The following is a 57671-nucleotide window of genomic DNA, read 5'->3' on the forward strand; positions in this document are numbered from 1 at the left end:
CTCGGGTTTAGGCTGGATTACGGTTAACGACCCGGGGATTAAAATTACGGCATTTGTTCCTAAAGGTGTTCATGTTTTAACTCGAAAGTCACTTATTTAATTTTTTTACAGAAGGGGAGTCAGATTCATGCAAAAGCTATATGCTGTATTAGGTGATCCGATCGCTCATTCCATGTCGCCTGTTATGCATAATGATCTTTTTGGAGCGTATGGGATTCATGCCCATTACCACCCTCTTCTCGTAAAAAAAGAAACACTGCAAGAGGCTGTAACAGGATTAAAGGCGATTGGAATTTCGGGCTTCAATGTAACAGTTCCGCATAAAGAAAGAATTATTCCTTTTCTTGATTATGTAGACCCGCTTGCAGCAGCTATTGGCGCTGTAAACACAGTCGTCAATATAGAAGGCAAACTGCAGGGCTATAATACGGACGGCACAGGTTACGTGGCAGGATTGCAGACGGTACTGTCGGATTTCAAGGACAGGCGGACATTGGTAATTGGAGCTGGAGGAGCAGCAAGAGGCATTTATTTTGCCCTAGCTGCTGCAGGCGTTCAGCAAATGGATCTGTGCAATCGGACCGCAGAGAAGGCCGAGCTGATTAAAAATGAGTGTCCATATGAAGTGGAAACAAATGTTTATTCAAAGGACATGGCGGAAAAAGTGCTGTCACAGTATGGTTTAATCATTCAAACGACGCCAATTGGGATGTCTTCCGCCGCCACAGACATGCCTCTGTCTTTACAGCATCTTGATTCTAAAACATTTGTCAGCGATATTATCTATAATCCGCTCTACTCTCCCTTTTTACTTGCAGCCAAAAATATGGGAGCAGAGGTTCAAAACGGACTGCCCATGTTTGTGTATCAGGGAGCATTAGCTTTCGAACTTTGGACAGGCATCAAACCCGATACAAATAGAATGAAAAAACTTGTATTATCACATCTAGGAGGTTAACAATGTTAACAGGTAAACAAAAAAGATTTTTAAGATCAAAGGCACATCATTTGAACCCGATTTTTCAGGTTGGAAAAGGCGGCGTCAATGAAAATATGATCGGGCAAATCCGTGAAGCGCTTGAAGCAAGAGAACTGATGAAAATCAGCGTGCTTCAAAACTGTGAAGAAGACCGCGATGATGTGGCATCAGCACTATCAAAAGGCGCACATGCAGAATTAGTGCAAGTGATCGGAAACACAATAGTACTGTATAAAGAATCAAGAGAGAATAAGCAAATTCAATTACCATAACAGGGAGTGAAGACTTCTGAAAAAGGTAGGAATTCTGGGCGGAACCTTTGACCCTCCGCATCTTGGCCATTTTATTATTGCGAATGAGGTAAAAGAGGAACTTGAGCTTGATGAAATCTGGTTTATGCCAAACCAGGAGCCTCCGCATAAAGTGCGGACTAACTCAGTGCCGGCATCAGATCGGGTCAGGATGCTAGAGCTTGGCATTACGGGGCGGCCTGGTTTTAAAGTAGAGACGATTGAACTGGACAGGCAAGGCCCTTCCTATACCTATGACACCATCAAGCAGCTGAATGAGTTATATAAACAATACAGCTTTTATTTTATCATCGGTGCGGACATGGTAGAATATTTGCCAAAATGGCATAACATCGATGAGCTGATTACGATGGTGCAATTCATTGGTGTCAATCGACCTGCATATGAGCTTGAAAGCGACTATCCTATTACATATGCCAATGTACCGGATGTGGCGATTTCATCCAGTATGATTCGGGATCGTCTTCAAAAAGGGAGATCCATTACGTATTTAGTTCCGAATGAAATACGTGATTATATAAAGGAGAAAAAGCTGTATGGACCGTGAAAAAGCATTGAGCATTGTAAAAGAGCAATTAACTGAGAAAAGGTATATTCATACCATTGGTGTGATGGAAACAGCGATTGAACTGGCAAAAAAGTATAAAGCTGATGAGAAAAAAGCGGAGATCGCAGCGATTTTCCATGATTATGCGAAGTTCAGACCGAAAGATGAAATGAAAAGCATCATCTTCGAACAGAATATGCCGGCAGACTTGCTTCTGCATCACTCAGAGCTATGGCATGCTCCTGTAGGGGCTTACCTTGTTAAAGAGGAAGCGGGCATTGCAGATGAAGAGATATTGGATGCAATCCGCTATCATACATCAGGGCGCGAGCATATGACGCTTTTGGACAAAATTATCTATGTCGCCGATTATATTGAGCCGGGCCGCAAATTCCCTGGTGTCGAGGAAGTCCGGCTGTCAGCACAAGAAAATTTAGATGCAGCACTTAAACAGGCGATGAGCAATACGATTATATTTTTAATAAAACAGGGACAGGCAGTATATCCGCAGACATTAGAGGCTTATAATGGATTATTGTTAAATAGAAAGGACAGATTAAATGACTGAAAAAACATTATTAAATACAGCTGTAAAAGCAGCAGACGATAAAAGAGCAGAGGATATTATCGCATTAAATATGAAGGGAATTTCCTTAATTGCCGATTATTTTGTGATTTGCCATGGTAACTCTGATAAGCAAGTACAGGCAATTGCCCGCGAAATCAAAGAAAAAGCAGAAGAGTTAGGACATACAGTTAAGCGTATGGAAGGCTTCGATGAGGCAAGATGGATCCTCGTTGATTTAGGAGATGTTGTGGCACATGTCTTCCATAAGGATGAAAGAAATTATTACAATCTAGAACGCCTTTGGGGAGACGCACCATCTGAAAATGTTCAAAGCGAGTTAAACTAATGAGCTATGAGCAGTTCGCTTATCTTTACGATGAGCTGATGAAAGATGTTCCCTATGATAAATGGGTTGAAATCATTGAGCAAAAGGCCGCTGAATACAATGTTACAGGGAAAAGATTGCTGGACCTTGCCTGCGGAACAGGTGAGCTTTCTGTCCGCCTTGCAGGCAGCGGATATGATGTAACAGGAGTAGATCTTTCAGAAGATATGCTTTCTGTTGCAAGGGGTAAGTCTGATGAACAAGGCATTCCTATCCAGTATTTTCAGCAAAACATGGCTGAGCTTGAAGGTCTTGGTTTCTTTGACATCATCGGCATTTTTTGCGATTCTCTGAACTATTTGCAAAATGAAGAAGACGTGAAGAGAACCTTTGAGGGTGTATTCACACACCTAAAAGATGATGGTCTGTTTATTATAGATGTCCATTCTGTTTATAAAATGACGGACATCTTTATGAACCAGACATTCGCTTTAAATGAAGAAGAAATCAGCTACATATGGGAAAGCTTTGAAGGCGAACATCCTCACAGTGTTGAGCATGAATTAACTTTTTTTGCTCTTGATGAAACAACAGGCAAATATGACCGCTATGATGAACTCCATTTTCAGCGCACCTATCCTGTTGAACAATACCAAGCATGGCTGAAGCAGGCTGGCTTTGAAGTGCTGGAAATTTTAGCAGACTTCTCTGATACCCCGCCGCAATCTGATTCTGAGCGGATCTTTTTTGTGTGTAGGAAGTTCTAAGAAATAACAAAAAAGCAAGATCATGAGAAAAATGATCTTGCTTTTAAATTTTTTAAAGGATTTTTTTCCATTATGCCGAATACTAGAATGTATACTGTTTTTTCATGAGGTCTAAATCATCAGCAAACTTCGCATGTGTGGCCTTGAATACCAGTTCAAACACATCTCCCAGCTCATTCTCCAGCACTTTAATGCCTTCTCCTGTAATGCCGCCTTTTACACACACCTTTTCCTGCAGTGTCGGCAGTGTATAATATCCTTTTCTCAAAAGCTCGCCCAATCCAATCAGCATTTCTCCAGCAAGCTTTGTTGCTGTCTCCTGATCGATCTCTGTCTCATTTACCGCAGCAGTGATGAACCGCTGTGTTAAATAACTATAAAAGGCAGGCCCGCAGCTGACAATATCAGAGGCTACGCGAGTAATATTCTCTTCAATTTCAACCGGTGTCGAGATCGAAGTAAAAAGAGTCTGTAAGCTGAGTCTCCACTTTTCCTCACAGCGCTCGCCGAAACTAAGCAGGGAAACTCCAGCTAAGGAACGGTTCGTAATGCTTGGAATGGCCCTTGCCGCAGAGCATGGAACAATCGATTCCAGCTGCTTTATACTTATTGGGCTTGTAATGGATACGACACATTTATCAGCACTCAGCTGCTCCTGTATACTGCTGACTACATGATATACATCGTGAGGCTTCACACAGATAAAAATTAAATCAGAGTGCTCTGCGACCGCTTTAGCATCAACCCCTACATTTAATCCCGCGTACACCTCCTGCAGCGATAGTGCTTTTGCAAGCGTACGGTTTGTCACCATTAAATCCTCCGGTAAAACAGTACCAGCTTCTATAAATGATTCAGTTAAAATTCTGCCCATATTTCCTGTGCCAATCACACCAATTTTCATGCTGCAACCCTCCTATGCATGCAAAACTTTCTCCTAAAAACATATGAAAAAAATAAACAAATATGCTAAAAGAAAGGGAGCTGAAAGCTGTGTTCAGTTTTATAAAGGAAAAAAAGCTATATATTATTTTGATTTCTTTGGGAGTCGCTGCGCTGTTTTGCCTTCTCTTTTTTTCTCATCAAGAGGATGATGATTTAAATGTAGTTAATGACCAAACGGCCTCACAGCAACCAATGACTCAGCAAGAATTAGTCGATGAACCTCCCCTTGAAGAAAAAAACATCTTAATAGATGTGAAGGGAGCTGTTGGAAATCCAGGAGTATATGAAGCGCAGGAAGGAGACAGGGTACTTGACCTGATTGATGCAGCTGGAGGCCTGGAAAACGATGCAGACGAAAAGATGGTTAATTTTGCGCAGCGTGTAACAGATGAGATGGTTTTGTATATTCCTAAAATAGGAGAAGAGTCCGTAAATTCCTCTTTTGCTGAGACTGATGAGGGAACGGTGAACATTAACAGTGCTGATTCTGCTGAGCTGCAGACATTGCCTGGAATTGGTCCCGCAAAGGCAGAGGCAATCATTGACTATCGTGAAAAAAATGGTCCATTCTCAGAGAAAGAGGGGCTGAAAGAAATTTCAGGAATTGGCGATAAAACGTATGAAAAACTAGCCGAACAGATTAAAGTAAATTGACCTGTCTCTTCAGCCGCTTTACACTAAAGAGAGAATAGGGGAGATAAAAGGAGAGTTAAAGATGAATAGAATTTCATGGGATCAGTATTTTATGGCTCAGAGTCAGTTGTTAGCATTACGGAGCACTTGTACCCGCTTAGCGGTAGGAGCGACAATTGTTCGGGACAAGCGCATCATTGCTGGTGGCTATAATGGCTCGATTGCTGGTGGAGAGCATTGTATTGACGAAGGCTGTTATGTAATCGATAATCACTGCGTCCGTACCATTCATGCAGAAATGAATGCCATCTTACAATGTGCGAAATTTGGAGTGCCAACAAGTGATGCGGAGATTTATGTAACGCATTTTCCTTGCTTGCAATGCTGTAAAGCAATTATCCAAGCGGGTATTAAAAAGGTTTATTATGCAGAGGATTATAAAAACCATCCTTATGGAATTGAGCTCTTTCTGAAAGCTGGAGTTGAATTTATGAAGGTGGATCGTGAAGAAATGACCTTAGATTTCAACCAAACTGAAAAGCGAGCTTTCATTGATGATATGCTGTCTTTATTAGAGAAGAAAGAAGATAAAAACGATGAGATTCAAAAGCTTCGGGAAGAGGCGGACAAACTCTTTTCTTAGGTGAAAATTGAGAGGTGAGAAATGAAAGGAAATGCGATTTATTTTGCTTTTGCTTCTTTACTCGCAATCACAGGTGCATTAGCTGATAAAACGGTTAGTTTTGTTGGCTTTTGCATATTGATTCTTTTTTTATGTTTTTACAAAAAGTGGAATCTTAAGTGGGTTGCTCTTCTGATTGCATCGAGTACAATTTTATTTTACAGAGGTGAATGGGCTGTCTCCATGCAAGTGACAAATCTGCTCCCTGAGCAGAAGGAATTCTCGATCACTTTCCTGGATTCTATTAAAGTGGATGGTGATCTCTTATCTGCACAGGTTGAAGATCAAAGTGGAGAAAAGCTGATGCTTCGGTATGAAATTTCCTCAGAACAAGAGAAATATAGCCTTTCTCAAACACTTCATCCTGGACTTGTATGTTCTATACAAGGTCAGCTCGAACAGCCTTCAAGAGCTGTGAACCCCAATGGCTTCGACTATCAATTGTATTTGCAGAGAAATAGTATCTATTGGATCTTAGAACCACAAAGGGTCTCTTTAACAGATTGCTCCTCCTCAAAGACCTCCTCTCCGGCCATCTTTTTTCAAAACCTTCGCTACAGTGGAATCACCTATATAAACACATATTTTCCTGAACAAACAGCTGGACTTGCGGCAGCTCTTATTTTTGGAGATCGAAAGGGTATTGATTTTGAAATCGTCACCGCTTATCAAAGATTAGGCATTGTTCATTTGCTCGCTATATCCGGATTGCATGTTGGATTGCTGGCTGGTCTTTTATTTTATATTGGCTTAAGAATGGGGTTTACGCGTGAAAGAATGATCACTGTTTTATTATTGATTTTGCCTTTTTACGCACTGCTGACAGGTGCTGCTCCTTCGGTCATAAGAGCCGTCTGCATGCTGATGGTGGCGCTAACTGCAAAGCGATTTGAATTTCAAATACCAACTAGCGATATTATTTCCTTTGTATTTAGCTTGTACTTGTTTATTAGTCCATACACTATTTTTCATATCGGGTTTCAGCTTTCTTTCCTTATTACATTTGCACTGTTATTGTCAGCACCAGTTCTTACAAAGAAAATATCCAATCCATTCTATCTCAGTCTGCAAACGTCCTTTGTCTGTCTCCTCGCATCCTTGCCTATTATGTTTTATTATTTTTACGAAGTATCCGTTTTGTCCCTGATTGCCAATATCATCTATATTCCGCTGTTCTCCTGGCTGCTGCTTCCCATTCTGTTTTTCTTGTTTTTTCTGCATTTGCTCATCGGGAATATGATTACTTTCTTATTAACGATGCTGGAAGTGCTGATAGTTTTTGTGAATAAGAGCAGTGAATGGGTGTCGGAATTTCCGTTTGCCGTTTTAAGATTAGGGATTCCTTCCTCAACCATTCTCCTTTTTTATGCAGCTGGTATCATTCTTTTCTTTGTATTATGGGAAAAGCGAACAGGATATAAAGCGTTTATGGGAAATTTGTTCATCCCAACTGCTGTTATATTGCTGCATTACGCAGTTAACACATTTTCACTCTATGGGGAAGTTACAATGCTGGATGTGGGTCAAGGAGACAGCATTTTTATTAAACTCCCTTTTGCTCAAGGGAATTACTTAATTGATACAGGTGGTATCCTCCAATTTGAAGAAGAACCGTGGCAAGTGCGTGAAAAACCATTCGAGGTTGGAAGAGATACCATTGTTCCTTTTTTAAAAAGCAAAGGAGTCCGAAAAATAGATAAGCTTATTATCACACACGGAGATGTAGACCATATTGGCGGAAGTGAAGCTGTATTAAACGCTATGAATGTGAAACAGCTGCTACTTGCAGCAGAAGATGAACCGTCTCAGGCGGAACAGGAACTAATCACCAAAGCGGAGAAAAAGGGTGTGAACATCCAAAAAGTTCACGAGGGAACGGGATGGAAAAGTGGAGAATCATCTTTTCGAATTCTTATGCCAACAGAAACGTCCTCTTCAGATAGTGAGAACGATGGATCTATTGTGATGTACGGGGAGATAGGAGGCTTAAGATGGCTGTTTACGGGTGATGTGGAAGAAAGTAGTGAAAAAAAGCTGATTGAGAGATATGGAAGTTTAAATGCAGATGTGCTGAAGGTTGGACATCATGGCAGCAAAACATCTACTTCAATAGAATTACTTCATACTGTTCAACCTCGATACGCATTAATTTCGGCAGGCAGAAATAACCTGTATGGCCATCCTCACATCGAAGTAATAGAAAAACTGAAAGAAGAAAAGATTGTGATCTTACGTACAGATTTACATGGGGGAATTACCTATAAATTTAAAGGAGGCCAAGGTACATTTTTTACAGTACTTCCATAGGATACATTATCAGAAATAAGAAATGAAAAAGAGACTGTATTGTGATCATACAGTCTCAAGGCTGTTGGCAGTATTGCCTTGTTCAGCTTTCTGGCCTCTTTTCTTCAATTTCCCTTCCATTCTGTTTTTAGAATGGAAAAGGCTATGAAGAGCATCTTAAGCATGAACCATTTACGAATCCGATTCCTAACCATGAAGGACGATTTGAAAGCGTTGGCATAAAAGGTCCTAATATGGGAGGTCCGCTATATGCAGCATTAAGATGCGATAAATTTAATGACTGTTGCAATGACAAACAACGTTGCAAAAAATCCGAATGATACGACGAAGCCAATACCAGAGTCAATTGCATCATTTCGTGTGCTTTGTACGTTTTTTTCAAATTCGTTCACAGTCTACCCCTCCTATTTCCTATCTAGTATAAGCGAAATACTCTAAAAAATCCATACTTCCTCACATGCTTTTCCTGTCTTTACAGCAGTTGTCACAAATAAGGTGCTGGGGTTAGGAGAAAATAGTATTACTTATGCACCGCTGACGGCGAAGATTCCTAGGCCTTCTCTGTCTGCGTTCTATATAGATTGGGAATTGGCTCTATTCTCTATAGAGCTGATTCCCTATTGCTACTTGTCAAAACATGATGGCTTCTTTAGGATAGAAGTAGTGAACATACCAGCAGCAAAACCTATTGAACGGAGCGAATATTTGTGTTTGATATATGGAAACAGATTAAGGGGCAGCGCTTTGCGCCAGTATATTTAATTTATGGAACAGAGCCTTACTTAATTAATGAAACGAAGCAGCTGCTCATTGAACATAGCCTAAATGAGGACGAGCTAGATTTTAATTTAGCCTCTTATGACTTGGAAGAGACACCGATTGAAACAGCTTTGGAAGATGCTGAAACACTCCCTTTTATGGGAGAACGGCGCTTAATTCTTCTGCAGAATCCTGTTTTTCTTACTTCTGAAAAATCCAAGTCCAAAGTGGAGCATAACGTGGCGAAGCTGGAGGCTTATTTAAAGGAACCTTCACCTTATTCCATAGTGGTATTTTCAGGAGCATACGAGAAGTTAGATGAGAGAAAAAAAATTACGAAGCAATTAAAGAAAACGGCATCATTAGTGGAGGCCAAAAAGCTTGGTGAAAATGAATTAAAAACATGGATTCGTGAGCGAGCGGCACTTAATGGTGTTCAGATTGATGAAGATGCGGTTGAATTAATGCTAGCACTTGCTGGAACCAATTTATTTATGCTTACAGGTGAAATCGATAAAATTTCTTTATATGCAGATGATGAGAAACGTATCGATCAGAAAATGGTTGAGAAGCTTGTTGCGCGATCATTGGAACAAAATATTTTTGCACTTGTAGATAAAATTGTACATAGAAAAATTGATGAGGCACTGCGGATCTTTTATGATCTGCTCAAACAAAATGAAGAGCCAATCAAAATTTTAGCAGTAATCACGGGGCAATTCAGACTCATTTACCAAGTGAAGGAATTAGCGAGGAAAGGGTACGGACAGAATCAAATGGCCGGCCAGTTAAAAATTCACCCTTTCCGGGTGAAGCTTGCAGCCGGACAAGCGCAGCTTTTTGATGATTATGAGCTGTCAGCAATTATGAGCCAGCTTGCAGATGCCGATTATCAAATGAAGACGGGTGGTATGAACAAAACCATGCTGATTGAAATGTTTTTATTTAAATTGGGTGCCGCGAAATAATTTTAACAAACTGTATTTTTTCTGCAGCAGGCAGAGGGAATACAGTTTTTTTTTTGCAAAAATAAAAAGGCTATCTTTAGCAGATAGCCATGATTCCATAAACTTAAGAGTTTACAGAGTTTAATTTCTTCATTAAACGAGATTGTTTACGGGCAGCAGCGTTTTTGTGGATAAGTCCTTTAGCAGCTGCTTTATTTAGCTTGCTTGCAGCAGCAGCAAAGCTTTCTTGTGCGTTAGCTTCGTTATTAACGATCGCAGCTTCAGCTTTTTTCACAGCAGTACGCATTGCAGATTTAGCAGTTGCGTTAGCAGCGTTGCGAGCTTCGCTTGTTTTTACACGCTTAATAGCAGATTTAATGTTTGGCATTCCATTCACCTCCTGAAAAAGCATCGAGATGATTGCAGGTTAACGGCATATATGCTCACCAAATGGAAGCCAATGCCGAAAAAGCCTTTACTCTAACTCGATAGTCACATTCATTCACAATTCATTAAGAACAAGTGCTATTCTACCAAACCCCCGAACATAATGCAATACTCTGCAACTAATTATCGTAAGTTGCAGGTTCTTATTTTGGCTCTTTCCTTTAGAAAGAGACGTAATTTCCTTTAATTGTGAATCTTTTCCTGCTGTTCAGGAAAGGATATTAGATATATGGAAATATGGATAACACCTATTAGAATGCGAGGGATCAGTATGAATGAGAAACCGGATTTGAGCAATTATTCAGTCAGAACAGATTTAGCTGTAGAGGCGAGGGAAATGGTGCTTGCAGAGCGGCAAAATGGAATTCATCAGGAAGAAAATCTCTCTCAAATCGAAGGCGTCATTATTAAAGAAAAAGAAGAAGACGATATCAAGGTTTCCTTTGTTGAGGTTACAAAAAAAGGAGCCGAGGCTTTAGGGAAAAAAGAAGGTCACTATTTAACAATTGAGGCATTAGGCATCCGTCAACAGGACACCCCTCTTCAGGAAAAGATAGTTGGGGTATTTGCAAAAGAATTTTCCCAATTTATAAAACAGCTGGGCATTAAAGAAAATGCATCTTGCTTGATTGTTGGATTAGGAAACTGGAATGTCACACCGGATGCACTCGGTCCCGAGGTTTGTGAGAATGTCTTAGTTACGCGTCATTTATACCAGCTTCAGCCTGAGAGCGTTGAAGAAGGATACCGCCCAGTCAGCGCAATTGCTCCTGGGGTTATGGGTTTAACTGGGATTGAAACAAGTGATATTATTTTTGGAATTGTAGAAAAGACGAAGCCGGATTTTGTGATTGCCATTGATGCACTCGCTGCACGATCAATTGAGCGGGTAAATGCGACCATTCAAATTTCGGATACAGGTATACATCCTGGTTCTGGGGTGGGAAATAAACGAAAAGAAATCAGTGCCGAAACACTGGGGATTCCCGTGGTCGCTATTGGTGTGCCTACCGTGGTTGACGCAGTTTCCATTACAAGTGACACCATTGATTTTATCTTAAAGCATTTCGGCAAGGAGCTGAGAGAAGGAGATCGCCCTTCAAGAGCATTAGCACCTGCGGGAATGAACTTTGGCGCCAGAAAAAAGCTGACAGAGGATGACCTGCCGGAAGAAGGCCAGCGTCAAACCTTTTTGGGCATCGTAGGAACATTAGAGGAAGAAGAAAAGAGAAAGCTGATATACGAGGTTCTTTCTCCAATCGGCCATAACTTAATGGTGACGCCAAAAGAAGTGGATGTTTTTATTGAAGACATGGCAAATGTCATTGCCAACGGACTCAATGCCGCTCTTCATCAGAATATTAATGATGATAACAGCGGAATGTATACGAGATAAGTGAGTTAAAGAGGATATGGGAAGTGAAAATCCTGTCCGCTAGCGTGGAGAACGGCTGCTGAGGGGGAGAAAGATCCGCTAATTCTTCCCCTCACCACACAAAAGTTGCTATTGAAGGTTGGGTAATGCTCCCCCCTTCCCTCAAGTCGTAAATTGGCCAGTTTATAAAAATAAAATATCTTCTAGTTCTATCTTTCCTATCAAAGTCATAAGATTTACTAGACTTGCAAGGAGAGGTGGAACAATGAAACCCCAAAAATCCAGCGGGATATTGATTACAATTCAAGGGTCAAATCTAGTAAAGTCAGCGGCAGCATTTCTATTATTTATATTTATGATTTTTTCGATAAGCGGTGCGATTACTTCCTTGAACCCAGAACTAAGGCCATCGTCAGAGTCGGTGAATAAAGCCGCATCCTTTTTCTCTGCTGATCTTCTGTACAAAATTATCGGTACGGAAAATCGAGCTTTCGCAGCTAATATGGATTTAGAGGAAGGGCCAAACCTGTCCAGTCTGCTCTTCCAGCTTTCCACAAATATTAACCTGGATGACCCGAGAAGTCTGTTAGGACGAGAGCTTCCCTCATTTACTATCTTTGATACAGAGATATTAGTGGCGGGGGAAGGGACCAATTATACAAATATGCCAATTGAATCAGCACCTCCGCAAGATGTTTTTGAAGGGAAAAATGAGGCACCCCTGCAAAATGTGGATGAGCTTGACAACGGGGAATCAGATGAAGATACAGCCCCTCCGCCACAATCTACGGATGGAAAAAAGGTTGTTTATGTGTATTTTACTCATAACACAGAATCGTTCCTCCCGTATTTAAAAGGTGTAACAGATCCTAATAAAGCTTTTCATTCACAGATCAATGTGACGCAAATTGGAGACAAGCTAAAAGAAGAGCTTGAAAGTAAAGGGATTGGCACGACGATTGATAAAACCGATGTTCAATCGAGATTGGTGAACAAAGGCTGGAGTTACGGCCAGTCCTATCAGGAATCACGGGAAGTTGTTGCTTCTGCCATTGGGGCAGATAAGGATTTGACCTACTTGATTGATATCCATAGAGATGCCAAACGCAAAGAAGATACAACAAAAGAAATTAATGGGGAAAGTTATGCCAAACTAGCTTTTGTAATAGGCGGTGAGCACGCCAACTATGAAAAAAATAAACAATTTGCTGAAGAACTGCATAAAGGACTTGAACAAAAATATCCTGGCTTAAGCCGAGGTATTCTCTTAAAACAAGGAGCAGGAACAAACGGTAAATTTAATCAGGATCTATCAGATAATGCGATACTAGTAGAATTCGGCGGCATAGACAATACTTTCGAAGAACTAAACCGTTCAGCTGCTGCACTTGCAGATGTATTCAGTGAATATTACTGGCAAGCAGAAGAAGTGGACGGATCAGCTCAAAATTAAACGATTGGTAAAAGGTGTGATAAGGATGAAGAGGTTTACATTAAAAGCTTTGTTTCTGGCAGCGCTCATGTTTGCGTCCGTTCTCTTTGGAATGCAGCAGGCGAATGATGGGATACAGCGAATGAGAGGATTTGATGATCCAAATTACGCGGAAGCCATCACCATTCAAGAAGCAGAAAGTGGAGAATTGCAGGCATCCATACTCGGAAATGAGGTTTCAAGCCATGATCTTCAGAAAAAAAGAGAGCAGCTTGAAGAGATGGAAGCTTATAATTTCTTTTCCTCACTGGGAAAGCAGTTCTCAGCGACCATACAAGCCTTAATGGAAGAAACCATTCAGCTTATTACATCTCTTATCAATGGTGAATAGCAGCTGCTTTTTAGCAGCTGCATTTTTTTTGCAATGTCATCCTTGCTGAATCCCTGCGCTTAACATTGAATGTTCACATTTGTACTGCTATAATCAAAAATAGTATGCCATTATAAATATCATTTTTCGAGCAAATCCTTTTTTAAGAGGTTTGCTCTATTAAAAGTACTAAGATGAACTTAGATCATGTTTAGCTCCGAGCGCTGCAAAATGGGCGATGAGCTTTTCTAATAGGAGTGTGTAGGATTTATATGAACAGAGAAGAAAGACTTGAGAGACAGTCGAGAATTCGTAATTTCTCGATTATTGCCCATATTGACCATGGGAAATCCACTTTAGCTGACCGTATTTTAGAAAAAACAAAAGCGTTAACAGCGAGAGAAATGAAGGATCAGCTCCTTGATTCAATGGATCTTGAAAGAGAACGCGGAATCACGATTAAATTGAATTCTGTTCAGCTGAAATATGCTGCAAAGGACGGAGAAACATATACCTTCCACTTAATCGATACGCCGGGACATGTGGATTTTACATATGAAGTTTCCCGAAGTCTTGCTGCCTGTGAAGGAGCAATTTTAGTCGTAGATGCTGCACAAGGCATTGAAGCGCAAACACTTGCGAACGTTTACTTAGCTCTTGATAATGACTTGGAAATCCTGCCGGTTATTAATAAAATTGATTTGCCAAGTGCCGATCCTGAGCGGGTTCGTAACGAAGTGGAAGAGGTCATTGGCCTTGATGCTTCTGAAGCTGTACTTGCATCTGCCAAAGCAGGTATTGGAATTGAAGAAATTTTAGAACAGATTGTAGAAAAGGTTCCTGCACCTACAGGTGACCCGGAAGCACCTTTAAAAGCACTTATTTTTGACTCCCTTTATGATGCATATCGTGGTGTTGTTGCTTATATTCGGGTTGTTGAAGGAACGGTCAAGGTCGGCGATAAAGTAAGGATGATGGCGACCGGCAAGGAATTTGAAGTAACAGAAGTTGGGGTATTTACGCCAAAATCAACACCACTGCAAGAGCTTTCTGTTGGAGATGTTGGTTTCTTAACAGCAGCGATTAAAAATGTTGGCGACACGCGTGTAGGGGATACAATCACAAGTGCAAAGAACGGCGCAACTGAGCCGCTTCCTGGCTACCGTAAATTGAACCCAATGGTGTATTGCGGATTATATCCAATTGACTCCGCGAAATTCAATGACCTGCGCGAAGCACTGGAAAAGCTTGAGCTGAATGACTCTGCTCTTCAATTTGAGCCGGAAACGTCCCAGGCATTAGGCTTCGGTTTCCGCTGCGGATTCCTTGGACTTCTTCATATGGAGATCATCCAGGAGCGTATTGAACGTGAATTTAAAATTGATTTGATTACAACGGCACCAAGTGTTATCTATGATGTCATTATGACAGATGGTGAACAGCTGAAAGTAGACAACCCATCTAATATGCCAGATCCGCAAAAAATTGATCGTGTCGAAGAGCCATATGTAAAGGCAACGATGATGGCACCGAACGACTATGTTGGGGCAATTATGGAGCTTTGCCAGGAAAAACGCGGTATTTTCTTAGATATGCAATACATGGATGAAACAAGGGTTAGCATTGTGTATGAAATTCCGTTATCTGAGATTGTTTATGATTTCTTTGATCAGCTGAAATCTAACACGAAGGGCTATGCTTCCTTTGATTATGAGCTTATTGGCTATAAGCCTTCAAAGCTTGTTAAAATGGATATTTTATTAAATACAGAAAAAGTTGATGCCTTGAGCTTTATCGTTCACCGTGACTTTGCGTATGAGCGCGGGAAAGTGATTGTTGAAAAGCTGAAGGAATTAATTCCAAGACAGCAATTTGAGGTGCCAATCCAAGCAGCGATCGGTCAAAAAATTGTGGCTCGTTCAACCATTAAAGCGATGAGAAAGAACGTACTTGCCAAATGTTATGGCGGAGATATTTCCCGTAAACGGAAGCTGTTAGAGAAGCAGAAGGAAGGGAAAAAGCGCATGAAGCAAGTCGGCTCTGTTGAAGTGCCGCAGGAAGCGTTCATGGCCGTGCTGAAAATGGATGACAGCACGCCGAAAAAGTAATTTATTGATAGAAGACATGCAAGTTAGGTATGCTTTGTAAAAAGCATACCTAACTTGTTTTTATCATACAGAAAACGTTCTCCAACACTATTAAGAAATAAAGGTTGTGTAAAAAATGATTGGAGCAGCATATATTCATATTCCTTTTTGCGAGCATATCTGCCATTATTGCGATTTTAATAAAGTGTTTTTAAAAGGTCAGCCAGTTGATGAGTATTTGCAGTCACTTGGCAAAGAGATGGCGATTGCTACTCAGGAATCACCGGCGAATAATTTAAACACCATATTTGTAGGCGGAGGAACACCAACTGCATTAAACGAAAAACAGCTGGAAGTACTCTGTGAGACCATCCACCGTTATCTTCCATTTGATCAGAATACCGAGTTTACTTTTGAAGCCAATCCCGGGGATTTATCAGAAGAAAAACTAAAGGTTCTTTATGATGCTGGTGTTAACAGACTCAGCTTTGGTGTACAGACCTTTAATGACGAATTACTGGAGCGAATTGGTCGGGTGCACAGGAAAAAGGATGTTTTCCAGTCGATTGCAAATGCCAAAAAAACGGGCTTCCAGAATATCAGCGTTGATTTAATATATAGCTTGCCTGGTCAGACTGTTGCGGATTTTAAAGAAACATTGGAAACGTCCTTTACACTGGACATTGAGCATTATTCAGGGTACTCCTTAATCATTGAGCCGAAAACGGTTTTCTATAACTTAATGAGAAAAGGCAAACTGCCCCTTCCTGGAGAGGATACTGAAGCGGAAATGTATGAAGTGCTGATGGAACAAATGAATAAGCATGGCTATGAGCAATATGAAATCAGCAACTTCGCGAAAAAAGGGTATGAAAGCAAGCATAATTTAACGTACTGGAATAATGACCACTATTATGGTTTTGGTGCTGGTTCACATGGTTATGTGGATGGGAAGAGACGGTCAAACTTCGGGCCGCTGAAAAAATATATGGAGCCTCTTGAAGATGGTAAACTTCCTATTATTGAAGAGCATGAGCTGTCAAAGGTGGAGAAAATGGAAGAAGAAATGTTCTTAGGTCTAAGAAAATCGAAGGGTGTCTCAATTCGTCGTTTTTCAGATAAATTTGCAGAGAATCCATTGAGCTATTTTCAAGATGAGATAAATGAACTCGTAAATAAAAATTTGCTTATGGTTGAAAATGATGACATTAAACTGACGCATCAAGGACGATTTTTAGGAAATGAAGTATTTCAGAACTTCTTGAAATAATCCCAATCCTCTGTATGCGAATTAGGCTTTTTTATTGACACTAATCGTTGGATTTGTTAATTTATTAGTAGAATTAGCACTCGGTGATTAAGAGTGCTAACAGAGGTGATAACTGTGTTAACAGATCGTCAATTGTTAATTTTTCAAGTGATTGTTGATGATTTTATTCAATCTGCACAGCCTGTCGGATCAAGAAGCTTGTCGAAAAAGGATGAGATTTCATTTAGCTCCGCAACAATCAGAAATGAAATGGCTGATTTGGAAGAGCTAGGTTTTATTGAAAAAACACACACCTCTTCGGGAAGAATTCCTTCCGAAAAAGGCTACAGATACTATGTGGATCATTTACTTTCACCACAGCGGCTAGGCAAGGATGATGTTTTTAGAGTGAAGTCTATATTTGCAGATCGTATCTATGAACTCGAAAAAATCGTACAAAAATCTGCGAAAATCCTGTCTGAGATGACAAACTATACATCCATTGTTTTAGGGCCGGATTTAGGTGAAAATAAACTGAAGAAGATCCAAATTGTCCCACTAAATGAACAGACAGCAATTGCGATAATTGTGACTGATACTGGGCATGTGGAAAACAGGATGTTTCAGCTTCCTGAAAACATTGATGCCGGTGAGCTTGAAAAGCTTGTCAACATCCTGAATGCACGCCTTTCCGGAGTGCCAATGGATCAGCTTCATAATAAAATTTATAAAGAGGTTGCGGTGCTGCTTCGCCAGCATATCAGTCACTATGATTATATGCTGCATTCCATCGCTGAAACCATTAAAGCGCCAGCAGGAGAAAAACTATTCTTCGGCGGAAAAATGAATATGCTCAGTCAGCCGGAATTTCACGATATTGATAAAGTACGCAATCTGATGAATATGATCGAACAGGAAAAAGGTTTCTATGATCTTATCCGTCATCATCATTCTGGGATTCAGGTGAAAATCGGCAGAGAAAATAATAATGAAGCGATTGACAATTGCAGTCTCATCACTGCCAGCTATTCTGTTGGAAAAGAAAGACTCGGCACAATCGCCATCCTAGGGCCTACCCGAATGGAATACTCCCGAGTCATCAGCCTGCTTCACTATTTCAGCAGAGACCTCTCCGCTGTTCTCACAAATTTGTATCAAAATGAAAACCGCGGGTAATATTGATAGAGGGACAATGCATTGAGCGCTCTTTCATAAGAAGTAAGCGAAGCGTGATTTGAACTTAGCTTTAAGATAATAATTGGCTTTAACAATACTTGTTGATTGAAACGGAAGAGTGCGAGACTCCTGCGGGACGAGTGGGGAGCTGAGACCCCACAGGAGCGAATGCGACGAGGAGGCTCAGCACCCGCCCCGCGGAAAGCGAGTACTCTGGAGTGGAAATCAGTTTATACTTGAGTTAAACGTAGCAGAAACCGCAAAACAGTCTTTTACTCAAAAGATATTTCCGTAAAAATCCATTTTAAGGAGGTGAAAAAGTTGGCAGAAGAGAAAGACACTTTACAAGAAGAGCAAAACAAGCAGCCATTTAATGGCGAAGAGCCGACTGAAGAAATTTTTGGTGAGGCAGAAGAAGCTGTTGAGGCATCAGAAACAAACGATGCCGATGCAAAAATTTCTGAGTTGGAACAAAAGCTTGAGGAAGCTGAAAATCGCTACTTGCGTCTGCAGGCTGATTTTGATAATTCCCGCCGCAGATCTAAATTGGATCGTGAGGCGGCTGATAAATATAGATCACAAAGCTTAATTACCGATCTGCTGCCTGCCATTGATAACTTCGAAAGAGCCTTACAAATGGAAGCTGATTCTGAACAGGCTAAATCAATACAGCAAGGGATGGAAATGGTTTACCGCAGCTTGATCGATGCGCTGAAAAAAGAAGGCGCTGAGCAAATTGAGTCTGTTGGTAAAGAATTTGATCCGCATATCCACCAAGCCGTTATGCAGGTGGAAGATGAAAATTTTGCTACCAATACGGTAGTTGAAGAATTCCAAAAAGGATATATGCTGAAAGATCGCGTAATCCGACCAGCAATGGTAAAAGTAAATCAGTAATACATAATTTAGGGAGGTAATTTAACATGAGCAAAATTATTGGGATTGACTTAGGTACTACAAACTCATGTGTGGCAGTATTAGAAGGCGGCGAAGCTAAAGTAATTCCGAATCCGGAAGGTAATCGCACAACTCCATCAGTTGTAGCTTTCAAAAACGGAGAGCGTCAAGTAGGGGAAGTTGCAAAACGCCAATCCATTACAAACCCTAACACAATTCTTTCTGTAAAACGTCATATGGGTACTGATTATAAAGTAGAAGCTGAAGGTAAGGACTACTCTCCGCAGGAAATTTCTGCTATTATTCTTCAATACTTAAAGTCATATGCAGAAGAATATCTTGGTGAAAAAGTAGAGAAAGCAGTTATTACTGTTCCTGCATACTTCAATGATGCAGAGCGTCAAGCAACAAAAGATGCTGGGAAAATTGCTGGCTTAGAAGTTGAGCGTATCATCAACGAGCCAACAGCTGCTGCTCTTGCTTACGGAATGGATAAAGTTGATGAAGATCAAACGATTCTTGTATACGACCTTGGCGGCGGTACATTCGACGTTTCTATCCTTGAACTTGGCGACGGTGTATTCGAAGTTAAATCAACTGCCGGCGACAACCGTCTTGGCGGAGATGACTTTGACCAAGTAATCATTGACTATTTGGTAGAGCAATTCAGAAAAGAAAACGGAATTGATCTATCTAAAGACAAAATGGCGCTTCAGCGTTTAAAAGATGCTGCTGAAAAGGCGAAAAAGGATCTTTCTGGTGTAACATCTACACAAATTTCCCTGCCGTTTATTACAGCTGGCGAAGCTGGTCCGCTTCACCTTGAAGTAACTTTATCACGAGCAAAGTTTGAAGAGCTTTCTTCTGACCTTGTTGAGCGTACAATGGCACCAACTCGCCAAGCATTAAGAGATGCTGGTCTATCTCCTTCTGAAATTGATAAAGTTATTCTTGTTGGTGGTTCTACTCGTATTCCTGCTGTACAAGATGCAATTAAAAAAGAAGTTGGCAAAGAGCCTCATAAAGGCGTAAACCCTGACGAAGTTGTTGCAATGGGTGCGGCAATTCAAGGCGGAGTGATCACTGGTGATGTGAAGGATGTAGTATTGCTTGACGTAACTCCATTATCACTTGGTATTGAAACAATGGGCGGTGTATTCACGAAACTAATCGATCGTAATACAACAATTCCAACGTCTAAATCACAAGTATTCTCTACTGCTGCTGATAATCAGTCAGCTGTTGATATTCACGTGCTTCAAGGTGAGCGTCAAATGGCGGCAGATAATAAGACACTAGGACGCTTCCAGTTAGGCGATATTCCTCCAGCACCACGCGGCGTACCGCAAATTGAAGTATCGTTTGATATTGATAAAAACGGAATCGTTAATGTTCGTGCGAAGGATCTTGGCACAAATAAAGAACAAGCAATCACAATCAAGTCTTCTACAGGACTTTCTGATGATGAGATCGATAGAATGGTCAAAGAAGCAGAAGAAAATGCTGAAGCAGACAAGAAGCGCAAAGAAGAAGTAGAGCTTCGCAATGAGGCAGATCAGCTTGTCTTTACAACTGAAAAAACGTTAAAAGATCTTGAAGGCAAAGTAGACGAAGCAGAAGCTGCAAAAGCAACTGAAGCGAAGGATGCTCTAAAAGAAGCGATCGAGAAAAATGATCTTGAAGAAATTCGTGCGAAGAAAGATGCGCTTCAAGAAATCGTTCAAGCTCTTACAATGAAGCTGTATGAGCAAGCACAACAGCAGGCTCAGGGCGCACAAGGTGCTGATGATTCAGCTGCTGGCGGCAAAGATGACGATGTTGTTGACGCTGAGTATGAAGAAGTTAAGGATGACAAGTAATCGTCTAAACGATTATGAAGTTGTTTGCTGATTCGTATAAAGAATAAAGTAGACGACTAAGACCATTCATTCTATTTCCCGGGTGCAGCTTAGCATATATATAAGCTGCATCTGGAATTACCATAGTCAAAGTCAGGTCTTTCTTGGCTTTGGCTTTTATTTTTGATACAATACAATTTATGTGAATAGAATCGGGGAGTGGTAATCATGAGTAAAAGGGATTACTATGAAGTCCTTGGCGTCAGCAAGAGTGCGTCCAAGGATGAATTAAAAAAAGCTTATCGCAAGCTGTCCAAGCAATATCATCCAGATATCAATAAAGAACCTGGTGCAGATGAAAAGTTTAAAGAAGTAAAAGAAGCCTATGAAGTATTAAGTGATGACCAGAAAAAAGCGCATTATGATCAATTCGGCCATACAGATCCAAATCAAGGCTTTGGCGGAGGCGGCGGTTTTGAGGGCTTTGGCGGCTTTGAAGATATTTTCAGCACCTTTTTTGGCGGCGGCGGAGCCCGCAGAAGAGATCCGAATGCACCTAGACAAGGTGCAGACCTGCAATATACGATGACCATTTCATTTGAGGACGCCGTGTCCGGCAAGGATACGACGATTGAGATTCCCAGAGAAGAGACTTGTGATACATGTGATGGATCAGGTGCTAAGCCAGGCACAAAAGTAGATACGTGCAGTCATTGTCACGGAACTGGTCAGCTTAATGTTGAACAAAATACGGCCTTTGGCAGAATCGTCAATAGAAGAGTTTGTCACCACTGCTCAGGTACAGGGAAAAAGATTAAGCAAAAATGTTCAACATGCGGCGGAGACGGTACAGTAAACAAACGCAGCAAGCTTAATGTGAAAATTCCACAGGGAGTTGATAATGGTCAGCAGATCCGGGTTCCAAATCAAGGTGAACCTGGTGTGAACGGAGGACCTCCTGGGGATCTTTATGTTGTTTTTGCCGTCCGTTCTCATGAATTCTTTAAGAGAGAGGGAGACGATATTCATCTAGAGGTGCCAATCACCTTCGTACAGGCAGCACTTGGAGATGAAATCGAAGTTCCTACGCTTAGTGGAAAAGTAAAGCTTAAGGTGCCTGCAGGAACTGAAACAGGTACAAAATTCCGCTTAAAAGGTAAAGGAGTTCAAAATGTACGCGGATATGGCACTGGAGATCAGCGCATTACGGTGAAAATACAGACTCCTAAAAAGCTGACTGAAAAGCAAAAGCAGCTATTAACTGAATTTGCAGAAGTAAGCGGCAATGTACCTCAAGGAGAACAGGAAGAAAGTTTTTTTGATAAAGTGAAACGTACCTTAAAGGGTGAATAATGGAAATGGAGTTGGTAAACGTTGAAATGGTCAGAAATTAGCATTCATACAACGAATGAAGCGGTAGAGGCGATTTCGAATATTTTGCATGAAGCAGGTGCAAGCGGGGTTGTCATTGAAGACCCGTTTGAATTAATTAAAGAAAGACAAGACCAATTCGGTGAAATTTACCAGCTCGATCCCCAAGATTATCCTGATGAAGGTGTTATTGTTAAAGCTTACCTGCCTGTGAACAGCTTCCTGGGCGAAACGGTAGATGAAATTAAAGAAGCGATTAATAATTTAATCCTTTTCAATATTGATATTGGACTTAATAAAGTAAGCATTAGTGAAGTAAACGAAGAAGAATGGGCAACAGCGTGGAAGAAATATTACCATCCTGTTAAAATATCAGAGAGATTTACGATTGTTCCTACATGGGAGGAGTACACTCCTGTAAGCAGCGATGAACTAATCATAGAGCTTGATCCAGGAATGGCTTTTGGTACGGGAACCCATCCTACAACGGTAATGTGTATTCAAGCTCTTGAACGCACGGTCAAACATGGTGATTATGTTGTTGATGTTGGAACAGGCTCTGGTGTATTAAGTATTGCAGCAGCCATGCTTGATGCTAAGAAAGTAACAGCACTTGATCTCGATGAAGTTGCTGTTCAATCTGCCAAAATAAATGTAAAGCTAAATAAGGTTCATGAGAAGATTGATGTCTTTCAAAACAACCTGCTTGACGGTGTTGAAGGACAAGCGGATGTTGTTGTCGCGAATATTTTAGCAGAGGTCATCATGCGCTTCACAAGTGATGTTGCTTCAGCCGTAAAACAAGATGGCTACTTTATTGCTTCAGGCATTATCCAGCAAAAGAAACAGGACGTTAAAGATAAGATCAGCGAAGCTGGCTTTGACATTATCGAAGTGATGCAGATGGAAGACTGGGTTGCCATTATTGCCAAAAGAAAATAATAGCTGTCATAGGGGTTGCCTGGTAAACAGCTGCCCCTATCCTTGTGTAGATCAGTTATTAGTGTGTATTTCTTTCATATTGACATTATGACTACAGGAATTGCATTTTCCAATTCTTATTAGAATTTTCTCTAACGAGTTTTTTGTCAATAATAATATGCTAGTTGATTGGAACGGAAGGGTGCGAGACTCCTGTGTGAGGATTGGGAAGGTGAGACCCCACAGGTTGCGATAGCGCCGAGGAGGATATCAACACCCACCTCGCGGAAAGCGAGTACCCTGAAGTGAAAATCCAACTTCTTCTGTTTTTAACAGTAACAAAGTTTGTGTACCATCTATATTTTTTATATGACAAAGAGGGATACGGATGCAACGCTATTTCGTGAAAGAATCTGCACAAAACGAATATTTTACCATTACAGGCGATGACAAGCGCCATATCAGCAAAGTCATGCGAATGGCACCAGGGAATTCGATTATTTGCGTTGACCCAACAGGGAACAGTGCAGAATGTGAAATTGCAGAAATTACCGATGAAAAAATAACGGCAAAAATAGTAAAATGGATAGAAGCATCTCCGGAACTGCCTGTACAAGTTACAATAGTGAGCGGATTGCCTAAAGGGGATAAGCTTGAGCTCGTCATCCAGAAGGGAACAGAACTAGGTGCAAATAAATTTATCCCTTTTATTTCAGCTCGTTCAATTGTAAAGTGGGATGCTAAAAAAGCAGACAAAAAGCTTGATAGATGGAACAAAATCAGCAAAGAAGCTGCAGAGCAGTCTCATCGAACTATTTTGCCTGAGGTTACTGCTCCAGTTCAATTAAAAGAGCTGATCAAATTAGCAGAATCGTACGATCAAAAGTTAATTGCATTTGAGGAAAGTGCGAAAAAAGGAGAAGCCTCGATGCTTTCCCAAACATTGCAGCAGCTTAAAAGAGGACAATCACTGCTAATCGTGTTTGGCTCAGAGGGCGGACTGACAGAACAAGAGGTTACAGCTCTTCAAGAACAAGGATTTATTACTTGCGGTCTCGGACCTAGAATATTACGAACCGAAACGGCCCCGTTATATGTATTAGCGGCCGTTTCCTATCATTTTGAATTAATGGGGTGAATAGAATGCCTTCAGTTGCTTTTCATACACTTGGCTGTAAAGTCAACCATTATGAAACAGAAGCCATTTGGCAATTATTTAAAGAAGCCGGCTATGACCGGGTAGATTATGAACATATTTCCGATGTTTACGTTATTAATACATGTACGGTAACAAATACTGGCGATAAAAAAAGCCGTCAGGTGATCCGCAGAGCGATCCGCAGAAACCCGGATGCTGTCATCTGTGTAACAGGCTGTTATGCACAAACATCTCCAGCTGAAATCATGGCGATTCCTGGTGTTGATATTGTCGTAGGAACTCAGGACCGCGTTAAAATGCTGGAGTACATTGAACAATATAAACAAGAACGCCAGCCTATTAACGGCGTCGGCAACATTATGAAAAGCCGTGTATACGAAGAGCTTGATGTGCCTGCTTTTACCGATCGCACAAGAGCCTCTCTTAAAATCCAGGAAGGCTGCAACAACTTCTGTACGTTTTGCATCATTCCTTGGGCACGCGGTCTTATGAGATCAAGAGATCCGGAAGAAGTCATCCGCCAGGCACAGCAGCTTGTCGATGCAGGCTATAAAGAAATTGTCTTAACGGGCATTCACACAGGTGGATATGGCGAGGATATGAAAGACTATAACCTTGCAATGCTTTTAAGAGACCTGGAAGCAAAAGTCCGCGGCTTAAAGAGACTGCGTATTTCTTCCATTGAAGCGAGCCAAATCACGGATGAAGTGATCGAAGTGATCGATCAGTCGAACGTCATCGTCAGACATCTCCATATCCCGATTCAATCAGGCTCTAATACAGTCTTAAAGAGAATGCGTCGTAAATACACAATGGAATTTTTCGCAGAAAGATTAGATCGTTTGAAAGAAGTGCTTCCTGGACTCGCGGTCACATCTGATGTTATCGTCGGCTTCCCTGGTGAAACAGAAGAAGAATTCATGGAGACATATAACTTCGTGAAAGATCATCAATTCTCCGAGCTTCATGTATTCCCATATTCAAAGAGAACAGGCACGCCTGCTGCTCGTATGGATGACCAGATTGATGAGGATATTAAAAATGAACGTGTACACCGCTTGATTGCCTTATCGGATCAGCTTGCGAAAGAATATGCTAGCGAATTTGAAGACGAAGTACTTGAAGTGATTCCTGAAGAAAAATTCAAAGAAAACGAAGGCAGTAATCTTTATGTTGGCTATACTGACAACTACCTAAAAGTGGTTCTGCCAGCAACCGAAGATATGATCGGCCAAATCGTTAAAGTGAAAATTACAAAATCAGGCTATCCATACAACGAAGGACAATTTGTCCGCGTACTTGATGAAGTGGAAGAAGCTGCTGTTTAAAGAACTGCCCTTTGGGGCGGTTTTTTTTTTTTGGGGCAGTAAAATATATGTATTTTAGCGTTTGGCGGATAAATAGCTGACTTCGGCGGATAAATGAAAATAACGGCGGATATTTCTCTGGGAAGGGCGATATTTGCTTTTACTTAAAGAGGACAACAAAAGGACCTATTAGCACATTTTTGAGTCTCATTTCGTACAGATCATAATGGAAACCACCATCCCTCGCAGGAAAACGAGTAATCAGTGTCCGATTTGGTCTCCTTAAACGAATAAAAAATCATGCCAGGTATCAGTATGGGCAATAATATGGTTGGAACCGATTGCAATTTTTCAAAAATACACTGTAATTTTTCAATGGACAATGGTATTATGTTAGAGGTACGTACAACTAGTTGCCGGAAGGAGCAATACTTAATGACAAATGTAGCAAAAATGATTGATCATACATTATTAAAAGCTGACTCAACGAAAGAACAAATCGAAAGAATCTGTGCGGAGGCAAAAGAATATAATTTTGCATCTGTATGTGTGAACCCAGCCTGGGTGAAGCTTTCAAGCGATCTTCTAGGCGGAACAGAGGTAAAGGTCTGCACTGTTATTGGTTTCCCGCTCGGGGCTTCTACGTCTGAAACAAAAGCGTTTGAAACGAAAAACGCAATTGAAAATGGGGCAACAGAAGTCGATATGGTTATTAATATCGGCGCACTAAAAGGCGGAGATTACGGGCTTGTTGAAAAGGATATTAAGGTGGTTGTTGATGCTGCAAAAGGAAAAGCATTAACAAAAGTTATTATTGAAACATCTCTTTTAACAGAAGACGAAAAAGTTAAGGCTTGTGAGCTTTCTGTTAAAGCAGGAGCTGATTTTGTTAAAACATCCACTGGTTTCTCAACAGGAGGAGCAACGATTGAGGACATCGCACTAATGAGAAAAACAGTCGGTCCAGACATCGGTGTTAAAGCTTCTGGTGGTGTACGCAGTGCAGAAGACGCTCAAAACATGATTGATGCAGGTGCAACGAGAATTGGTGCTAGTTCAGGAGCAGCAATTGTACAAGGTTTAACTAGCGATTCAGATTACTAATATGCAGCAGAGCCGTCCGTGTGGGCGGCTCTGTTTGTTTTCTAGGATGTTCTTCGGCCATGCAGTTTTTCTATAAATGAAGCAAACTGAGTGGAAAACGGTAATACAAGCAAGGAAGTAAGTACATTAAAGAGTACGCTAATGTGGGCCAGCTGTGTATCAAGCGAAGAGGAAAGTTCCGAACCAGTATTCGCTAATAGAGAGATAAACGGGTAAAACAGAGCGACACCTGCGCAGTTTAACCAAATGTGGGCATATGCCGTAAGTTTTGCAGCTTTACCAGCTCCTATGGAAGCCAGGTATGCGTCAGCGCATGTCCCAATGTTGGAACCAAGCATAATGGCAATCCCGGTATCTAGGTCCATTAATCCTGCTGACATAAACCCCATTATGATGCCAGTTGTGGCTGTGCTCGATTGAATAACGGCTGTTATGATGATTCCAGCAAGAACACTATATAAATGATAATCATCTAATGCTAGAAGGATATGATTTACATATACGTTCTCTTTCAAAGAAAAGGCAAGATCCTCGAAGCCGCGCATTGCTGCAAAAACAGCGGAAATCCCTAAAAACGCAAAACCGCTGCTTCGGATTGCATTTTGCGGAAATATTGCTGCAGCTGCCCCTATCAGCGCAAACGGAATGAGAAGTGATTCAATTTCAAAAGTGATGAGTTCAGTGGTGAAGGTTGTTCCAATGTTTGTGCCTAAAATAATGCCAATGGATTGGGGAAACGTCAGCATTCTAGCTGAAACAAGTCCAATCGTTATAATCATTAGAGCAGAACTGCTTTGCAATACTGCTGTTAAAATAATGGCTGTCAGCATTCCTTTCCACGGAGAACCCGTAAAAAATGCCAACCATTTATTCACTGATTTTCCAGAAAGATTAAATAAACCTGTTCTGAGAATAAACATTCCAAAAATAAATAAACCGATAAAGAAAAAAAATAAAAGAATCTGAAGCATACGATCCCTCCTACCATACATCATATGGACAGGTATAGAGTGACATGCCACACACATGAACTATTTATGATGGAAATATAAAAAACAAACGGAAGCTAGTGCTAATTTCAGTTGACCTTACTACGGTGTTATATTATAATTGCAAGGTACATGGAATAAACCATGTTGATGATGTAAGTGTGTTGTGCTCGGAGGGAGGGAAAGAGAATGTCTAAAACCGTCGTTCGTAAAAACGAATCGCTTGAAGATGCTCTTCGTCGCTTCAAACGTTCAGTTTCTAAAACTGGTACTTTGCAAGAAGCAAGAAAGCGCGAATTCTACGAAAAACCTAGTATCAAACGTAAGAAAAAGTCTGAGGCTGCAAGAAAGCGCAAGTTTTAAGAGAGGGTGAATGAAATGAGTCTTCTCGAGCGTTTAAATGAGGATATGAAACAAGCGATGAGGAATAAAGAAAAAGATAAGCTAACCGTTATCCGGATGATCAAAGCTTCCATTCAAAATGAAGCAATCAAGCTTGGCAGAGACCTATCCGGTGATGAGGAGCTTACTGTCCTCTCTCGCGAAGTGAAACAACGCAAGGATTCCCTCCATGAATTTGAAAAAGCAGGTCGTGAAGATCTTGTTGACAAAATTCGTACTGAACTTCAGTATGTAGAATTATATATGCCTAAACAGCTCACTGAAGAAGAACTCTCTGACATCGTTAAAGAAACGATCGAAGAAACAGGTGCTGCTTCTAAAGCCGATATGGGCAAAGTGATGGCCGCTATAATGCCAAAGGTTAAAGGCAAAGCAGACGGTTCAATCATTAATAAACTTGTACAACAACACCTTTCATAAAACGAGTTCGAAAGACCGGAAGCTTAGTGCTTCCGGTCTTTTTGGCTGTTTTCTAAATGTATGTATAAATCGATAAGCTTTTTTATATTCTTTTAATTTTATTTGAAACCTTTTTGTATCCTAATCCGTATTACAACCAAGGATAAGATTATGAAGGGAAAGGAGGGAGGATTATGAGAGCAATCTTTAAGCATATTACTGTTTTTTCGTTCCTTTTTGCTTTAATTCTGATGCTTATTCCTGCTAATGGGACAAATGCTAATAATGAAATCGTATACACAGTTCCTGTGGAAGAAACGGTTGAAAAAGGTCTGTATGCTTTTTTAAGCAGAGCCGTTCAAACCGCTGAGGAAGAAGGCGCCGAGGCAATTATCTTTGATATTAATACACCAGGCGGAGCTGTTGATGCTGCCGGAGAAATCGGCAAGCTGCTGACGAGTACTGATATCAATACCGTATCCTTTGTTAACAAGCAGGCCTTATCAGCTGGAGCGTATATTGCTTTAAATACCGATGAAATTTATATGGTTCCGGGTTCGACAATGGGATCAGCTGCAATTATTGATCAATCCGGCAATACAGCTGGCAAAAAGGCTGAGTCTTATTGGTTTTCTGCCATGGAAAGTGCTGCACAGCAGTCAGATCGAGACCCAATTGTTGCAAGAGCGATGGCAGACGAATCTATTGAGATACCTGAACTGGGTCTTGGCAATGATGAGCTTTTGACCTTAACACCTCAACAAGCATTAGAAGTTGACTATTCTGAAGCTACCGTTGCGGATATGGATGAATTGATCCAGCAGCTTGGCTTTGAAAACGCTGAGATAAGAAGCATAGAAGAAAGTTTTTCAGAGAAACTGGCTCGATTTTTAACAAACCCAGTCATCATTCCTATTTTACTTTCAATCGGAAGCATTGGGCTTGTTGTTGAATTGTATTCACCAGGATTTGGAGTTCCGGGTTTTATGGGCTTGTCCGCCTTATTGATGTTCTTCTACGGACACCTTGTTGCCGGCCTTGCCGGATATGAAACCTTAATCCTCTTTGTAATTGGGATTGGTCTGTTAATCGCAGAGTTTTTCCTCCCGGGCGGCGTTGCCGGACTGCTTGGAGCAGGAGCTATTTTAGCTAGTCTGTTTATGGCATCTGGAAACGTGGTTCATATGGGAATATCTATTTTAATTGCCATTTCGGCTGCAATTTTGGTTTCTATTTTAATGGTAAAGGTGTTTGGTAAAAAGATGAAATTTTTCAGAAAAATCATTTTAACGGATTCCACCAACACGGAAAAAGGCTATATTTCAAATGCTAGCCGCACCGAATTAGTCGGAATGGAAGGATATACATTGACTGCATTGCGCCCAGCAGGTACTGTTGTAATGGGCAATGAAAGAATTGATGTCGTCAGTGAAGGCGGATTTATTCAAAAAGATGCAAAAGTTCGTGTCGTTAAGGCTGAGGGCTCCCGCATCGTTGTTAGAGAAGTAACTAATTTAGATAAATAGGAGGAACTTACATGTTTGAACTAGGAATGGTATTAGGGACAGGTTCCATATTAACCATTGTGCTGATTGTACTTGCAGTGATTCTTTTGGCAGTTCTTTTCACTTTTGTACCAGTCATGCTATGGATTTCAGCATTAGCAGCTGGAGTAAAGGTAAGTATTTTTACCTTAATTGGGATGCGACTTCGCCGGGTTATTCCGAGTCGAGTTATTAACCCGTTAATCAAGGCACATAAAGCTGGATTAGGCGTTACAACAAATCAGCTGGAAAGCCACTATTTAGCTGGAGGAAATGTGGACCGTGTAGTAAATGCACTAATTGCAGCACACCGTGCAAATATTGAATTGAGTTTTGAAAGAAGTGCGGCTATTGACTTAGCAGGCCGTGATGTTTTAGAGGCAGTACAGATGAGTGTTAATCCAAAAGTAATTGAAACGCCATTTATTGCCGGTGTGGCAATGGACGGGATCGAAGTAAAGGCGAAAGCGCGTATCACGGTTAGAGCAAATATTGACCGCCTTGTCGGTGGTGCAGGTGAAGATACAATTGTTGCCCGCGTAGGGGAAGGAATTGTATCAACAATTGGTTCATCTGATAATCATAAAAAAGTATTAGAAAACCCGGATATGATCTCTCAAACAGTTCTTTCTAAAGGATTAGATGCCGGTACGGCTTTTGAAATCCTATCGATTGATATTGCGGACGTTGATATCGGCAAAAACATTGGTGCTGAGCTTCAGACGGAGCAAGCGGAAGCAGATAAGAATATTGCCCAAGCGAAGGCTGAGGAGCGCCGTGCAATGGCAGTCGCTCAAGAACAAGAAATGAAGGCGCGTGTAGAAGAAATGCGTGCGAAAGTAGTAGAAGCAGAATCGAAAGTTCCTCTCGCTATGTCGGAAGCATTGCGCAGCGGCAACATGGGTGTTATGGATTATTTAAACTTTAAGAATATCTCTGCTGATACAGACATGAGAGATTCGATTGGCAAAATTTCAGAAGATCCAAATCGTAAAGATGACAAAAAATAATTAAAAGCATATGGCACCATTTTAAGAGAACTTTTCTTTTGAGACTTTTCTATGGTGTCAAATGTTTAATTCCCTTCTGAAGGGAGGAAGTGTTTTTATGGAGATCTTATTTGAAAATCCAATTATTTTAATGGCACTAATTGGTTTGGTTAGCACGCTATTTTCTAAAGGGAAAAAGGAAGAAGAAAAGCGAAGAAGACCGCCGCAGCGTCCTGCTGGCACTCCAGGGCATACGCAGCAGCCTGCACAAGCCTCCACGATTGAACGAAAAAAGGAGAAGCTTGAAAACCGTGCAAAACGAGCAGCAGCTCAAATGGAGCAGCAATATACACAAGCAAGGCAAAAGGCTGAAGATGAACTGGAGTCTTTAAATAATAGGCATAGAACTGCTGAGAGGCAAACAGAAACACTCAGAACACGTGAACCTATTAAGAAGACTGCGCAGTCGCAATCGTTCGCGCCTGACAAGAAAAAGCTGGCAGACGCTGTTATTTGGTCTGAAATCTTAGGTCCGCCAAGAGCGATGAATCCTCACCGCTCTGTGAAAAGAAAATAACATAAGCTGATTGGCGAAAAATGTGCTAGAACCTCCTTTCATTTCATACATATGAGATGAAAGGGGGTTCTTTTTTATGGCAAAAAAATGGGGGACTGTGCTGCGGAGCTGGATGACAAAAAATATGGAGCTTCCTCAAGATGTCATGATGGATTTACCCCGGATAACAATGATTGGACAAATCCATATATATATTGAAAATCACCGAGGCCTGCTTTCGTTTTCGGATAAGGAAATAAGGCTTTTGCTAAAGCAGGGACAGTTGTTAGTGAAAGGGAAGGCTTTTGTCATAAAGACCATTTTGCCAGAAGAGATCATGCTTGAGGGGAAAATTGATCAAGTCACCTATCTCCCGGATTGAGAGGTGACTTGAAGTCATCCCCATTAGCTGCAAATCATGGATCAGGAGGAGCGCTATGAAGAATCAATGGATTGAATTTTATAAAGGAGTAGTGACTGTTAAAGCAAACGGAAAAGGAATTGAACGGTTTATCAATTCTTTAACAAGAGATAAAATACATATCTGGAATGTCAGAAGTCACGGCACGAGTGCAATCACCTTTCAAATGAATCTGAGGGATGCAAAAAAGATTAGGAAATATGCACGTGATAGTGAATGTAAATTAGAGTTTCAGCAAAGAGAGGGTATTCCTTTCTTATCGATTAGAATGCTCAGAAATAGCGGGTTTTTAATCGGAGCTTTTCTATTTCTGGTGGTAATAACCCTGCTTTCTAATATGGTATGGGGTATCGAGATTAAAGGAGCAAATCCGGCAACTGAATATAAAATTCAGAAAGAGCTGGAAGCGATGGGTGTTAAAACGGGGAAGCTGCAATTTTTTATCGATAATGTAGAAGGCATTCAGAAAGGACTTACGAATAATGTAAAAGAAATAACTTGGGTTGGTGTTGAGTTAAAAGGGACAACCTACCATCTTCAAGTGGTTGAGAAGAATGAACCTGAAAAATTAGAAGCTGTGGGGCCGCAGCATCTTGTCGCAAAAAAGAAAGCGATTATTGAAAATATGTTCGTTGAAGAAGGGCAGCCTGTCGTCAGTATTCATGATCGGGTTGTGCCTGGGCAATTACTTGTTTCCGGTTTGGTTGGAAAAGAAGAGGAGCCAGAGGTTGTATCTGCTAAAGGAGAAGTCTTTGGCGAAACATGGTACAAGTCTACGGTTACTTTGCCAATAAACAGTACTTTCCAAGTGTTTAATGGACAGGAGAAGGAAAAGCATTATCTTAAAATTGGTTCTTGGAGTATCCCAATTTGGGGATATGGAAAAGTGGAGTTTAAGGAGTATGAAAAAGAAGAGAACCAAAAGACACTGCGCTTCTTATCATGGGATTTGCCAGTATCTTATCGAAATGAGACCTATCGTGAGCGAGAGACGATTACTAGAGCTTATGCGGACAAAGAAGCTGTTGAAGTAGCAAAAGAAATGGCGCGGCAGGATATAAAATCACTCCTCGATGACAATGCTAAGATTAAAGGTGAAAAAGTTTTGCACCAATCTGCAGACAATGGTAAAGTTACACTATCAATACATTTCCAAATTATTGAGAATATTGCACAAGGACAACCATTTACCCAAGGAGATGCAGAATGACAGAAGATTTAAAAACAATGAATATGCATTTTGAAAATCCAAACGAAGCAATTGCACTGCTCGGCAACTCTGATAACAATATTAAATTAATTGAAGAAGAGCTTGAGGTTTCTGTTGTGACCCGCGGCGAATCGGTATATGTTTCAGGAACTGCTGAAAGAGTAGAGCTTGCAGGAAACATACTTGATAAGCTGCTGTATGTAATTCGCAAAGGAATTAACATCAGCGGGAGAGACGTCGTGTATGCCATTGAAATGGCGAAAAAGGGAACACTTGAATACTTCAGCGACCTATATGAAGAAGAAATTACGAAAAACGCAAAAGGCAAATCGATTCGAGTTAAAACGTTAGGACAGCGTCAATATATTAATGCAATCAGAAAGCATGATCTTGTCTTTGGTATTGGCCCAGCCGGTACAGGTAAGACATATCTTGCGGTTGTCATGGCTGTCAGTGCTCTGAAAACGGGCCAGGTCAAACGCATTATTTTAACTAGACCAGCAGTTGAAGCTGGCGAAAGCCTTGGATTTTTGCCAGGTGACTTAAAGGAAAAGGTTGACCCTTATTTAAGACCGCTTTATGATGCTCTGCATGATATTTTAGGAACTGAGCATACTCAGAGGCTGATTGAAAGGGGAACGATTGAAATTGCTCCTTTAGCCTATATGAGGGGCCGTACACTTGATGATGCGTTTGTAATTTTAGACGAAGCACAGAATACAACGTTAGCACAAATGAAAATGTTCCTAACGCGCCTAGGTTTTGGATCTAAAATGGTTATAACAGGTGACCGGACACAGGTTGACTTGCCTAAGGGTGTTAAATCCGGGCTGATTGCAGGAGAAGAAATTTTAAAAGGCGTGCAAGGGATCTCGTTCATTCATTTAGAACAAAGTGATGTTGTTCGTCATCCACTTGTAGGAAAAATTATACAGGCTTATGAAAAAGCTGATCAGTGAATATATGCCGCCAGGAGATCTGGCGGTTATTTTTTTGCAACAGAAAGAAAGAATAAATTAATACTTTTGATTTTAATGAGTGCCATTAAAACCATTTATTAATCTTCTACCTGCAATATTCTATATAGTAATGGGAGACCGTTTGGGCTCGCTTTTCCTGAATATATTTTAATAATTTTTGGTATAATTTGCTATTATCTATCAGATTAGGTTACCCTATTAGTAATGAAGTATGAAAACTTTCTGTCATTTTAATGAAATTTGTCTAAAAAGCTGATATTATTTTACATAATTATAGATATAGCGCAAACGTCATATTGTGGTATGGTAGGAGGGATCTTTTTGGATAAGCTGCAGCGGAATATGGCTAAAATAAGAAATCTGCTTAATGTTAAGATGTTTAAATTATTGCTGTTTGTTGTTTTAGGAGTTGTTTTATATCTTTCTATGTTCGCGAATGTCAGACCAGAAATGTTAAATTTGAGTTTGTTCTCTGTTTCGGAGCAAACCATTCGATCTCCTATCACCGTTGAGGATAAAGAAAGCACTGAGTTAAAGAAAAAAGAGGCGGAGAACCAGGTACAGGATGTCTATGTTGTCAAAAAAGAAATTACTCAAAATCGTGTTGACCTAGTCACATCCATTTTTAGTTCTGCAACTGAGGTAAATGATGAGATTGAAGAGGAGCTGGCTGAAAGAGAAAAAGCCGCTCAGGAGATCGCTGAAAATACAGAAGACGAAGCTGCTGAGATTGAAGAACCAACCATAGACGAAAAGCTCTCCCTTATGAAAGAAAAGCTAACAGAAGGTGTAACAAAGGAAGTGTCGGATCAATCACTTCGGGCACTCCTGCAGGCTGGACAGGATGATTTAAGCATTGCGCATGATCTAACCGTTACCTCCATTAATAACGTGATGCAATCTCGTATTCCGGCTGATGAGGTAGAGAATGCAAAGAAGAGGCTTGAAGAAGAGCTTAAGCTGACAAGTATGAGCACCGGTTTGAAGACAGCTGCCATTGAGCTCGGCCGATATGCCGTTTACCAAAATGAATTTTACGACCCTGCTGCTACACAGGAAATGAGACAGCAGGCTATTGAAAGTGTAGAACCGGTAAAGATCTTACAAGGACAGATTCTTGTTGAGCAAAATCAGCTGATTAGCCGGGATGTATTCAGACAGCTTGAGTTAGTTGGTCTGACAGACAATGAAAATTCAGTTCAATCTTATTTTGGACTATTACTTATCATTATCCTTATTTTAGGAGCCATCTATTACTATTTTCATGAGCATGATGTAAAAGCGGAAAAGAAGCAAAGTCAGCTCTTGTTATTTAGTCTGATTTTAGTTCTGTCCACATTGCTTATGAAAGCAATTAGCTTTTTTCACGACCTCGATTACTCAGAAATTGTTTACATATTTCCAGCCGCAATGGGAGTCATGTTAATCAAGATATTGATAAATGAAAAGCTTGCGATCTTTTTTACAATTATTAGTACGTTGTGCGGCTGTATTATTTTTAATGAAGGCATCACAGGTACACTCCATGTCACAGCCGGGATCTATATACTATGCAGTGGAATGGCAGGAATTCTTTTCTTAACAAATCATAATCATCGCTCAAAAATTTTGCAGGCAGGTCTTTTTGTATCGATTGTAAATATCATTGTTATTTTCTCATTGCTATTTTTGCGTAATGGTCAGTATGATCCACTAGAGTATGGTTTCTATTTTGCAGCAGCTTTGATTTCAGGTATTGCTTCAGCAGTATTAACGATTGGGTTTCTTCCATTTTTCGAGACAGGATTTGGAATGCTGTCGGCAATGAAGCTAATTGAGCTGTCAAATCCGAACCATCCTTTATTGAGAAAAATTTTAACAGAGGCTCCTGGTACTTATCATCACAGTGTAATGGTTGCGAATTTATCGGATTCTGCTTGCGAGGCGATTGGAGCTAACGGTCTTCTTGCACGAGTAGGCTGTTATTATCATGATATTGGCAAGACGAAAAGGCCTCAGTTTTTTATTGAAAATCAGATGAATATCGAAAACCCTCATGATCGTCTGCCGCCGCAAACGAGTAGAAATATTATTATTGCTCATGCAGCGGATGGAGCTGAAATGTTAAAAAAACACAAAATGCCCAAGGAAATTATTGATATCGCTGAGCAGCATCATGGCACAACCTTGCTTAAGTTCTTTTTCTATAAGGCGAAGGAGAAAGGGCTGGATGTGAAAGAAGAGGACTACCGCTATCCAGGTCCAAAAGCACAAACAAAGGAAGCTGCGGTCATTGGGATTGCCGATAGTGTTGAAGCAGCTGTAAGATCCATGTCAACCCCTACTCCAGAGCAGATTGAAGATTTAATCAAGAAAATTATTGCCGATCGACTGCAGGATGGTCAGCTTAATGAATGTGATTTAACGTTAAAAGAGCTTGAAATTGTTGCTCAATCATTTAGTGAAACATTAAATGGAATATTCCATTCTCGCATTGAATATCCCGAAATGACAAAACAGAAGGTGAAGGAAGCATGAGTTTAAATATTGATTTTTTGGATGAAACGAATGAAATTTCAGCTCAGGATCAAGGTCAAATCGAAAAGCTGTTAAATTTTGCAGCAGAAAAAGAAAGTGTGGAAAGTGAAACGGAGGTGTCGATCACTTTTGTCACAAATGAAAGAATACAAGAGATAAATAGAGAATACCGAGATAAAGACAAGCCTACCGATGTGATCTCATTTGCGATGGAAGAGCTCGGAGAAGGTGAAGTAGCCTTATTAGGAATTGAAATGCCAAGAGTCCTCGGAGATATAATCATCTCAATTGAAAAAACAAAAGAACAGGCAGAAGAATATGGACACAGCTTTCAGCGGGAGTTAGGATTTCTTGCACTGCACGGCTTCTTACATCTTTTAGGGTATGATCATGAAACTGAAGAAGACGAAAAAATCATGTTCTCTCGTCAGAAGGTTTTACTGGATGAATTCGGCCTCGAAAGATAAAAAGTATAAAGGGTTAAAAGCCGTTGCAAAGTCTTTTTCTTATGCTGCAGAGGGGCTTTCATCGGCTTCTCGAAGTGAACGAAACTTGAAAGTTCATCTGCTGATTATGCCGATGATCGTTGGTACTGGCTTTTTCTTTTCAATCAGCAGATATGAATGGCTTGTAGTGATCTTAGTAATTGGCGGCATGATCGCGCTTGAGCTTATGAATACGGCAGTCGAGCGAGTAGTTGATCTAGTGACTGACCAGTATCATCCATTGGCAAAGCAAGCAAAAGACATTGCAGCAGCTGCAGTTCTTGTTTATGCCATAACCGCTATTGTGATCGGTGTCATGATCTTTGTGCCCAAAATAATTGATAGTATCGGTTTGTAAAGGCTGCCATTTTGGCAGTTTTTTTAGGTGAAATAGATTGGGGGACTGATCGATATCTAGTTGCAGGTAAACCGTTTTGTGATTAGAGTGTAAACAGGCCATTATTATTCAAATATGGTAAATGGAGTCGCGATAAGTGCGTAAACAAGACAGTGTTATCCAGATGCTGGTAAATGTGTTCGCGATAAGAGTGAAAACCCCTCTATTATCCAGATGAGGGTAAACAGAGTCGCGATAAGAGTGTAAACATGCCACTGATATCCTGATACTGTTAAATTGTGTAGCGATAAGTGCGTAAACAATACAAAACAAAACTCCTTCTTGAGATGGATTCCCATCTAATAATCAGAGCCAAACAAATATCTTCATTGTAATAAAAGGTTTGATAACCCCCGAAGTCAGTATTCCGGTAAGTTGGTTAACTAATCTTCATTATCACCTCAGAAGTCATCGATTCAGAGTCACATGGATAAATATTATTGGAATAGCGATAGAAGTCAGCGGTTCGAAGTAAGTTGTACAATAAATAACCACTTGCCTCTTACTAATTGTTAAAGAACAGCAAAGATTTTGTAAACACTGTCATTACCTATTTGAAACCGTTGCCTAAATCGGCTAAAATAACAGAACAGCAAACAATTAGGGCTAATTCATTAACTGAATTTTCAAATTTTTTATTACAATTTGGCAACAACCCATGAAATTGTTTTTGAAATGATGTAAAATAAGAGTAAGGCTTCGGTCTTGGTATCGAAAGGAAGAATGTATAGTGGAAATCACACAATTAATCGAAGAAGCAAAAGTAGCAAGAGAAAAAGCATATGTACCTTATTCTAAATTCAAGGTTGGCGCAGCTCTCCTTACAGAAGACGGTACTGTTATACATGGCTGCAATATTGAAAACGCAGCATACAGTATGACCAACTGCGCAGAAAGAACAGCGCTTTTTAAGGCATACTCTGATGGAATTACTAAATTTAAAGCAATTGCAGTAGTAGCAGATACAGATGGGCCTGTTGCTCCTTGTGGTGCATGCCGCCAAGTAATCTCTGAACTATGCAGCAAAGATACAAAAATTATACTAACAAACTTAAATGGAGCTATTAAAGAGCTTTCAGTAGAAGAGCTGTTGCCTGGCGCATTTTCACCGGAGGATTTAAATGAATAACGAACAAACGCATAAATCAGGGTTTATCTCCATTATTGGCAGACCAAATGTCGGCAAGTCGACTTTTCTAAACAGAGTTATTGGTCAGAAGATTGCTATTATGAGTGATAAACCGCAGACAACAAGAAATAAAGTGCAGGGAGTTTTAACAAAGGCGGATGCCCAGTTTATCTTTATTGATACACCGGGTATTCATAAACCAAAGCATAAATTGGGAGACTTCATGATGAAGGTGGCCCAGAATACGCTGAAAGGCGTGGACGTAGTCCTGTTTATGGTCAACGCAGAAGAAGGTTTTGGAAAAGGCGAAGAGTTTATCATCGAAAAGTTTCAAACTGTGAATACGCCCATTTTCCTTGTCATTAACAAGATTGACCAAATTCACCCAGATCAGCTGTTATCCGTCATAGAATCGTACAAAGAAAAGTATGATTTTAAGGAAATTGTTCCGATTTCAGCTCTAGAAGGTAATAATGTTGAAACCCTGCTGGAGCAGTTGAAAGAATACATGCCTGAAGGTCCTCAATACTATCCTGCTGATCAGGTAACCGATCATCCGGAGCGCTTTATTGTTTCTGAATTAATAAGAGAAAAAGCGCTGCATCTTACCAGAGAAGAAATTCCGCATTCACTTGCCGTTCTGATTGATAAAATGGAAAGAAAAGATGATAAAGATCTTGTTCATGTGATGGCTACCATCATTGTTGAGCGAGATTCGCAAAAAGGAATTGTCATTGGCAAACAAGGGAAGATGCTGAAGGAGATTGGACAGCGGGCACGATTGGATATTGAAAACCTGCTCGGATCAAAGGTGTTTCTAGAGCTTTGGGTTAAGGTGCAAAAGGATTGGCGCAATAAGATGACACAGCTGCGTGACTTTGGTTTTAGAGAAGACGAATATTAATTCTCTTATCTAAAATATTATCGTTATTCATGTTCAATGAACGATTTTAATTTACAAATTTTTCGTCTTATGATTTTTAAAAGACAGGCTATGATAATGTTAAGGAATCATAATTGCATTGCTAGTTAAAAACGGAAAGGTGGGGTTATCGATGATGGAATTTACCTGGAAGGTCTTTTCGCAAACAGGTAATATTGACACATATCTTCTTTTTAAGGAATTGCAAAAGGAAACAAGTGATATACCCGGAAATCAGGACGAAGAGCTAGCAGAGGTTGATTTTCCCATCTCATAGGATTGTCTAAATATAGGGATGGTGACGAATATGCTTGAAAAATGTGAAGGCATAGTCATTAGAACAGCGAATTATGGAGAAAGCAATAAAATCGTTACCTTATATACGCGCGAATGGGGAAAGGTTGGGATGATGGCACGCGGAGCAAAAAAGCCGAATAGCAGGCTCTCCGCCGTCACCCAGCCTTTTACATATGGATATTTTCTTATGCAAAGAGGGAGCGGGCTGGGTACGATGCAGCAAGGAGAAATGATTTCCTCGATGCGATCGATTAAGGAAGATATTTTCCTTACGGCTTATGCTGCGTATATTGTAGAACTCTTAGATAGAAGTGTTGAAGATCGAAAGCCAAATCCATTTTTATTTGAGCTATTATTTCAATCGTTGAATCTGATTAATGAAGGCTATGATCCCGACATTATTGTGAATATTTTTGAGATGAAAATGCTGAATACACTCGGGTTATATCCGGTGTTAAATCAGTGTGCGGTTTGCGGAAGTGCCGATGGGCATTTCTCTTTTTCTATTCGTGAAGGTGGTCTTATATGCCATCGCTGCCTTGAGAAGGATCCGTACCATTACAAACTATCACCTGCAGCGGTCCGGTTGTTAAGGGTGTTTTATTATTTTGATTTATCGAGACTAGGAGATATATCAGTCAAAGAAGAAACGAAGGCAGAATTGAAGAAAATCATNAGGGTAAACAGAGTCGCGATAAGAGTGTAAACATGCCACTGATATCCTGATACTGTTAAATTGTGTAGCGATAAGTGCGTAAACAATACAAAACAAAACTCCTTCTTGAGATGGATTCCCATCTAATAATCAGAGCCAAACAAATATCTTCATTGTAATAAAAGGTTTGATAACCCCCGAAGTCAGTATTCCGGTAAGTTGGTTAACTAATCTTCATTATCACCTCAGAAGTCATCGATTCAGAGTCACATGGATAAATATTATTGGAATAGCGATAGAAGTCAGCGGTTCGAAGTAAGTTGTACAATAAATAACCACTTGCCTCTTACTAATTGTTAAAGAACAGCAAAGATTTTGTAAACACTGTCATTACCTATTTGAAACCGTTGCCTAAATCGGCTAAAATAACAGAACAGCAAACAATTAGGGCTAATTCATTAACTGAATTTTCAAATTTTTTATTACAATTTGGCAACAACCCATGAAATTGTTTTTGAAATGATGTAAAATAAGAGTAAGGCTTCGGTCTTGGTATCGAAAGGAAGAATGTATAGTGGAAATCACACAATTAATCGAAGAAGCAAAAGTAGCAAGAGAAAAAGCATATGTACCTTATTCTAAATTCAAGGTTGGCGCAGCTCTCCTTACAGAAGACGGTACTGTTATACATGGCTGCAATATTGAAAACGCAGCATACAGTATGACCAACTGCGCAGAAAGAACAGCGCTTTTTAAGGCATACTCTGATGGAATTACTAAATTTAAAGCAATTGCAGTAGTAGCAGATACAGATGGGCCTGTTGCTCCTTGTGGTGCATGCCGCCAAGTAATCTCTGAACTATGCAGCAAAGATACAAAAATTATACTAACAAACTTAAATGGAGCTATTAAAGAGCTTTCAGTAGAAGAGCTGTTGCCTGGCGCATTTTCACCGGAGGATTTAAATGAATAACGAACAAACGCATAAATCAGGGTTTATCTCCATTATTGGCAGACCAAATGTCGGCAAGTCGACTTTTCTAAACAGAGTTATTGGTCAGAAGATTGCTATTATGAGTGATAAACCGCAGACAACAAGAAATAAAGTGCAGGGAGTTTTAACAAAGGCGGATGCCCAGTTTATCTTTATTGATACACCGGGTATTCATAAACCAAAGCATAAATTGGGAGACTTCATGATGAAGGTGGCCCAGAATACGCTGAAAGGCGTGGACGTAGTCCTGTTTATGGTCAACGCAGAAGAAGGTTTTGGAAAAGGCGAAGAGTTTATCATCGAAAAGTTTCAAACTGTGAATACGCCCATTTTCCTTGTCATTAACAAGATTGACCAAATTCACCCAGATCAGCTGTTATCCGTCATAGAATCGTACAAAGAAAAGTATGATTTTAAGGAAATTGTTCCGATTTCAGCTCTAGAAGGTAATAATGTTGAAACCCTGCTGGAGCAGTTGAAAGAATACATGCCTGAAGGTCCTCAATACTATCCTGCTGATCAGGTAACCGATCATCCGGAGCGCTTTATTGTTTCTGAATTAATAAGAGAAAAAGCGCTGCATCTTACCAGAGAAGAAATTCCGCATTCACTTGCCGTTCTGATTGATAAAATGGAAAGAAAAGATGATAAAGATCTTGTTCATGTGATGGCTACCATCATTGTTGAGCGAGATTCGCAAAAAGGAATTGTCATTGGCAAACAAGGGAAGATGCTGAAGGAGATTGGACAGCGGGCACGATTGGATATTGAAAACCTGCTCGGATCAAAGGTGTTTCTAGAGCTTTGGGTTAAGGTGCAAAAGGATTGGCGCAATAAGATGACACAGCTGCGTGACTTTGGTTTTAGAGAAGACGAATATTAATTCTCTTATCTAAAATATTATCGTTATTCATGTTCAATGAACGATTTTAATTTACAAATTTTTCGTCTTATGATTTTTAAAAGACAGGCTATGATAATGTTAAGGAATCATAATTGCATTGCTAGTTAAAAACGGAAAGGTGGGGTTATCGATGATGGAATTTACCTGGAAGGTCTTTTCGCAAACAGGTAATATTGACACATATCTTCTTTTTAAGGAATTGCAAAAGGAAACAAGTGATATACCCGGAAATCAGGACGAAGAGCTAGCAGAGGTTGATTTTCCCATCTCATAGGATTGTCTAAATATAGGGATGGTGACGAATATGCTTGAAAAATGTGAAGGCATAGTCATTAGAACAGCGAATTATGGAGAAAGCAATAAAATCGTTACCTTATATACGCGCGAATGGGGAAAGGTTGGGATGATGGCACGCGGAGCAAAAAAGCCGAATAGCAGGCTCTCCGCCGTCACCCAGCCTTTTACATATGGATATTTTCTTATGCAAAGAGGGAGCGGGCTGGGTACGATGCAGCAAGGAGAAATGATTTCCTCGATGCGATCGATTAAGGAAGATATTTTCCTTACGGCTTATGCTGCGTATATTGTAGAACTCTTAGATAGAAGTGTTGAAGATCGAAAGCCAAATCCATTTTTATTTGAGCTATTATTTCAATCGTTGAATCTGATTAATGAAGGCTATGATCCCGACATTATTGTGAATATTTTTGAGATGAAAATGCTGAATACACTCGGGTTATATCCGGTGTTAAATCAGTGTGCGGTTTGCGGAAGTGCCGATGGGCATTTCTCTTTTTCTATTCGTGAAGGTGGTCTTATATGCCATCGCTGCCTTGAGAAGGATCCGTACCATTACAAACTATCACCTGCAGCGGTCCGGTTGTTAAGGGTGTTTTATTATTTTGATTTATCGAGACTAGGAGATATATCAGTCAAAGAAGAAACGAAGGCAGAATTGAAGAAAATCATCACGGCTTATTATGATGAAAACTCTGGCTTAAATTTAAAATCAAAAAAGTTTTTAAATCAAATGGAGAAATTCGATGGCTTCTTAAAGTAATATTTGACTTTAAAAATGATTTTCGCTATGATTCAAATATTAATAGTTGCGATGACGAAGAGGAGTACTTAATTCAATCTATAAAAGCGAACCTAGGGTGGTGGGAGCTAGGCAATAGAAGGGTTAAGGAAGGGCACTTTACGAGCGACATAACGTTGAAAGAGGCTAAAGCTTTTGCTTTGGCAAATAGGGTGGAACCGCGGGTTAACTCTCGTCCCTATGCCGTATTTAGGCATAGGGGCGGGAGTTTTTTATATTTTAAAAGTAACAAGTCCCTGATGTCTAACATCAATTTTATAAAAAAGGGTGAGATGTAAGATGAATATTCAGAACATGATTCTGACTTTGCAGAAGCATTGGTCAGAGCAAGGCTGTATTTTAATGCAGGCTTATGATGTAGAAAAAGGAGCGGGCACAATGAGTCCGTATACATTTTTAAGGGCAATTGGACCGGAGCCTTGGAATGTCGCTTATGTGGAGCCATCCCGTCGTCCAGCAGATGGCCGTTACGGTGAAAACCCTAACCGCCTTTATCAGCATCATCAGTTCCAGGTGATTATGAAGCCTTCTCCAGATAATATTCAGGAATTATACCTTGATTCACTTAAGGCATTAGGAATCGACCCGCTTAAGCATGACATTCGTTTTGTTGAAGATAACTGGGAAAATCCATCTTTGGGCTGTGCTGGCTTAGGCTGGGAAGTATGGCTTGATGGAATGGAGATTACACAATTTACGTATTTCCAGCAGGTTGGCGGTCTTGAATGTAAACCGGTATCTGTGGAAATTACATACGGAATTGAACGTTTAGCTTCTTATATTCAAGATAAAGAAGATGTCTTTGACCTGGAGTGGACAAATGGCTTTACTGTAAGAGACATTTTCCTGCAGCCGGAATATGAGCATTCTAAATATACGTTTGAAACGAGCGACCCTGACATGCTGTTTAACTTATTTAATATTTATGAAAAAGAAGCACATCGTCAAATGGAGGAAGGACTCGTGCATCCTGCTTATGATTATGTACTGAAATGCTCACATGTGTTCAATTTGTTAGACGCAAGAGGCTCCATTTCCGTCACAGAAAGAACTGGTTATATTGGACGCTGCCGAAACTTAGCAAGAAAAATAGCGAAAACATTCTATGAAGAGCGTGAAAAGTTAGGATTCCCAATCCTGCAAGCAAAGGAGGAAAATTAAGATGTCTAAAAAAGATCTCCTCTTAGAAATTGGTCTTGAAGAAATGCCTGCAAGATTTGTTACAAATTCAATGAATCAGCTTTCTGATAAAATTCAAGCTTGGATGATGGAAAAAAAGATTGATTTTGATCATGTTACTGCATTTTCAACACCCCGCCGTCTTGCTGTAGTGGTGGAAGGCATCAGTGAAGCACAAGAGGATGTACATGAAGAAGCAAAGGGTCCAGCTAAAAAAATCGCACAAGACGAAAATGGCGAGTGGACGAAAGCTGCCATTGGATTTTGCAGAGGTCAAGGAGCAACAGTCGAAGATATTTTCTATAAAGAAATTAATGGTGTTGAGTATGTTCATGTGAAAAAGTTTATTCAAGGCCAGCAAACGAGTTCGCTTTTACCAGAGCTGCAGCATGTCATTACGTCCTTGTCTTTCCCTAAAAATATGCGCTGGGCAGACGAAGAGCTAAAATATATCCGCCCGATAAAATGGATCATCGCATTATTCGGTTCTGAAATTGTTCCATTTTCCATTGCTGGTGTACAGACATCCAATTGGACAATGGGTCATCGCTTCTTGGGTGAACGCACGGAAATTACCAGCCCGGATGTTTATGAAAAAACATTAATGTCTCAGTACGTGCTTGTTAATTCGGATGAAAGAAAAGAAGGTATTCGCAACCAGCTGAAACAGCTTGAAGAAGAACATGGGTGGGTCATTCCAGTCGATGAAGATCTTCTTGAAGAAGTTAATAACCTGGTTGAATATCCGACAGCGCTTTTTGGAAAGTTTGAGGAAGAGTTTTTGCAGATCCCACAGGAAGTTCTTATTACATCGATGAAAGAACATCAGCGTTATTTTCCTGTTAAATCAGAAGATGGAGAGCTCCTTCCTTTCTTTGTTACGGTGAGAAATGGCGGGCATGAGCATCTTGAAAATGTGGCAAAAGGAAATGAAAAAGTATTAAGAGCTAGACTTTCTGATGCAGCGTTCTTTTACAATGAAGATCAAAAAACAGCGATCAGTGATTCGCTGAAAAAGCTGGAATCCATTGTGTATCATGAGGAAATCGGAACGCTATCACAAAAAACTGCAAGAGTGCGCAAGGTAACGAATAAGCTAGCAGGATTATTAACCTTTAATGAAAATGAGACCAAGCAGGCAGATCGTGCAGCTGAAATTGCGAAATTTGACCTTGTGACACATATGGTTTATGAATTCCCGGAACTGCAAGGCTTTATGGGGGAAAAATATGCATTGCAAAAGGGTGAAGATCCCGCAGTTGCCCAAGCGATTAATGAGCATTATATGCCTAGAAATGCTGAAGACGGGACGCCAGAAAGCAATGTGGGGGCGTTATTATCAATAGCTGAAAAGATAGATACAATTGCAGCCTGCTTTGCAATTGGCATTATTCCAAGTGGTTCACAAGACCCATATGCATTGAGAAGACAAGCGACAGGCATTGTACAGATCCTCCTGAAAAAAGATTGGGGTCTGGAGCTTGAAAGCATCATTGATCTTGCGTTGGAGTTTGTTCAGGAAGATAAAATCGCGAAAAAAGCATTAGAAGACATTCAAAAAGATTTATATGCCTTCTTTAAACTGCGTATCAAGCATATTCTTCAAGAGCGCGGCATTAGATACGACCTTATTGAAGCTGTTCTTGGGAATCAATTAGGCTCAATGCCTTCATTAGTCAAACGTGCGGAAGTATTGGAGCAAGAGAAACAAAACCCTGATTTTAAAGAAAATATGGAAGCTCTAGGCCGTGTATTGAATATTTCTTCGAAAGCTGAGCATGTTGGTGAAGTAGATGCAAGTTTATTTGAAAACAATTATGAAAAAGAATTGTTTAGCAAATATGAGGAAGTTCGCAACCAGCTGCAAACAATTTCAGATGAGAAACGTTTATACAACTTGCTTGTTTCATTAAAACCAGCCATAGACGGTTATTTTGAACATACAATGGTTATGGCGGAGCAAGAAAATATTCGTGCAAATCGTTTAAGTCAGATGGCAAAACTGGCAGACCTCATTCGTCAATTTGCAAATGTGAATGAGATTATTGTTAAATAAAACTTTCCCTTCAGGCCGCATTTTGTGGTGTGTCGGGCACTTAGCGGGTGTGTAGAAACTTATTTAATATATGCTATTTAACGTAACGAAAACAGATAGGTACGGAACTCCAGTTTAGCAGGCTAATTAGCACTGTGAGCACTTCGGTCTGCATTACTAAGCAGCTAAAACATCATGAAAAGACCTGTGGATGAGCTTGTCATAGCGGCAAGCTCTTTCACATTACTGTATTGAGGTTTTTATTCACAAATTTGAAAGGAATCTATTCTGTTCATTTTGTGTAAATAGTATATAATGTTTCTATAATAGTATGTCTTATTGAATCGAATACACATACATAAGCAAGGTGGTGAACGAAATCGAACTGAATAAAAGACAGGAAAAAATTCTGGAAATCGTTAAGGAAAACGGCCCCATTACAGGTGAGAATATAGCAGAGCAGTTAAACTTGACTAGAGCTACATTACGGCCAGATTTGGCCATATTAACGATGGCCGGCTACCTTGATGCCAGACCTAGAGTAGGATATTTTTACACAGGAAAAACAGGTGCGCAGCTTCTGACTGAGAACATGCAGAAATTATTTGTGAAGGACTATCAGTCTATTCCAGTTGTCGTAAAGGAAAATGTGTCCGTATATGATGCCATTGTTACAATGTTCTTGGAAGATGTCGGAACTTTGTTTGTGGTAGATGAAAAATCCCTGCTGGTAGGAGTTCTTTCCAGAAAAGATTTATTAAGAGCCAGCATAGGCAAGCAGGAACTTTCGGCTATACCTGTAAATATTATTATGACAAGAATGCCCAATATCACTGTATGCAAGAAAGATGACTTATTGCTTGATGTTGCCCACAAGCTGATTGATAAACAAATTGACTCTCTTCCGATTGTTAAAGAGACAGAAGAAGGGTTGGAAGTATTAGGTAGAATCACAAAAACCAATTTAACCAAAGCGTTTGTTGCTCTAGCTGGAGAAAAGTAATTCTAGAAATAGGAGATGGTGATCAAGGATGGGGAAAATGCCGGTAATCTATGTTGTTTCAGATTCTGTAGGAGAAACAGCGGAACTCGTAACAAAAGCTGCAACAAGTCAATTCAATGGCGGTGACGTCATTATAAAAAGATTTCCATATGTAGAGGAACTATCACATATTGACGAAGTGATCTCGCTTGCGAAACTGGATAATGGAATGATCGCCTATACTCTGGTTAAGCCAGAAATTCGACAGTACATGAATGTATCAGCACAAAATGCAGGGATTTATGCCTGTGATATTATTGGACCGCTTATGGATCAAATCCAAACATTTTGCGGTACTGAGCCTTTATATGAACCAGGTCTAGTCCGAAAACTTGATGAAGATTATTTCAAAAAGATCGAAGCAATTGAATTTGCTGTGAAATATGATGACGGAAGAGATCCAAGAGGGATATTGAAGGCTGATATTGTACTTGTCGGTGTATCAAGAACTTCTAAGACACCATTATCGCAATACCTGGCCCATAAAAGGCTTAAGGTTGCCAATGTTCCGCTCGTGCCTGAAGTTGATCCGCCAGAAGAATTATTTTTGGTTCAGCCGGAGAAATGCTATGGCTTAAAAATCAGCCCGCAAAAATTAAATAATATCAGGAGAGAAAGATTAATTTCATTAGGTCTCAGCGACAATGCAAGCTATGCGAATATTGAAAGAATTAAAAATGAAATTGACTACTTTGAAGATATAGTGGACCGCCTTCAATGCCCAGTAATAGATGTAACAAACAAAGCGGTTGAAGAAACAGCCAATGTTATCCTCAATCATTATCGTAAAAGCTTTCCAATTACCTAGCACATACTTGTTATGTGCTCTTTTTTAATGAAGGAAAGGAATTGGATAAAAAAAATGACGAAATTTGCATGAAACGTCTATTTTTTAATGGAAAAACCAGCAATTATGTACTATAATAAAAAATTGTGATAAAAATGTCTTCTAAATAGGTTTAGACTTGAGAGTGAACGAATAAACTATTTAAAGAAAGATGTCAAGGTACCAGCTGAAAAAAAATTCGACAAATATCCCTTTTGAAAAATTAAGCCAGTAAGAAGGAAAATGCGGAGTGATGTAGAATTAATAAGTCATTAGGCACAACTGCCATCTTTGTGGATGCAGATTCTTGTCCAGTAAAAGATGAAATTGTCGAAATTGCAAAAGCTTTTTCAATTAAAGTTGTATTTGTTGCTTCATATGCTCACATGAAGAATGAAGCTCAAGAAGCTGAATGGAGGTTCGTAGATTGTGATCAAGAAGCAGTCGATCTCTACATAATGAACCATACATCATCACAGGATATTGTCATTACCCAAGATATCGGGCTGGCTTCTACCTTGCTGCTTAAAAACATGTATGTACTCTCTCCAAGAGGGATGCTATACGAAGAATCAAATATCCGGACAATGCTAGATATGAGATATCTCTCAGCAAAAGCACGCAAAAAAGGGATTTATGGTAAAGGCCCAAAACCTTTTACAAAACAAGATCGAATAAATTTTATTAACACATTTACAAAAATTTTGTCGAAAGTTGAAGGGATTCCATAACTTTTATAGAATACCTCTTAGAACTAGTAGGAGTTGTTCTTATGGCAGATCTTATTGCATCAGAGAAAATTGATGAAATTCGCAGATCTGTTGATCTTGTTGATGTAATTGGAGAATATGTCCAGCTCACCAAAAAAGGGCGAAATTATTTTGGATTATGTCCATTTCATGGTGAAAATACACCTTCATTTTCTGTATCAACAGACAAACAGATTTATAATTGCTTTGGCTGTCATGCAGCTGGCGATGCCTTCTCGTTTATAATGGATATCGAAGGTTATTCTTTTCAGGAAGCTGCTATTGAGCTTGCTGAAAAAGGGAATGTAAAACTTGATATTGATGCTCCGGCTGCTGCGGCCGCAAAGTCAATGTCTCCAGATTTTCAGCAAATGATTGAAGCACATAAGCTATTAAGTAAATTCTACCATCATTTGCTCGTAAATACAAAAGACGGTCAGCATGCGCTTGAATACTTGCTGGATCGAGGCTTTACACGGGAATCAATCGATAAATTTCAAATTGGCTATTCATTAAACTCCTGGGATTTTGTTTATAAATTTCTAATGAAAAGAAACTTTCCAGAGCAATTGATGGAAAAAGCTGGATTGATCATTAAACGCGAAAAAGATGGCAGTTACTTCGATCGTTTCCGCGATCGCATCATGTTTCCAATTCAAGATCGAAACGGAAACACGATTGCGTTTTCTGGCAGAGCACTTGGTGGCGATGATCCCAAATATTTAAATAGTCCAGAAACGCCTATTTTTAATAAAAGCAAAATCCTGTATAACTTTCAATCAGCAAGGGCCCAAATGAAAAAAATGCAAAGAGCCGTCCTGTTTGAAGGGTTTGCAGATGTCATTGCTGCCGATCGAGCCGGCGTTGAAAACGGTGTTGCCACAATGGGAACATCTTTAACTGACGAGCATATTGCGTTATTAAAAAAACAAGTACAGTCCATCACCATTTGTTATGATTCCGATAATGCAGGAAAGGAAGCTGCTTTTCGCGCTTCTGCAATGCTTGATGAAGCGGGATTTCAAATTAGAGTAGCGATGATGCCAGACGGTCTGGATCCAGATGATTATATTCAGGCAAATGGCGCTGAGAAATTTAGAAATGAAGTCATTGATGGAAGCTTGACGCTGATGGCGTTTAAAATTCTTTATTTGCGCAGAGGGAAAAGGCTGCAGGATGAAGGAGATCGCCTTCTTTATATAGAAGAAGTATTAAGGGAGCTTGCCAAGCTTGATAAAGCTGTTGAGAAGGATCTTTATATAAGGCAATTAGCAGAGGAATTTTCCGTTTCACTTGATGCCCTTAAAGAACAGCTTGAAGCAATTGAAATGAGCCAGCGTGGCAGCAGGCGACAAAATGATCAAGATCGCCATGTCGATTCACGCACCTTGGTGAACCCGCCTGCATCTGCCTCTTCTAAAATTAGACCAGCCTTTCATACAGCAGAAAGAAATCTAATTTCTCATATGATGAAAGATGCAGACATAGCTTTTAAGGTTCAGTCTTTACTTGGCGGGAATACATTTAATGTTGACGAACACCAAGCGATTTTCACATATTTGTTAGGTTACTTTGAAAGCGGTCATTCACCGGATACTAGTGCATTTATACATTTTATTGATGATGATAAACTTCGTAAGATTTGTGCAGAGATTGCTTTAGTAACCATTAATGATGAATTAAGTGAACAAGAGCTATCTGATTATATTAAGCAGGTGTTGAATTATCAAAAAATGCTAATGATAAAAGAAAAAAAAGCTGAGGCAAAAGAGGCTGAGAGGCAAAAGGATTATAACAAGGCTGCTTTAATTGGCATGGAAATTATTCAGTTGCAAAAGTCATTAAAGACAACAGTATAACCAATATGGCAAGGATTTAATTTAGAAGTTTTGAGCAGAAGCTCATTTCTATAATGGAATAAATGGTACTTAAACATTGCGCTTTATATACGCTGTGTGTGATTTTTGGAAGGAGGGGGACAAATGGCTGAAAAATCGGCCCGTTCAAAAGAGGTTGATTCAGAATTGACCCTTGAACAAGCAAAAGAACAAGTTTTAGAGGTAGGAAAGAAGACTGGTGTTCTCGCCTACGATGATATAGCAGAAAGATTGGCTAACTTTGAATTGGACTCCCACCAAATGGATGAGTTTTATGAGTTCCTTGGAGATCAGGGAATCGAGCTTGTTGGTGATAATGATGATGCAGATCCAAACATAAAAGAGCTTGCTAAAGGTGAAGAAGAATTCGACCTTAATGATCTAAGTGTACCGCCTGGAGTGAAAATTAACGACCCTGTTCGTATGTATTTAAAAGAAATTGGGCGAGTTGACCTTTTGACTGCCGAAGAAGAAATTTCATTGGCAAACCGCATTGAAGAAGGCGATGAAGAAGCAAAACGCCGTCTTGCAGAGGCGAACTTAAGACTTGTTGTGAGTATCGCCAAAAGATATGTCGGCCGTGGCATGCTGTTCCTGGACTTAATTCAGGAAGGAAACATGGGTCTTATTAAAGCTGTTGAAAAATTTGACTACCGTAAAGGGTTTAAATTTAGCACATATGCTACTTGGTGGATTCGTCAGGCGATTACGCGTGCGATTGCAGACCAAGCGAGAACAATCCGTATTCCGGTCCATATGGTTGAGACGATTAACAAGTTAATTCGAGTACAGCGTCAGCTGCTTCAGGATCTTGGCCGTGAACCATCTCCAGAAGAAATTGCGGAAGATATGGACTTAACACCTGAGAAGGTACGTGAAATCTTAAAGATCGCTCAAGAGCCTGTATCACTTGAAACACCAATTGGTGAAGAGGATGACTCACATCTTGGCGACTTTATTGAAGACCAGGATGCCACTTCACCTTCTGAGCATGCTGCCTATGAACTTTTAAAGGAACAGCTTGAAGATGTACTTGATACTTTAACCGATCGTGAAGAGAACGTGCTTAGACTTCGTTTTGGACTTGATGACGGACGTACTAGGACGCTTGAAGAAGTCGGTAAAGTATTCGGAGTAACCCGTGAGCGTATCCGTCAAATTGAAGCGAAAGCACTTCGAAAACTAAGACATCCAAGCAGAAGCAAAAGGCTTAAGGACTTTTTAGAATAGGTCAATTCACCTATTGGTTATATGAATTAAGGATTGCTATGAAATAGTTTACTTCTTACAATAGAGGTAAACTATTTTTGTTTATCAGCTAATTAGATTGGATGTGCGCAGCATGCAGCATAAAAGAAAAAGCATCATTATCAATGAAATCAATTATTGGAAGAAGAACAGGCTGCTGCCTGAACAATATTGTGATTATTTACTTGCTTTGTACACGGAAGGGAATCAGCCGAAGGAAGATCGAAAAGTTGTTAATGGGAAAATGCTGAAAAGTGTTAACCTTCTTTTCTTGCTGCTTATTCCAATGTCTGTGTTTTTATTATATTTTACTGAATTATCTATCATTTTGCAAACTGCCTTTGCTATTTTATTTATTTTTTTAGGTGCAACATTATTTTTTTATTTTTCTAAAAAAGAAATTATCCTGCATATACCAATCATAACATCAACTCTTATTTACCTTTTTTTCTCTGTAGAGATTGTCACCGTTTATTTTCCAAATCAATCTCTGCCACTCTATATGAACTTGATTTCTAATTGTTTGATTTGGGTTTTGCTCGGATGGAAGTGGCGGCTGATCTATTTAAGGATTTCCGGATTTTTAGGTATTGCTGCCATTGTTGTTTCTATTTTTATATAATAATATATTTTTTAAAATTTTTAAATGTTGAGAAAATAATACATTCCCCTATATAATATTAATGAAAGCGTATTCAAAACACTAAGGGGGATGCAAATGAATTTTAATTTAACATCCGAACAGGAAATGATTTATAAAACGATTAAGGAATTTGCGGAAGAAGAAGTCGCTCCAGGAGCACTTGAACGGGACAAAACGAAGGCGTTTCCAAAAGATATATTCAAGCAGCTGGCAGATTTAGGAATGATGGGATTGCCCTTTCCGGAAGAATATGGTGGAGCAGGAGCAGATGCGATAAGCTTTGCGATTGTAACAGAATTATTAAGCAAGGCCTGTGCATCCACTGGGATTACATATTCTGCTCATATATCTTTAGGTGGCGCACCATTAAATATGTTTGGTACAGAGGAACAGAAACAAAAGTATTTAGTCCCTATTTGTACAGGCGAAACGTTTGGTGCATTTGGGTTAACTGAGCCGAATGCTGGTTCAGATGCAGGAGGTACCAGAACAACTGCGATTGAGAAAAATGGCGAATATATCATTAATGGAAATAAGTGTTACATTACGAACGCAAGCTATGCAAACCATTTGGCTCTTACAGCAATTACTGGGGAACATAGTGGGGCAAAAGAAATTAGTGCTATTATTGTTCCAACAAATGCTAAAGGTTTTAAGGTTATTGATAATTATGAGAAGATGGGCCTTCATGCTTCAAATACAACCGAGCTGGTTCTAGAAGATGTATGCGTTCCTACTGAGCAATTGCTCGGAAAGAAGGGAGAAGGGTTTAAACAGTTTTTAATTACGCTTGATGGCGGTCGTATCGGCATTGGCGCTATGGCTGTCGGCATCGCCCAGGCAGCCTATGAAAAAGCTCTGCAATATGCAAAAGAGCGTCAGCAATTCGGCCGGTCGCTTTCCCATTTTCAGGCGATTCAATTTAAGCTTGCCGATATGGCTATGAAAATAGAATTAGCAAGAAATATGGTTTATAAAGCTGCTTGGCTGAAGGATCAAGGAAAGCCATTCACTAAGGAAGCTTCTATGTGCAAACTATATGCCTCAGAAATTAGCATGGAAATTGCTGATCAAGCCGTTCAAATTCATGGAGGATATGGCTATATGAAGGAGTATCATGTAGAACGTTATATGCGAGATGCGAAACTAACGGAAATTGGGGAAGGAACTTCTGAAATTCAGAGAATGGTAATTGCCCGGCAAATCGGCTGTTAAAAGTTGTATATTTTCATGGGAATTGAAAACTCTACTGATAACGGTAGAGTTTTTTGTATTAAAAGAATCTTAAATGAGTAACAAAGATAAAACACGGGTGCAGTTGCTGATTCTAAGAATGTAGTCCAAGTGCAACTAAGCTTTGCAGACTTGCGACTAAACAAGTTTTCTTTGTCAATTTTATGAACAAGTAGTGACAACTTTCACTTTAGGTCTTTTCCTTCACGCCATTTTAAAGTAAAATAGAGTTTGTTTGTATGTGCTTAACTTTATTGAATGTGCTTCTTACATAAGGGGGGTTAAATGATGAACCGTAATCCAATTATTCCATTCGTTATCATAATGGTCATTGGAATTGGTGCTATGTTCCTGCTTTCATTTAAAGGAATTGGTGACAATGAACAGCTTGCCGCTGAACTTAACGGCGAAGGTGGAGAAACAACCGACGAAATTGCTCAAGCGAATCCAGAGGAAATTTACCAGCAAAGCTGTATTGGCTGCCACGGGGATCAATACCAAGGTGGGGCAGGTCCTGCGTTAACAGGTGTTGGTGATAGGCTGTCTCAAGATGAAATCGTTGACATTTTAACGAATGGTAAAGGCGCAATGCCTGGCGGATTAGTTCCTGGGAATGAAACTGCTATGGCAGAGTGGCTTTCTGAGCTGCAGTAAAAATAGGAATTTCATTTGGACAGGCATTATTTAGCATTTTAGCAATGTCTGTCTGCCCTGATACATGAAAAAAACCCTTTATATATAAAGGGTTTTTTTGTACTTTCAGAAAAAAGTTATAAATTTTCCTTATTGAAGTGAATTTAACGGAAACATGATAACCGAACCCCATACCCCTAATCTTCTCTTAGACACCTCAGTAGCATGCACTGGGCGTCTGGATACGGCGGGTTGACAAGAGGAAGCATCATTTATAGGATGGAAACAGGACTGTTTAGCAGTCGAACTACAAAGTAAAGTGGTGGCAAAATGAATACAGAAAAGTTATCAAAGCGGCTTGAAACAGTTGCAAATTACATAAAAGAAGGCTCCGCAATCGCGGATATCGGCTCAGATCATGCCTATCTGCCCTGTTATGCTGTAAAAAAAGGACTTGCAAAACGGGCAATTGCAGGTGAAGTGGTGGAAGGACCATTTCAATCGGCAACAAGGCAAGTGAAGAGTGAAGGTCTTGAAGAGGTCATTTCTGTGCGTAAGGGAAGCGGTCTGGAAGTGTTAGAAGCAGGAGAAGCTGACTGCATTACCATTGCAGGAATGGGAGGCCCGCTAATCGCCTCTATCTTAGAAGATGGGAAGCATAAACTGTCAGGAAAAGAACGATTAATTCTGCAGCCTAACATTAGTGCGATTGCCATACGTGAATGGCTATTAAAGAATGGCTGGGAGCTTATTGCAGAAGAAATTCTAGAAGAAGATGGGAAGATATATGAAATTCTAGTTGCAGAGAAAGGGAATCCACATGGTTCTTATCATCAACTGGAGAAGGAATTGCTGTTTGGTCCGTTTTTGTTTTCTGAGAAATCGCCAGTCTTTATAAAAAAATGGGAAGGAGAGTTAGCAAATTGGCGCAAGATTCTCATGAACCTGGAAAAAGCTGCAGGCAGTGAAGAAAATGATCAGAAAAAGAAAGAGCTGCAGAAAAAAATTCTACATGCAGAGGAGGCCATTCAGAATGAAAAAAGTTAATGGACATGAAATAATCGGTTTATTTGAGCAATATTCTCCAAAAACTTATGCGATGGAAGGGGATAAGGTTGGTCTGCAAATTGGAAGTTTAGGCAGAAGTGTCGAAAATGTAATGATTGCCTTAGATGTTGTAGAAGAGGTTGTGGATGAAGCAATCGCGAACAATGTGCAGCTAATTATTGCACATCATCCTCCGATCTTTAGACCGCTCAAAGCCATCAATTTAGATACACCTGCCGGCAGAATGCTCGAAAAACTAATTAAGCATGATATTGCTGTATATGCTGCTCATACTAACTTAGATGTAGCAACTGGCGGTGTTAACGACCTGCTTGCTGAAGCACTCGGACTGCAAAATACAGAAGTGCTGTATCCTACATATGAAACGACTTTGAAAAAACTGGTTGTTTATGTGCCAGCTGAAAATGCTTCTGCTTTGAGGAAAGCATTAGGCGATGCTGGCGCTGGAGCCATCGGCAAATATAGTCATTGTACCTTCTCTTCTTCAGGAACGGGGCAATTTTTACCGAATAATGATGCAAACCCTCATATCGGTGAAATTGGAAAACTGGAATCTGTTTCTGAAGAGCGGATTGAGACCATTTTCCCTGTACATCTGGAGAAACAAATCCTCCGTGCCATGTTTAAAGCCCATCCATATGAAGAGGTAGCATATGACCTATACGAACTAGCCAATAAAGGAGAAACTCTGGGACTTGGACGAATTGGACAAATAGACGAAATGACCCTGGAGCAATTTGCGGAGCATATAAAGGACCGTTTAGAGGTTAAAGGGGTAAGAGTCGTTGGGAATTTAAGTGACAAGGTGAAAAGGGTAGCTGTACTCGGCGGTGATGGAAACAAATATTATATGTCAGCCAAACTGAAGGGTGCAGACGTGTATGTAACTGGTGATATGTATTATCATGTTGCGCACGATGCTATGCTAGCAGGGTTAAATATCATTGATCCAGGGCATAACATTGAAAAAGTCATGAAAAAAGGTGTCGCGCATAAGCTTACAAAGATGGCTGAATTAAAAGGCTGGGATGTAAAAATTTTCTCTTCTGTTTTAAATACAGACCCATTTCAATTTTTATAAGTGAAAAAAGGTGCCCTGCATATGGGCACCTTTTGTTATTTTACTTGTTTAATTTTTGGAAGAATTTTGTTCAGCGGAACTTTCTTTTCTGTTACCCAAGTTGATTCATCAAGGGGATTAAATTGCTGAATAAAGTTGATTACTTCTTTGGTAATAGGTGTTGGTGTAGAGGCACCAGATGTTACACCAACTGTCTCAGCATCCTTAATCCAATCAATTTGAAGCTCTGAAAGATCGGCAATTCTATATGCGCGTGTGCCTGCAATATCTTCGGAAACTTGAGCAAGACGGTTGGAGTTATTGCTTTTCGGGTCTCCGACAACAATAACAACATCTGCCTCTCCAGCTTGTTTTGCAACTGCTTCTTGTCGAACTTGAGTTGCCAGGCAAATTTCTTTGTGAAACTCAGCATGCGGGAATCTTTCTTTGATTTGGTCCATTACATGGCCAACATCCCATTGACTCATGGTTGTCTGATTGGTTACAAGCACTTTCTGTCCCTGCAGATCAAGTTTGTTCACATCTTCAATGGTCTCAACGAGATGAACGATGTCTGGCGCTACGCCGATTGCACCTTCAGGCTCTGGGTGTCCTTTTTTTCCAATATAAATGATTTGAAAGCCTTCATCTTTTTTCTCTCTGATTAAATCATGTGTTCTTGTGAC

The 57671-nt window shown here is 40.1% G+C and carries 59 protein-coding genes, 1 pseudogene and 1 other annotated feature (2 of these 61 running past the window's edge); of the genes and pseudogenes, 55 read left to right on the plus strand and 5 right to left on the minus strand.

Features of this window, described 5'->3' with window-relative positions:
- The 7 genes in view from yqeH to B7E07_RS07030 are tightly spaced (at most 27 nt apart) and all read left to right on the plus strand, a layout consistent with a single transcriptional unit that may run on beyond the window.
- Nucleotides 1–100 carry the final stretch of a ribosome biogenesis GTPase YqeH gene (yqeH, locus tag B7E07_RS07000; RefSeq protein ID WP_080844912.1) on the plus strand. Its footprint begins 1007 nt before the window's first position, so the window shows 100 of its 1107 coding nt (coding positions 1008–1107); the start codon falls outside the window, past its left edge; the stop codon is at nt 98–100.
- 27 nt (nt 101–127) lie between these two features.
- Nucleotides 128–958 carry a shikimate dehydrogenase gene (aroE, locus tag B7E07_RS07005; protein ID WP_080844916.1) on the plus strand — a complete coding sequence of 277 codons (831 nt, stop codon included), beginning with the start codon at nt 128–130 and terminating at the stop codon, nt 956–958.
- Nucleotides 959–960: 2 nt separating this feature from the next.
- A complete protein-coding gene (yhbY, locus tag B7E07_RS07010) occupies nt 961–1251 on the plus strand; it encodes a ribosome assembly RNA-binding protein YhbY (RefSeq protein ID WP_080844919.1) in 291 nt (96 codons plus the stop codon).
- A gap of 16 nt (nt 1252–1267) precedes the next feature.
- Nucleotides 1268–1837, plus strand: a complete 570-nt coding sequence (locus B7E07_RS07015; RefSeq protein WP_080844922.1) for a nicotinate-nucleotide adenylyltransferase — start codon at nt 1268–1270, stop codon at nt 1835–1837.
- Nucleotides 1827–2405 (plus strand): bis(5'-nucleosyl)-tetraphosphatase (symmetrical) YqeK, encoded by a 579-nt coding sequence (gene yqeK / locus B7E07_RS07020; protein ID WP_080844925.1) that lies wholly within the window; start codon nt 1827–1829, stop codon nt 2403–2405. The genes B7E07_RS07015 and yqeK overlap by 11 nt, the downstream gene beginning before the upstream one ends.
- Complete coding sequence (gene rsfS, locus B7E07_RS07025) at nt 2398–2751, plus strand: ribosome silencing factor (protein WP_066443411.1); 354 nt, start codon at nt 2398–2400, stop codon at nt 2749–2751. Before yqeK ends, rsfS begins: the two co-directional genes overlap by 8 nt.
- The gene (locus B7E07_RS07030) at nt 2751–3497 is read left to right on the plus strand and encodes a class I SAM-dependent DNA methyltransferase (protein WP_080844928.1); all 747 of its coding nucleotides are present in this window, start codon (nt 2751–2753) and stop codon (nt 3495–3497) included. The genes rsfS and B7E07_RS07030 overlap by 1 nt, the downstream gene beginning before the upstream one ends.
- A gap of 82 nt (nt 3498–3579) precedes the next feature.
- Here B7E07_RS07030 and comER read toward each other — a convergent pair whose 3' ends face one another.
- Nucleotides 3580–4401, minus strand: coding sequence for a late competence protein ComER (gene comER / locus B7E07_RS07035; protein WP_080844929.1), 822 nt, complete (start codon nt 4399–4401; stop codon nt 3580–3582).
- Between the two features lie 89 nt (nt 4402–4490).
- On the opposite strand from comER, the gene B7E07_RS07040 reads away from it, so the two are divergent.
- The 3 genes from B7E07_RS07040 (at nt 4491) to B7E07_RS07050 (ending at nt 8064) form a co-directional block, all read left to right on the plus strand.
- Nucleotides 4491–5096 carry a helix-hairpin-helix domain-containing protein gene (locus B7E07_RS07040; protein WP_257391410.1) on the plus strand — a complete coding sequence of 202 codons (606 nt, stop codon included), beginning with the start codon at nt 4491–4493 and terminating at the stop codon, nt 5094–5096.
- 61 nt (nt 5097–5157) lie between these two features.
- The gene (locus B7E07_RS07045) at nt 5158–5718 is read left to right on the plus strand and encodes a ComE operon protein 2 (RefSeq protein WP_080844934.1); all 561 of its coding nucleotides are present in this window, start codon (nt 5158–5160) and stop codon (nt 5716–5718) included.
- Between the two features lie 21 nt (nt 5719–5739).
- Nucleotides 5740–8064 carry a DNA internalization-related competence protein ComEC/Rec2 gene (locus B7E07_RS07050; RefSeq protein ID WP_080844938.1) on the plus strand — a complete coding sequence of 775 codons (2325 nt, stop codon included), beginning with the start codon at nt 5740–5742 and terminating at the stop codon, nt 8062–8064.
- Between the two features lie 257 nt (nt 8065–8321).
- On the opposite strand, the gene B7E07_RS07055 is transcribed toward B7E07_RS07050, so the two are convergent.
- Nucleotides 8322–8456 carry a YqzM family protein gene (locus tag B7E07_RS07055; RefSeq protein ID WP_066443427.1) on the minus strand — a complete coding sequence of 45 codons (135 nt, stop codon included), beginning with the start codon at nt 8454–8456 and terminating at the stop codon, nt 8322–8324.
- A 315-nt stretch (nt 8457–8771) separates the two neighbouring features.
- On the opposite strand from B7E07_RS07055, the gene holA reads away from it, so the two are divergent.
- Complete coding sequence (gene holA / locus B7E07_RS07060) at nt 8772–9791, plus strand: DNA polymerase III subunit delta (protein WP_080844942.1); 1020 nt, start codon at nt 8772–8774, stop codon at nt 9789–9791.
- Between the two features lie 103 nt (nt 9792–9894).
- On the opposite strand, the gene rpsT is transcribed toward holA, so the two are convergent.
- Nucleotides 9895–10158 carry a 30S ribosomal protein S20 gene (rpsT, locus tag B7E07_RS07065; RefSeq protein ID WP_066443438.1) on the minus strand — a complete coding sequence of 88 codons (264 nt, stop codon included), beginning with the start codon at nt 10156–10158 and terminating at the stop codon, nt 9895–9897.
- 330 nt (nt 10159–10488) lie between these two features.
- Here rpsT and gpr point away from each other — a divergent pair, with 330 nt between their 5' ends.
- The 13 genes from gpr (at nt 10489) to deoC (ending at nt 26503) form a co-directional block, all read left to right on the plus strand.
- Nucleotides 10489–11613 (plus strand): GPR endopeptidase, encoded by a 1125-nt coding sequence (gene gpr, locus B7E07_RS07070; RefSeq protein WP_080849129.1) that lies wholly within the window; start codon nt 10489–10491, stop codon nt 11611–11613.
- A gap of 244 nt (nt 11614–11857) precedes the next feature.
- A complete protein-coding gene (gene spoIIP / locus B7E07_RS07075) occupies nt 11858–13045 on the plus strand; it encodes a stage II sporulation protein P (RefSeq protein ID WP_080844945.1) in 1188 nt (395 codons plus the stop codon).
- Between the two features lie 25 nt (nt 13046–13070).
- On the plus strand, nt 13071–13415 hold the full coding sequence (locus tag B7E07_RS07080; RefSeq protein ID WP_080844948.1) for a YqxA family protein: 345 nt from the start codon (nt 13071–13073) through the stop codon (nt 13413–13415).
- Between the two features lie 251 nt (nt 13416–13666).
- Nucleotides 13667–15502 carry a translation elongation factor 4 gene (lepA, locus tag B7E07_RS07085; RefSeq protein WP_066443448.1) on the plus strand — a complete coding sequence of 612 codons (1836 nt, stop codon included), beginning with the start codon at nt 13667–13669 and terminating at the stop codon, nt 15500–15502.
- 115 nt (nt 15503–15617) lie between these two features.
- A complete protein-coding gene (gene hemW / locus B7E07_RS07090; RefSeq protein ID WP_080844951.1) occupies nt 15618–16751 on the plus strand; it encodes a radical SAM family heme chaperone HemW in 1134 nt (377 codons plus the stop codon).
- A 114-nt stretch (nt 16752–16865) separates the two neighbouring features.
- Nucleotides 16866–17906, plus strand: a complete 1041-nt coding sequence (gene hrcA, locus B7E07_RS07095) for a heat-inducible transcriptional repressor HrcA (protein ID WP_080844953.1) — start codon at nt 16866–16868, stop codon at nt 17904–17906.
- Between the two features lie 321 nt (nt 17907–18227).
- The gene (gene grpE / locus B7E07_RS07100; protein WP_080844956.1) at nt 18228–18803 is read left to right on the plus strand and encodes a nucleotide exchange factor GrpE; all 576 of its coding nucleotides are present in this window, start codon (nt 18228–18230) and stop codon (nt 18801–18803) included.
- A gap of 26 nt (nt 18804–18829) precedes the next feature.
- Complete coding sequence (gene dnaK / locus B7E07_RS07105; RefSeq protein WP_080844957.1) at nt 18830–20662, plus strand: molecular chaperone DnaK; 1833 nt, start codon at nt 18830–18832, stop codon at nt 20660–20662.
- A 207-nt stretch (nt 20663–20869) separates the two neighbouring features.
- The gene (gene dnaJ, locus B7E07_RS07110) at nt 20870–21994 is read left to right on the plus strand and encodes a molecular chaperone DnaJ (RefSeq protein ID WP_080844959.1); all 1125 of its coding nucleotides are present in this window, start codon (nt 20870–20872) and stop codon (nt 21992–21994) included.
- A 21-nt stretch (nt 21995–22015) separates the two neighbouring features.
- A complete protein-coding gene (gene prmA, locus B7E07_RS07115; RefSeq protein WP_080844960.1) occupies nt 22016–22954 on the plus strand; it encodes a 50S ribosomal protein L11 methyltransferase in 939 nt (312 codons plus the stop codon).
- A 367-nt stretch (nt 22955–23321) separates the two neighbouring features.
- On the plus strand, nt 23322–24071 hold the full coding sequence (locus tag B7E07_RS07120; protein WP_080844962.1) for a 16S rRNA (uracil(1498)-N(3))-methyltransferase: 750 nt from the start codon (nt 23322–23324) through the stop codon (nt 24069–24071).
- Between the two features lie 5 nt (nt 24072–24076).
- On the plus strand, nt 24077–25420 hold the full coding sequence (mtaB, locus tag B7E07_RS07125; RefSeq protein ID WP_080844963.1) for a tRNA (N(6)-L-threonylcarbamoyladenosine(37)-C(2))-methylthiotransferase MtaB: 1344 nt from the start codon (nt 24077–24079) through the stop codon (nt 25418–25420).
- Between the two features lie 414 nt (nt 25421–25834).
- Nucleotides 25835–26503, plus strand: a complete 669-nt coding sequence (gene deoC / locus B7E07_RS07130) for a deoxyribose-phosphate aldolase (RefSeq protein ID WP_080844965.1) — start codon at nt 25835–25837, stop codon at nt 26501–26503.
- A gap of 41 nt (nt 26504–26544) precedes the next feature.
- Here the strand turns inward: deoC and B7E07_RS07135 are convergent, their stop codons facing one another.
- Nucleotides 26545–27474, minus strand: a complete 930-nt coding sequence (locus B7E07_RS07135; protein ID WP_080844967.1) for a Na/Pi symporter — start codon at nt 27472–27474, stop codon at nt 26545–26547.
- Between the two features lie 207 nt (nt 27475–27681).
- Between B7E07_RS07135 and rpsU the strand changes: the two genes are divergently transcribed.
- The 31 genes and pseudogenes from rpsU (at nt 27682) to B7E07_RS07295 (ending at nt 57006) form a co-directional block, all read left to right on the plus strand.
- Nucleotides 27682–27855, plus strand: a complete 174-nt coding sequence (gene rpsU / locus B7E07_RS07140; protein ID WP_066201342.1) for a 30S ribosomal protein S21 — start codon at nt 27682–27684, stop codon at nt 27853–27855.
- A gap of 15 nt (nt 27856–27870) precedes the next feature.
- Nucleotides 27871–28314, plus strand: a complete 444-nt coding sequence (locus B7E07_RS07145; RefSeq protein ID WP_080844969.1) for a GatB/YqeY domain-containing protein — start codon at nt 27871–27873, stop codon at nt 28312–28314.
- Nucleotides 28315–28487: 173 nt separating this feature from the next.
- On the plus strand, nt 28488–29819 hold the full coding sequence (locus tag B7E07_RS07150) for an NfeD family protein (RefSeq protein WP_080844972.1): 1332 nt from the start codon (nt 28488–28490) through the stop codon (nt 29817–29819).
- A gap of 26 nt (nt 29820–29845) precedes the next feature.
- Nucleotides 29846–30847, plus strand: a complete 1002-nt coding sequence (floA, locus tag B7E07_RS07155) for a flotillin-like protein FloA (protein ID WP_080849130.1) — start codon at nt 29846–29848, stop codon at nt 30845–30847.
- Between the two features lie 97 nt (nt 30848–30944).
- Nucleotides 30945–31403, plus strand: a complete 459-nt coding sequence (locus tag B7E07_RS07160) for a hypothetical protein (RefSeq protein ID WP_080844978.1) — start codon at nt 30945–30947, stop codon at nt 31401–31403.
- A gap of 76 nt (nt 31404–31479) precedes the next feature.
- Nucleotides 31480–31764 (plus strand): sporulation protein YqfC, encoded by a 285-nt coding sequence (yqfC, locus tag B7E07_RS07165; RefSeq protein ID WP_080844980.1) that lies wholly within the window; start codon nt 31480–31482, stop codon nt 31762–31764.
- 55 nt (nt 31765–31819) lie between these two features.
- Entirely contained in the window at nt 31820–33013 is a 1194-nt protein-coding gene (gene yqfD, locus B7E07_RS07170) for a sporulation protein YqfD (protein ID WP_080844983.1), read from the plus strand.
- Complete coding sequence (locus B7E07_RS07175) at nt 33010–33972, plus strand: PhoH family protein (protein WP_080844988.1); 963 nt, start codon at nt 33010–33012, stop codon at nt 33970–33972. Before yqfD ends, B7E07_RS07175 begins: the two co-directional genes overlap by 4 nt.
- 342 nt (nt 33973–34314) lie before the next feature.
- Nucleotides 34315–36510 carry an HD family phosphohydrolase gene (locus tag B7E07_RS07180; protein ID WP_080844992.1) on the plus strand — a complete coding sequence of 732 codons (2196 nt, stop codon included), beginning with the start codon at nt 34315–34317 and terminating at the stop codon, nt 36508–36510.
- Entirely contained in the window at nt 36507–36977 is a 471-nt protein-coding gene (gene ybeY, locus B7E07_RS07185; protein ID WP_080844995.1) for an rRNA maturation RNase YbeY, read from the plus strand. The genes B7E07_RS07180 and ybeY overlap by 4 nt, the downstream gene beginning before the upstream one ends.
- A complete protein-coding gene (locus B7E07_RS07190; protein WP_080844998.1) occupies nt 36955–37353 on the plus strand; it encodes a diacylglycerol kinase family protein in 399 nt (132 codons plus the stop codon). Before ybeY ends, B7E07_RS07190 begins: the two co-directional genes overlap by 23 nt.
- Before the next feature lie 769 nt (nt 37354–38122).
- Nucleotides 38123–38521 (plus strand): cytidine deaminase, encoded by a 399-nt coding sequence (locus B7E07_RS07195; protein ID WP_080845000.1) that lies wholly within the window; start codon nt 38123–38125, stop codon nt 38519–38521.
- Nucleotides 38514–39425, plus strand: a complete 912-nt coding sequence (era, locus tag B7E07_RS07200) for a GTPase Era (protein ID WP_080845001.1) — start codon at nt 38514–38516, stop codon at nt 39423–39425. Before B7E07_RS07195 ends, era (B7E07_RS07200) begins: the two co-directional genes overlap by 8 nt.
- A gap of 151 nt (nt 39426–39576) precedes the next feature.
- Nucleotides 39577–39720, plus strand: a complete 144-nt coding sequence (locus tag B7E07_RS07205) for a YqzL family protein (protein WP_080845003.1) — start codon at nt 39577–39579, stop codon at nt 39718–39720.
- A gap of 30 nt (nt 39721–39750) precedes the next feature.
- Nucleotides 39751–40413, plus strand: a pseudogene (recO, locus tag B7E07_RS07210) (DNA repair protein RecO); the annotation flags it as partial.
- A 556-nt stretch (nt 40414–40969) separates the two neighbouring features.
- Nucleotides 40970–41368: a cytidine deaminase gene (locus B7E07_RS07215; RefSeq protein ID WP_080845000.1), complete on the plus strand. Its 399-nt coding sequence runs from the start codon at nt 40970–40972 to the stop codon at nt 41366–41368.
- Nucleotides 41361–42272: a GTPase Era gene (era, locus tag B7E07_RS07220; protein WP_080845001.1), complete on the plus strand. Its 912-nt coding sequence runs from the start codon at nt 41361–41363 to the stop codon at nt 42270–42272. Before B7E07_RS07215 ends, era (B7E07_RS07220) begins: the two co-directional genes overlap by 8 nt.
- Nucleotides 42273–42423: 151 nt before the next feature.
- Nucleotides 42424–42567 (plus strand): YqzL family protein, encoded by a 144-nt coding sequence (locus B7E07_RS07225; RefSeq protein ID WP_080845003.1) that lies wholly within the window; start codon nt 42424–42426, stop codon nt 42565–42567.
- A 30-nt stretch (nt 42568–42597) separates the two neighbouring features.
- Nucleotides 42598–43353 (plus strand): DNA repair protein RecO, encoded by a 756-nt coding sequence (gene recO, locus B7E07_RS07230; protein ID WP_080845008.1) that lies wholly within the window; start codon nt 42598–42600, stop codon nt 43351–43353.
- A gap of 42 nt (nt 43354–43395) precedes the next feature.
- Nucleotides 43396–43575: a binding site (T-box leader), on the plus strand.
- Nucleotides 43576–43671: 96 nt separating this feature from the next.
- Nucleotides 43672–44553, plus strand: a complete 882-nt coding sequence (gene glyQ / locus B7E07_RS07235; RefSeq protein WP_080845009.1) for a glycine--tRNA ligase subunit alpha — start codon at nt 43672–43674, stop codon at nt 44551–44553.
- A 1-nt stretch (nt 44554) separates the two neighbouring features.
- A complete protein-coding gene (glyS, locus tag B7E07_RS07240; RefSeq protein WP_080845010.1) occupies nt 44555–46627 on the plus strand; it encodes a glycine--tRNA ligase subunit beta in 2073 nt (690 codons plus the stop codon).
- A gap of 346 nt (nt 46628–46973) precedes the next feature.
- Nucleotides 46974–47609 carry a helix-turn-helix transcriptional regulator gene (locus tag B7E07_RS07245; RefSeq protein ID WP_080845011.1) on the plus strand — a complete coding sequence of 212 codons (636 nt, stop codon included), beginning with the start codon at nt 46974–46976 and terminating at the stop codon, nt 47607–47609.
- A 28-nt stretch (nt 47610–47637) separates the two neighbouring features.
- Nucleotides 47638–48456 (plus strand): pyruvate, water dikinase regulatory protein, encoded by an 819-nt coding sequence (locus tag B7E07_RS07250; protein ID WP_080845013.1) that lies wholly within the window; start codon nt 47638–47640, stop codon nt 48454–48456.
- 311 nt (nt 48457–48767) lie between these two features.
- The gene (locus B7E07_RS07255; RefSeq protein ID WP_080845014.1) at nt 48768–49205 is read left to right on the plus strand and encodes a YaiI/YqxD family protein; all 438 of its coding nucleotides are present in this window, start codon (nt 48768–48770) and stop codon (nt 49203–49205) included.
- A gap of 41 nt (nt 49206–49246) precedes the next feature.
- Nucleotides 49247–51082: a DNA primase gene (gene dnaG / locus B7E07_RS07260; RefSeq protein ID WP_080845015.1), complete on the plus strand. Its 1836-nt coding sequence runs from the start codon at nt 49247–49249 to the stop codon at nt 51080–51082.
- Between the two features lie 123 nt (nt 51083–51205).
- Nucleotides 51206–52330, plus strand: a complete 1125-nt coding sequence (rpoD, locus tag B7E07_RS07265; RefSeq protein WP_080845016.1) for an RNA polymerase sigma factor RpoD — start codon at nt 51206–51208, stop codon at nt 52328–52330.
- A gap of 112 nt (nt 52331–52442) precedes the next feature.
- The gene (locus tag B7E07_RS07270) at nt 52443–52970 is read left to right on the plus strand and encodes a hypothetical protein (protein WP_080845018.1); all 528 of its coding nucleotides are present in this window, start codon (nt 52443–52445) and stop codon (nt 52968–52970) included.
- A 96-nt stretch (nt 52971–53066) separates the two neighbouring features.
- The gene (locus B7E07_RS07275) at nt 53067–54206 is read left to right on the plus strand and encodes an acyl-CoA dehydrogenase family protein (protein WP_080845019.1); all 1140 of its coding nucleotides are present in this window, start codon (nt 53067–53069) and stop codon (nt 54204–54206) included.
- A gap of 306 nt (nt 54207–54512) precedes the next feature.
- Complete coding sequence (cccA, locus tag B7E07_RS07280; RefSeq protein ID WP_080845022.1) at nt 54513–54878, plus strand: cytochrome c550; 366 nt, start codon at nt 54513–54515, stop codon at nt 54876–54878.
- Between the two features lie 309 nt (nt 54879–55187).
- Complete coding sequence (locus tag B7E07_RS07290; protein WP_080845027.1) at nt 55188–55904, plus strand: tRNA (adenine(22)-N(1))-methyltransferase; 717 nt, start codon at nt 55188–55190, stop codon at nt 55902–55904.
- Nucleotides 55891–57006, plus strand: a complete 1116-nt coding sequence (locus tag B7E07_RS07295; protein ID WP_080845029.1) for a Nif3-like dinuclear metal center hexameric protein — start codon at nt 55891–55893, stop codon at nt 57004–57006. Before B7E07_RS07290 ends, B7E07_RS07295 begins: the two co-directional genes overlap by 14 nt.
- Nucleotides 57007–57041: 35 nt before the next feature.
- On the opposite strand, the gene B7E07_RS07300 is transcribed toward B7E07_RS07295, so the two are convergent.
- Nucleotides 57042–57671, minus strand: the 3' portion of a protein-coding gene (locus tag B7E07_RS07300) for a 4-hydroxy-3-methylbut-2-enyl diphosphate reductase (RefSeq protein WP_080845030.1). Its footprint extends 315 nt past the window's final position; the window shows 630 of its 945 coding nt (coding positions 316–945); the start codon falls outside the window, past its right edge; its stop codon occupies nt 57042–57044.

Source organism: Cytobacillus gottheilii (genome assembly GCF_900166665.1).
Lineage (GTDB): Bacteria > Bacillota > Bacilli > Bacillales > Cytobacillaceae > Cytobacillus > Cytobacillus gottheilii_A.

What these genes read in the sequence shown, in the direction of transcription:
- yqeK (WP_080844925.1), top strand. Translation starts at nt 1,827, where the DNA reads ATGGACCGTGAAAAAGCATTGAGCATTGTAAAAGAGCAATTAACTGAG.
- B7E07_RS07250 (WP_080845013.1), top strand. Translation starts at nt 47,638, where the DNA reads ATGGGGAAAATGCCGGTAATCTATGTTGTTTCAGATTCTGTAGGAGAA.
- rpsU (WP_066201342.1), top strand. Translation starts at nt 27,682, where the DNA reads ATGTCTAAAACCGTCGTTCGTAAAAACGAATCGCTTGAAGATGCTCTT.
- B7E07_RS07050 (WP_080844938.1), top strand. Translation starts at nt 5,740, where the DNA reads ATGAAAGGAAATGCGATTTATTTTGCTTTTGCTTCTTTACTCGCAATC.
- era (WP_080845001.1), top strand. Translation starts at nt 41,361, where the DNA reads ATGAATAACGAACAAACGCATAAATCAGGGTTTATCTCCATTATTGGC.
- comER (WP_080844929.1), bottom strand. Translation starts at nt 4,401, where the DNA reads ATGAAAATTGGTGTGATTGGCACAGGAAATATGGGCAGAATTTTAACT.
- B7E07_RS07275 (WP_080845019.1), top strand. Translation starts at nt 53,067, where the DNA reads ATGAATTTTAATTTAACATCCGAACAGGAAATGATTTATAAAACGATT.
- lepA (WP_066443448.1), top strand. Translation starts at nt 13,667, where the DNA reads ATGAACAGAGAAGAAAGACTTGAGAGACAGTCGAGAATTCGTAATTTC.
- B7E07_RS07030 (WP_080844928.1), top strand. Translation starts at nt 2,751, where the DNA reads ATGAGCTATGAGCAGTTCGCTTATCTTTACGATGAGCTGATGAAAGAT.
- yqfD (WP_080844983.1), top strand. Translation starts at nt 31,820, where the DNA reads ATGAAGAATCAATGGATTGAATTTTATAAAGGAGTAGTGACTGTTAAA.
- B7E07_RS07205 (WP_080845003.1), top strand. Translation starts at nt 39,577, where the DNA reads ATGATGGAATTTACCTGGAAGGTCTTTTCGCAAACAGGTAATATTGAC.
- mtaB (WP_080844963.1), top strand. Translation starts at nt 24,077, where the DNA reads ATGCCTTCAGTTGCTTTTCATACACTTGGCTGTAAAGTCAACCATTAT.
- gpr (WP_080849129.1), top strand. Translation starts at nt 10,489, where the DNA reads ATGAATGAGAAACCGGATTTGAGCAATTATTCAGTCAGAACAGATTTA.
- yhbY (WP_080844919.1), top strand. Translation starts at nt 961, where the DNA reads ATGTTAACAGGTAAACAAAAAAGATTTTTAAGATCAAAGGCACATCAT.
- B7E07_RS07150 (WP_080844972.1), top strand. Translation starts at nt 28,488, where the DNA reads ATGAGAGCAATCTTTAAGCATATTACTGTTTTTTCGTTCCTTTTTGCT.
- rpsT (WP_066443438.1), bottom strand. Translation starts at nt 10,158, where the DNA reads ATGCCAAACATTAAATCTGCTATTAAGCGTGTAAAAACAAGCGAAGCT.
- B7E07_RS07160 (WP_080844978.1), top strand. Translation starts at nt 30,945, where the DNA reads ATGGAGATCTTATTTGAAAATCCAATTATTTTAATGGCACTAATTGGT.
- aroE (WP_080844916.1), top strand. Translation starts at nt 128, where the DNA reads ATGCAAAAGCTATATGCTGTATTAGGTGATCCGATCGCTCATTCCATG.
- dnaJ (WP_080844959.1), top strand. Translation starts at nt 20,870, where the DNA reads ATGAGTAAAAGGGATTACTATGAAGTCCTTGGCGTCAGCAAGAGTGCG.
- ybeY (WP_080844995.1), top strand. Translation starts at nt 36,507, where the DNA reads ATGAGTTTAAATATTGATTTTTTGGATGAAACGAATGAAATTTCAGCT.
- B7E07_RS07295 (WP_080845029.1), top strand. Translation starts at nt 55,891, where the DNA reads ATGAAAAAAGTTAATGGACATGAAATAATCGGTTTATTTGAGCAATAT.
- B7E07_RS07120 (WP_080844962.1), top strand. Translation starts at nt 23,322, where the DNA reads ATGCAACGCTATTTCGTGAAAGAATCTGCACAAAACGAATATTTTACC.
- rpoD (WP_080845016.1), top strand. Translation starts at nt 51,206, where the DNA reads ATGGCTGAAAAATCGGCCCGTTCAAAAGAGGTTGATTCAGAATTGACC.
- deoC (WP_080844965.1), top strand. Translation starts at nt 25,835, where the DNA reads ATGACAAATGTAGCAAAAATGATTGATCATACATTATTAAAAGCTGAC.
- B7E07_RS07225 (WP_080845003.1), top strand. Translation starts at nt 42,424, where the DNA reads ATGATGGAATTTACCTGGAAGGTCTTTTCGCAAACAGGTAATATTGAC.
- B7E07_RS07190 (WP_080844998.1), top strand. Translation starts at nt 36,955, where the DNA reads ATGAATTCGGCCTCGAAAGATAAAAAGTATAAAGGGTTAAAAGCCGTT.
- rsfS (WP_066443411.1), top strand. Translation starts at nt 2,398, where the DNA reads ATGACTGAAAAAACATTATTAAATACAGCTGTAAAAGCAGCAGACGAT.
- glyQ (WP_080845009.1), top strand. Translation starts at nt 43,672, where the DNA reads ATGAATATTCAGAACATGATTCTGACTTTGCAGAAGCATTGGTCAGAG.
- hemW (WP_080844951.1), top strand. Translation starts at nt 15,618, where the DNA reads ATGATTGGAGCAGCATATATTCATATTCCTTTTTGCGAGCATATCTGC.
- B7E07_RS07270 (WP_080845018.1), top strand. Translation starts at nt 52,443, where the DNA reads ATGCAGCATAAAAGAAAAAGCATCATTATCAATGAAATCAATTATTGG.
- recO (WP_080845008.1), top strand. Translation starts at nt 42,598, where the DNA reads ATGCTTGAAAAATGTGAAGGCATAGTCATTAGAACAGCGAATTATGGA.
- era (WP_080845001.1), top strand. Translation starts at nt 38,514, where the DNA reads ATGAATAACGAACAAACGCATAAATCAGGGTTTATCTCCATTATTGGC.
- yqfC (WP_080844980.1), top strand. Translation starts at nt 31,480, where the DNA reads ATGGCAAAAAAATGGGGGACTGTGCTGCGGAGCTGGATGACAAAAAAT.
- B7E07_RS07080 (WP_080844948.1), top strand. Translation starts at nt 13,071, where the DNA reads ATGAAGAGGTTTACATTAAAAGCTTTGTTTCTGGCAGCGCTCATGTTT.
- cccA (WP_080845022.1), top strand. Translation starts at nt 54,513, where the DNA reads ATGAACCGTAATCCAATTATTCCATTCGTTATCATAATGGTCATTGGA.
- glyS (WP_080845010.1), top strand. Translation starts at nt 44,555, where the DNA reads ATGTCTAAAAAAGATCTCCTCTTAGAAATTGGTCTTGAAGAAATGCCT.
- floA (WP_080849130.1), top strand. Translation starts at nt 29,846, where the DNA reads ATGGTATTAGGGACAGGTTCCATATTAACCATTGTGCTGATTGTACTT.
- B7E07_RS07175 (WP_080844988.1), top strand. Translation starts at nt 33,010, where the DNA reads ATGACAGAAGATTTAAAAACAATGAATATGCATTTTGAAAATCCAAAC.
- dnaK (WP_080844957.1), top strand. Translation starts at nt 18,830, where the DNA reads ATGAGCAAAATTATTGGGATTGACTTAGGTACTACAAACTCATGTGTG.
- dnaG (WP_080845015.1), top strand. Translation starts at nt 49,247, where the DNA reads ATGGCAGATCTTATTGCATCAGAGAAAATTGATGAAATTCGCAGATCT.
- B7E07_RS07135 (WP_080844967.1), bottom strand. Translation starts at nt 27,474, where the DNA reads ATGCTTCAGATTCTTTTATTTTTTTTCTTTATCGGTTTATTTATTTTT.
- spoIIP (WP_080844945.1), top strand. Translation starts at nt 11,858, where the DNA reads ATGAAACCCCAAAAATCCAGCGGGATATTGATTACAATTCAAGGGTCA.
- B7E07_RS07145 (WP_080844969.1), top strand. Translation starts at nt 27,871, where the DNA reads ATGAGTCTTCTCGAGCGTTTAAATGAGGATATGAAACAAGCGATGAGG.
- B7E07_RS07045 (WP_080844934.1), top strand. Translation starts at nt 5,158, where the DNA reads ATGAATAGAATTTCATGGGATCAGTATTTTATGGCTCAGAGTCAGTTG.
- B7E07_RS07290 (WP_080845027.1), top strand. Translation starts at nt 55,188, where the DNA reads ATGAATACAGAAAAGTTATCAAAGCGGCTTGAAACAGTTGCAAATTAC.